This window comes from Streptomyces tatrensis (assembly GCF_049310065.1).
Lineage (GTDB): Bacteria > Actinomycetota > Actinomycetes > Streptomycetales > Streptomycetaceae > Streptomyces.
Genome location: NZ_JBMDLB010000011.1, coordinates 5,541,510 through 5,596,163, shown reverse-complemented (window position 1 = coordinate 5,596,163; position 54,654 = coordinate 5,541,510). Strand labels below are relative to the sequence as shown.

The window sequence follows — 54,654 nt, the reverse complement described above, 5'->3', positions numbered from 1 at the left end:
AGCTCAAGGCCGACGCCCAGCAGAAGGCCGACGCCGAGGCGAAGCAGAAGGCCAAGGCCGAGGCGGACCGCAAGGCCGCGGCCGAGCGCGCCAACCGCAGCGCGGCCCGCGCCCCGATCCAGAGCAACTCCGGATCCCCGAACGGGTCCGCCTCCTCGGACTCCTCCGAGCAGGGCAAGGGCACCGTCACGGCCCCCTCGACCGGCTCCGCCGCCGCCATCGTCAACTTCGCCCGCGCGCAGGTCGGCAAGGCGTACGTCATGGGCGGCACCGGCCCGTCCTCGTTCGACTGCTCGGGCCTGGTCCAGGCCGCGTACCGCCAGGCCGGCATCAGCCTGCCGCGCATGTCGCAGGCGCAGTCCACCTCCGGCACGTCGGTCTCCCTGAGCAACCTCCAGGCGGGCGACATCCTGTACTGGGGCTCCAAGGGCAGCGCGTACCACGTCGCCATCTACGTCGGCGGCGGCAAGTTCGTCGGCGCGCAGAACTCCAGCACCGGCATCGTCGAGCGCTCCCTGAGCTACGACCGGCCGACGGGCGCCGTCCGCGTCCTCTGACATCTCCCCGCAGTCCCGGGCCGCTCCCGGTGACGCACGAAAGGCCGGTACTCCCCCGCTCGGGGGTGGAGTACCGGCCTTTCGGTCGTCCTGGGGGCTTCCGGAGGCTCCTGACGGCTCCTGGAGCCGCAGAGGGGCGCCCGGGCGCGTCCGGCGGCGCGGGGAGGCCGCGGAGGAGGGGCGGCCCCGCACCGCTCCGTCAGTCGAGGAACGTGGCCGAGGTGATCTTGTTCTTGAAGTTGACGCTGGCGTTGCCCGTGTAGCCCGGGGGGAGCGAGCCGATGAGACCGGTGAGGTTCACCTCGGTGGCCACCTTCCACGTGTAGGTGTCCCGGTTGCGGTACGAAGCGGTGTCGTCGTTCGTCACCCGGTTCCGGCCCTCGCAGCCCTCCGGGCCGACGAAGAGGTTGTTGAAGAAGTTCCAGTCCGAGGACATCAGGTCGAAGACACAACCCCCTTGGTAGGAGTTGTAGTAAAGGCCGAACTCGCTGGTTTCCAGATACCCGTTCCGCTCCGTGTTGGCGGCGGCCGGCCCTGCTGCCGCAAGGAGAACGGCGCCGACGGATACCGCGGCGACGCAACCGGCGGCGAGTTTGTTAAGTGCCTTGCTCATGGGGCTTTTCTCCATCTTCAGGGAATTGATTCCGGCCGGGATTAAACCTTCCGGGGCACCGCAGTACAAGGGCCTTCTCGGCTGTTCAGGCCACAACCGGCTTGGCGGGTAACGGACTTGTCCGCATTACGGGCACCCGATTACGATCTCCCGCGGCCATCCGCCCGCCTCCCGCACCAACGCGCCCTGCCACTCCGCCGACCGCAAGGGAAACGCCTCGTGCGTGTACGCGAAATATCCTCGTCACTCCTTTTGTGCCTCGCACTGACCGGATGCGCAGGCGGGGAACTCCCGGGGAAGAACTCCGGAGCGGGAAAGCCCGGACTTACCGCCGGACCCACCGCCACGCCCTCGATCGCGGCGGCGGACAAGCCGTTCTACACGTGCATGCAGGAACACGGAATGACCATCTCCTACGGGGAGGACGGGGCTCCGCACTTCGTGGAGAAGGAGAGCCCGCAGTACTCCCCGGCGCAGCAGGCCTGCCTGCCGCTGCTCCCGCCCCCCTCCCCCGTCCAGGCGGGCGCCCAGGAACTCGCCTCCGCGCGCGAGGCCTCCGCGTGCATGCGGGCGAAGGGCATCTCCTGGTACCCGGACCCGGATCCGGTCACCGGCGAGGTGCAGCAGAAGGACGGCGGCACCTCCGAGCAGTGGCAGGAGCTCAAGCGGGACCACCGCGACGCGTACCGGGCCTGCATGCCCCGGCCCTCCTGAGCCGCGCGCGCACGGCTCAGCTGATCCCCGCCGCCAGCTTGTAGCGGGCCTCGCGCTGCTTCTTGTAGAGCGCGAGGGTCTCGGCGTGCTCCTCCACCAGCCGCTCCTGGTAGGCCTTCTCCACCGCCGCCCAGATGCCTACGAGGTTCACCTCGCTCTTGCAGGCGACGTCGGCCTTGGCCGCGGTGACGGCTTTGGGGCTGCCGGTATCGGTCTCCAGGCCGAGCTTCTGGACCACCTCGTAGGGATCCTTCAGGCCGGTGTACCCGGACTTCTCCATGCACGCCGACCAGTTCTTCAGCACCTCGGTCACCCGCGAATCGCCCTTGGAGCGTTCGTGCGCCTCCGAGGCCAGCCCGAACGGGAACAGCAGGTCCACGCTGCCCTTCGCCGGCGCGTACAGCTTGCGGTACGCCTCCCGTATGCATCCGCCGGGCGGCACCTTCTGCCCGCCGAAGTCGATGCCGCTGTCCACCTGCGCGGCCTCCTCCTCGCTCGCGGCGTCCGCGGGCTGCGCGGCGCCCTGCTGCCCGCCCGGCCGTTCGCCGTGCATGACCAGGGTGGCGCTCTCGCTCAGCGGGGTGGCCGGGGGCTTGACCGGCCGCCCCTTGCCCGCGGTCATGTCGTAGCCGTGGGCCGCCGCGAACACCGGATCGGTCGCCCCGAAGAGAGCCCGGTGGCGCCCCTCGGACCCCTGGGCGGCGGCCGGATCGGACGGCCTGACCTCCTCGTACGGGAATCCGTACCGGGCCATGCACCGGGAGAGCAGCCGCTGCTGCACCTGCCCCATGCGGACCGTCTCGGCGTCGGTGTCCGTGTACGCGTCCAGGGGCAGCGAGATCGAGGAGATGGCCGGGGCGACGGCGACCTCGCCGATGGCCGGCTCCCCGTGCGCGCCGCCGCCGTCCGGATCCGAGCAGCCGGCCAGGACGAGCGCCAGCAGGACGGCGGCCGGGAGGGCGGGGCGGAGGGCGGAGTGACGGAGCGGACGGGAGCGCATCGCGGGAGACCTGTTCACTCTCGGAAATTGAACAGTCCGGCCGGTACCGGGGACAAGGCCTTCTCACCTGCTGGTCAGCCAAACTTCTTGCCTGGAAACCAACTTGCCGTCCCGCCCCGACCTGCGAGCACCTCGTGCCGAACTGCACGCCCTGCCAAGATGGCCGGGGCGAGCACGCCCGAGTCGTCCCAGGAAGCGGTGGTCCGTGACGCCCAGCCCGTCCGACGAAGCACCCGGTGCCGGTCCCACCGCCGCCCCGGCCGCCGCCGGGCTCGCACTCCTGTCCCTCGGCGGCTGGCTGCTGACCACCACCCGCCCCTGGCAGAAGCCCGGCTCACCCCTCACGCTCACCCTGGACTGGACGGCCTCGGGCACCCTGATGCTCTGCGGCCTGGTCCTCCTGGCCCGCTGCATCCGCCGGGTCCACGGCCCGGCGGAACCCGCGCGGGAGGCCCCGTACGAGACCTCGTACGAGACCCCGCGCGAGGGGCTCCCTGCCAGAGCCAGGGTCAGGCCTTGGGGGCGACCTTCGAAAGGCCGTTGATGATGCGGTCCATCGAGTCGCCGCCCGTCGGGTCGGTCAGGTTGGCCAGCATCTTCAGGGTGAACTTCATCAGCACCGGGTGGCTCAGCCCGCGCTGGGCGGCGATCTTCATGATCTTCGGGTTGCCGATGAGCTTCACGAAGGCGCGGCCCAGGGTGTAGTAGCCGCCGTAGGTCTCCTTGAGGACCTTCGGGTAGCTGTGCAGGGTCAGTTCGCGCAGGGCCGGGGTGGCGCGGGAATGTGCCTGGACGATGACGTCGGCGGCGATCTGGCCCGACTCCATCGCATAGGCGATGCCCTCGCCGTTGAACGGGTTGACGAGCCCGCCCGCGTCACCGACGAGCAGCAGCCCCTTGGTGTAATGCGGCTGGCGGTTGAAGGCCATCGGCAGGGCCGCGCCGCGGATGGGCTGCGTCATGTTCTCGGGGGTGTAGCCCCAGTCCTCCGGCATCGAGGCGCACCAGGCCTTGAGGACCTCGCGCCAGTCCAGCTCCTTGAAGGCGGAGGAGGAGTTGAGGATGCCGAGGCCGACGTTGGAGGTGCCGTCGCCCATGCCGAAGATCCAGCCGTAGCCGGGGAGGAGACGGTCCTCGGCGCCGCGCCGGTCCCACAGCTCCAGCCAGGACTCCAGGTAGTCGTCGTCGTGGCGGGGCGAGGTGAAGTACGTGCGCACGGCCACGCCCATCGGGCGGTCCTCGCGGCGGTGCAGCCCCATCGCCAGGGAGAGCCGCGAAGAGTTGCCGTCGGCCGCGACGACCAGCGGGGCCTTGAAGGTGACCTCGGTCTTCTCCTCGCCCAGCTTCGCCTTCACACCGGTGATGTGCCCGGTGCGGGGGTCGCGTACGGGCTCGCCGACGTTGCAGCGCTCGTACAGCCGGGCGCCGGCCTTCTGCGCCTGGCGGGCCAGGGTCTCGTCGAAGTCGTCGCGCTTGCGGACGAGTCCGTAGTCGGGGAAGGAGGCCAGCTCGGGCCAGTCCAGCTGGAGCCGCTGGCCGCCGCCGATGATCCGCAGGCCCTTGTTGCGCAGCCAGCCGGCCTCTTCGGAGATGTCGATGCCCATCGACACCAACTGCTTCGTGGCGCGCGGCGTCAGACCGTCACCGCAGACCTTCTCGCGCGGGAACGCCGTCTTCTCCAGGAGCAGGACGTCAAGTCCGGCCTTGGCCAGGTAATAGGCGGTCGTCGAGCCGGCGGGCCCGGCTCCGACGACGATCACGTCCGCGGAGTGCTCGGAGAGGGGCTCGGTCACGGCGGGTCTCCCGAAGGCTCGATAACTCGATAAGGGTGCCCAACGGCACAAGAACACGTGCAGTCTATGCAGCGAGAGAGATCGCGATCCGAAGGGCTGCCCCCTGTGACCACCACGCCGACCCGGCCGCTCCCCGTCGTCCAGCTCCGTGTGCCCACGGACGAGGACGCGCACGCCTGGCACCGGGTCTTCCGCGACCCCGACGTCATGGAGTTCCTCGGCGGTCCGGCCGAGCTCTCCTTCTACGAGGAAATCACCGCGCGACAGCGGATGCACGACGCACGGCTCGGCTTCTGCCTGTGGACCCTGCTGGACGGGGACGGGGAGGTGCTCGGCTTCACCGGGGCGCAGCCGTGGCCGGAGTCGAAGCCGTGGGGGCCGGTCGGGGAGATCGAGATCGGGTGGCGGCTCGGTCGCTCCGCGTGGGGGCGGGGCTATGCGTATGCCGCTGCGCTGGCTTCGCTGGAGCGGGTGCGGGGGGCTGGGGTTTCGGATGTGGTGGCGATGATCGACGATGCGAATGTCCGCTCGATCGCGGTGGCGGAGCGCTTGGGCATGACCCTGGCCGACCGCTTCCCGATCCCGGGCGGCCCCCGCATCGCCCGCCGCTACGCGCTGCCCCTCGCCCCCGAGTAACCCCCCGCTGCGCGGGGCTACCCTGCCGCTGCGCGGGGCGGACTCCCCGCAGCAACCCTCGCCGCTACGCGGAGCGTAGGTCCCGGCTGCGCCCCTTGCCGCTGCACGGGGCGAAGTCCCCGCAGCACCCCTTGCCGCTGCGCGGGGCGAAGTCCCCTACCCGCCCTTCCACCGTTCCCAGGGCTCTGCCCTGACCCGCGCCTCAAACGCCGGCGGGGCTGGGTGTGTCCCCGGGCGCAGCCCGGGAGCCCGGTACCGGGCTGCGCCCAGACCCCCTGGGGCCCCGCCCCAGACCCCGCTCCTCAAACGCCGGAGGGGCTGGATTTTGGCCGGCGCTGGATTGGGCGTGTGCGCAGCACAGCTTGCGCAGCACGCATGCGCAGCACGTTGGCTCAATACGTTTGCGCAGCACGTTGGCTCAGTACGTGTGCGCAGCGCGTCCTGCGCAGCACGGCATCCGCAGCGCTCGGGACGGAGCGCAGCGGCACCGTGCGCTGCGCTGCACAGAGGCAGCCATATCCAGCCTCGCCGGCGTTTGAGGCGCGGGGGTCCGGGGCCGGCCCCCGGCAACGGCGCCGCACGCGGCAACGGGTCCGGGGCGCAGCCCCGGGGAACGGGCGAAGGGCGGGTAGGGGAACTCGCCCCGCAGGGCACACCCAGCCGCACCCGCCCACCGGCCCCCGCCCCCCGGCGGCAGGAGCGGGCGCGCCGACCAGCCACCGCCGGACGGAATCCGGCACAGCGCCGCGAAGCCGGTAAGGCCCTCAAGGGGCCGCACCGCGCGAGCGGCGCGTTAGAAAACCGAAAGGCCCGTCAGGGTTGTGAAGCGGTCCAGGGCGGCCACCGCGGCCACCGAGTTGCCCTGGGCGTCGAGGCCGGGGCTCCACGCGGCCAGCGTGCACGCTCCGGGGACGACCGCGACGATGCCGCCGCCGACGCCGCTCTTGCCGGGCAGGCCCACCCGGTAGGCGAACTCCCCCGCCGCGTCGTACGTCCCACACGTCAGCATCACCGCGTTGACCTGCTTCGCCTCGCTGCGGGTGAGGAGACGGGAGCCGTCGGCGCGCAGTCCGTGCCGGGCCAGGAAGCGGCCGGCGCGGGCCAGGTCGGCGCAGCTCATCTCGATGGAGCACTGCCAGAAGTAGTGCTCCAGCAGCATCGGCACCGGGTTGTCGATGTTCCCGTAGGCGGCCATGAAGTGGGCCAGGGCTGCGTTGCGGTCCCCGTGTTCCTGCTCGGAGGCGGCGACCCCCGCGTCGAAGGCGACGTCCGGGTTCTGGCTCTCCTCGCGGAGGAAGTCCAGCAGTTCGCTGCTCGCGTCGCCCGTCAGTGTCTGGAGCCGGTCGGTGACGACGAGCGCGCCCGCGTTGATGAAGGGGTTGCGCGGGATGCCGTTCTCGTACTCCAGCTGCACGAGGGAGTTGAACGGGTTGCCGGAGGGTTCCCGGCCCACCCGCTCCCACAGGCTGTCGCCGCCCTCGGCGAGCGCGAGGGCCAGCGCGAAGACCTTGGTGATGGACTGCGTGGAGAACGGCGTCTGCCAGTCGCCGACCCCGAAGACGTTGCCGTCGAGATCGGCGATGGCCATCCCGAACTGCCGCGGGTCCACGGACGCCAGCGCCGGGATGTACTCGGCGGTGGTGCCGCTGCCGATCAGCGGGGCGATGTCGGTGGCGACCTGTTCCAGCAGTGCCTGGTAGTCCATCGGAGGGGTCCCGGGTCCCGTACTACGCGTGCTTGGTGCCGCGGTGCAGGGCCACGATGCCGCCGCTCAGGTTGCGCCAGGCCACCTTGGACCAGCCGGCCTTCTGCAGGAGCGTGGCCAGCGCCGGCTGGTCGGGCCAGGCGCGGATGGAGTCGGCGAGGTAGACGTACGCGTCGGGGTTGGAGGAGACCGCGCGGGCGACCGGCGGCATCGCGCGCATCAGGTACTCGGTGTACACGGTCCGGAAGGGGGCCCAGGTGGGCTGCGAGAACTCGCAGATCACGACCTGGCCGCCGGGCTTCGTGACCCGGTACAGCTCGCGCAGCGCGGCGTCGGTGTCCTGGACGTTGCGCAGGCCGAAGGAGATGGTGACGGTGTCGAAGGAGTCGTCCTTGAAGGGCAGCTTCGTCGCGTCGCCCGCCGTCAGGGGGAGCCAGGGGTTGCGCTTCTTGCCCTCGCGGAGCATGCCGAGGGAGAAGTCGCAGGGCACGACGTACGCACCGCTCGCGGCGAAGGGCAGCGAGGACGTGGCCGTGCCGGCGGCCAGGTCGAGGACGAGCTGCCCGGGGCGCGCGCCGACCGCCTTGGCGACTTCCTTGCGCCACAGGCGGGCCTGCCCGAGGGAGAGGACGTCGTTGGTGAGGTCGTAGTTCGCCGCCACGCCGTCGAACATGGAGGCGACTTCGTGCGGCTGCTTGTCCAGGGAAGCGGATGTCACTGGCGTGGGCCCCTCGGGTGCGGTGCGAATGGTTCGGCGAGCGGTTGAACGGTTGAACGGTTCGGCAGGGTCCGTGCTGCGGACCGCCCCGCCATTCTCGCAGGCCCCCGGGCACCGCACCCGGCCGCCCGGCCGCCCGACTGCCGGCCCGCCTGCCCGCCCGGCCGGGCCGGCCTCACCGGCGCAGGGCCTCCGCCGGTTCGACGCGGGAGGCCCGCCACGCCGGGTACAGGCCGGCCAGGAGGCCGGTCAGCAGGCCGATCGCGGGGGCGGCGAGCACGGTCGCCGGGTGGATCACCGGGGTCCAGTCGCGGAACACCGCCACGAGCACCACCGTCACGCAGCCCAGCGAGGTCCCCACCAGGCCGCCGAGTGCGCCCAGCGCGCCCGACTCGGCGAGGAACTGGCCGCTGATGTGCCGGCCCCGCGCCCCCAGGGCCCGGCGCAGGCCGATCTCCCCGGTGCGCTCCAGGACGGCGACCAGCGTCGTGTTCGCGATGCCCACGGCGCCGATGATCAGGCAGATCCCGGCCAGGATCAGGAAGAGCCGGCCCAGGTCCGAGGAGACGTTGGTGCGCAGCGAGCGCGGGTCCGGCGGGGCCACGGCCTTCAGGTACTCGGGATGGTCGGGGCGCAGCGCCGTAGGGGCGAGCCGGGCCACCTGCTGGGCCGCGCCGAGTTCGGTGGCGATGAGCATGCGGGCGCCGTCGCCCTGCGGGGGTCCCCAGATCTCCTCGGCGGTGCTGCGCGGGACCACGACGGACAGGAGCAGGTCCGCCTTGCGCTCCACGTCGCCGATGATCCCCACCACGGTGAAGGGTTCGTCCCCGATGAACACGGCGGGCGCGGTGTCCAGCGTGGTGATGCCGAGCCGGGAGGCGACGGCCGCGCCCAGGACGGCGACCCGCTGCCGGGTGCGGGAGTGGTAGGCGTCGTAGAGCCGCCCCCGGTCGATCCGGGGAACGGCGGCGCGCAGGGCGCCCGGTGAGGCGGCGACGACGTCGATCTTCTCGCCGCGGGCGGCGCCGCCGACCGGGGCCGCGCGGACGGTCCCGTCGGCGGGCAGCCGGACGGTGTAGTAGACGCCCGCGTCGCGGACCCCGCCCAGCCGTTCGGTGCGTTCGTCGGCGTCGGCGGGGAAGCCGGGGCCGGCGAACTGGTCCTGGCTGCGGGCCACGTCCTCGACGGTGACCTCGGTGGCGCCGAGCACGCTGAAGCGGGCGTCGATCTGGGAGGAGGTCGTGGCCGTCAGGCCGAGGATGGCGACGAAGGATCCGACGCCGAGTACGGTGCCCAGCGCGGTCAGCGCCGAGCGGGCGGGCCGCTGCACCAGCCCGGCGAAGGCCTCGCCGAGGATGTCCCGCGGTGCGAGGCGGGTGGGCCGCTCGGGCGGGGGGAGGCGGCGCGGCGGCTTCAGCGGCCTCCGCGGCAGGAGCCTCATACCGCCGCCCCCGCGACCGGCGGCCGGTCCTCGGCGAGCACGCCGTCGCGGATGCGGACCGTACGGCCTCCTCTGGCCGCCACCTCGGGATCGTGGGTGATCACCAGGACGGTCATCCCGTCCGCGTGCAGTTCGTCGAGGAGTGCCAGCACCGTTCCCGCGTTCTCCGTGTCCAGATTGCCGGTCGGCTCGTCGCAGAGCAGCAGCGAGGGGCGGGTCACCAGGGCCCGGGCGATGGCGACGCGCTGCCGTTCGCCGCCGGAGAGGCGGGTGGGCAGGGCGTCGACGCGGTGCCCGAGGCCGACCCGCAGGAGGGCTTCGCGGGCGCGCGGTTCGCGTTCCCGGCGGGGGAAGCCGTTGTAGAGCATGGCGAGGGCCACGTTCTCCAGGGCGGAGCGGTGGGAGAGGAGGTGGAAGGACTGGAAGACGAACCCGATGCGGCGGCCCCGCAGCGCCGCCCGGCCGCTGTCCCCGAGCGCTCCGGTGTCCACCCCGTCCAGCAGGTACGTACCGGCGGTGGGGGCGTCGAGCAGCCCGGCGATGTTGAGGAACGTGGACTTGCCCGACCCGGAGGGCCCGACGACGGTGACGAACTCACCGCTGCGCACCACCAGATCGCACCCCGTGAGCGCGACGACGGGCGGCGGCCCCGGGTAGGCGAGCCCGACACCCCGAAACTCGATGACGGCCGCATCCGGGCCACCGGTACGGCGCTCCAGCTCCGGCTCCGGCTCCGGCTCCGGCCCCGGCCCCGGCTCCGGTCCCGCCTCCTCCCCCGTCGGGGTCACGGCGTCTTTCCTCCGCCGCCCCTGCTCAGGCCCGGGTTGACGCCGGTGACGACGTTGTCCCCCTCGGAGAGTGCGCCGGTCGTGGTCGGCTTCACCTCCACGTAGCCGTCGCCCGTCGTGCCCGCCTGGACCTCCACCTGTCGCCGCTTCCCCGCGGAGTCGACGACGGACACGCTGGTGCGCCCGTCCGCGCCCGCGGAGACCGCGCTCACCGGGACCACCAGCGCGTCGCCGGAGGTGGCCGCCGCCTCCACGGTCAGCCGTACGTCCTGTCCCGCGAGCGCGGGGTCCAGCGGGCTGTCGGGCTCCACGACCATGGCGTAGCCCGGCGTTCCCGCCGGGGCCTGCTGCTGGCCGTCCCCGGTCCCGCCCTGCGGCTGCGCGGGCGGGGCCGCGGCCGTGTCGGCGACCGAGGTGACCTTGGCCGTGGCCGTCACCCCGCTGACCTCGGACCGGATCTCCACGCGCTGGCCCGCCCGGACCAAGCCCTTCTGGTGTTCCTGGAGTTGCCCCCGCACCACGAGCGCCCCCGCGGACAGCGTCAGTGCGGGACCGGTGGCCGCGGAGCCGACGCGGGTGTTCACCGTGGTGATCCGCGCGGGGAAGCCCTCCAGGAAGACGACCTCGCCGGCCGGGAGCATCGGCCCCGCGACCTCCTGCGCCTCGGTGAGCTTGCGCCGCGCCTTGGCCAGGTCCTCCTCGGCCCGACGGACGGCGCGCGAGGACCCCGGGTTCGAACCGGCCCCGGACTCCACGAGGGAGGCGTTCGCGGCCGGGGGGTTCGCGGCCGAGCCGGCGGGCTTTCCCTCCCCCGCTCCGGCCCCGGCCCCCGCCCGTACGTCCTCCAGCGCCCGCCGGGCCGCCGTCACCGCTTCCTCCGCGGCCTCCACCGCCTCGCCGCCGTCGGCGAGCGCGGGCAGCGCGTCGTAGCCGATCGAGCGGTAGAAGGCGGTGAGTGCCGTTTTCGTGCCGGCCCCGAAGGTCCCGGCCTTGTCGCCGCCCGTCGGGTGCCCCCGCCCGGCCAGCGCCTGCTGGAGCTGCCTGACGTCCTCCCCGGTGGCCCCCGGCTTGAGGTCCCGGTACACGGGCAGCTTGCCCGGCAGTACGAACACCGGCCGCCCCGATACCTCCAGCAGGACCCGCCCCGCGTCCACCGGACTCCCCGCGGTGGCCGCCACCTTGGTGACCACCGGCGCCGCCCCGCCCTCGGCCCGCGCGGTCGGTGTGACCTGCACGGTCTGGGTGGCGGTCGCGGTGCCGCGCAGGATGACGGTGTCGCGCAGCACCCGCTTCTCGACCCGGGCCACCAGGACGTCCATCGGGGGCGGCCCCGCGTCGGCCGCCACCTGCGCGGGGGACTTGATCAGCGCCGAGGCGCCGACTCCGGCGCCCGCGAGCAGGACCGCCCCTCCCGCCACCGCGAAGACCCACCTACGGTGCTTCGCGCTCATCCACCCACCACGCCCGAGGACGAACCCGCCGGGGCCTTGTCCGCGCACTTGAGGAGGGCGGCAGCCGCCTTCGGGTCCGTCTTGAGCCCGGCGTCGACCTCGGAGTCACCCGTGACCGGGTCGGGGTCGGGGAAGTCCGCGGCCCCGTTCGCGCGCATGCACGCGGCGAACTCCTTCGCCTTGGCGAGCGTCGCCGCGTCCACCGGGGGCCGCACGCGCTTGGCCGCGCAGGCCTTCTCGGCCTCCCGGACCTTGGCGGGGTCGGCCTTGGCCGGATCCACGACCTGCACCCCCGAGGGGGTGTCCTTCATCGGCAGCCCCTGGTCCTTGAGGCAGGCGAAGAACGCCGCCTGCTTGGGATCGGCGGCGTCCTTGCCGGTCGGCGCGGGTGCGGCGGCCGTCGGCGTACCCGTACCCGTACCCGTACCAGTGGCGGCGCCGGACGGCGGGGCGGCGGCCCGGCCGTCCGACTCGCCCCCCGAGCAGCCGGACAGCAGGAGCACCGCCGACATCAGGGACGCCAGGGACAGCAGCACCGGCGCGGACGCGGACCGGACGCGTGGAGATGACACAGGAATCGACCCCTTCGTACGCTCCCGCCGCGAGCCGGCTCCGGAGCGGGCGCCGTACGGCAACAGGGCGCCTCCGCTTACACCGTAGGAGCCACCCACCCCAGACGTAACTGGCCCGAAGGCTAGTTGTCCGGGTGGCCGGGACCCCGTTGACTTCAGCCCGTCCGATGGGCCCATCACCTGCCGGATCCGGTGTCTGCAGGCACCCCGTCCGGGTACCGACGCTGTCAACGCTCCTCACGGAAAGGCACAGCCATGCGTTCTCGCATCGTCATGCGCGCCGCCGTCACAGCAGCACTCGCACTGTCCGCCGTAGGCCTCTCGCTCGGCTCGGCCACCGCCGCCGAGAAGGACGGCTGGATCACGTCCGGCGAGTTCGGTCTCTTCTGCTTCCAGAACCAGGGCAACTCGGTGTTCGACCTCGTCCTCGACGACGTCAACTTCGCCAACGACTACTTCAAGGGCTCGCAGTCCTGCGCGGGTCACACCACCAACGACTGGACGGAGTCCTACCGCAATCTGGACTCGTTCACCTGGGACGTCTACACCGACTGGTACCGCGGCGGCTCCCACGGGACCATCCCCGCGGGCTACGCGGGCAACGCCAGCGCCACCTTCAAGAACGCCATCTCCTCGGCGTACTGGGTCCGCTGACACCTCTTCACCCTGTGCAGCACGAGCGCCGCTCCGCCCGCAACCATCGGGCGGAGCGGCGCGCCCACATCGTCTCATCTCCCACCGGAGCCGTCATGCCCTTCCCCCGCCGCCTGCTGCGACCCCTCGGCGTCGCCTTGTTACCCCTGGCCCTCGCGGGGTGCGGCGGCTCGGACCCGGGCGGCGGCTCGTCCGCCGAGGAGCCCTCGACCGGCGCCGTCACCACCGTGCTGGCCAGCGCCGACCTCCGCTTCCCGCTCGACGCGTACGTACCGACCGGGGAGCAGAACTCCCAGCTGACGAAGGCCCAGGACAAACTGGTCGACCAGTGCATGCAGCGCTACGGGTTCCGGTACGAGTCCCCGCGCGCCGGGTCCGTGGCGCAGCCGCGCGACGAGAGCAGGCGTTACGGGCTGTCCGACGCCACGGTCGCCGCCCGCTACGGCTACAACAACCCGGCGCTGGAGAACCGCCCGCCCAAGCCGGCGGCGAAGCAGCTCGGGCCGAACGAGAAGCTCTTCCTGCACGGCGAGGAACAGGTGGATCCCGCGAAACCCATCCCCATGAGCCAGGAGGAATCCGAGAAATCGGGTCTGGGTTCCCTCACCGTCGACGGAAAGAAGGTGCCGTCGGGCGGCTGCATGCGGGAATCCTTCCTCAAGCTCTACGCCCCGGTGAAGAACTCGGTCGACATCATGGTCCCGCAGAACTTCGGATTCGACGCCTACGGGCGCTCCCGGCAGGACAGCCGGGTCGAAAAGGCGATCAAGGAATGGTCCGCCTGCATGGCCGAAAAGGGCTACCGGACCGACAATCCGGTCAGCCCCGAACTGGGATTCAACGACGCCACCCTCGGATCTCCGCAGGCGGTCACCGCCGCGCAGCAGGACGTGGCCTGCAAGCAGCGCACCAATCTGGTGGGCATCTGGTTCGCGGTCGAAGTCGCCTACCAGAAGCGGCTGATCGAGCAGAACGCCGAGGTACTGGCGCTGGCCAAGACGCAGTTGGAGGAGCGGATGCGACTCGCCGCCCAGCTCACGTCCGCCTGATCCCCGACGCGACACGAACCGACTCGGCTCCGACATGACGAAACACCGCTCCGCCCGCAGCCGGTCCGCACGGCTGGTGCTGCCGCTCGTGCTCTGCTCGGGTGCCGCCGTCGCGGCGGCCGTGGCGGGGCTCCTGCCCCAGGTGTCCGCACCCCGCGCGGACCTCTCCGCGCCGCAGCCCCCGCCGTCCGGGCAGACGGCCCCGCTCGACCCCGCGCCCCCGCCCACGGCTTCCCCCTCACCGACGCCGCCGACGCCCTCGCCGACGCCCGCCCCGAGCCCCTCCGCCACCCCCGCCCCGAGCCCTCCGGCCGTCCCGGAGCGGGGCCCCGGCACCTTCCGGGCCTCCACCGTCTCCGGCCCCCGCCACGGTTCCGGACCGGTACGGCGCTACCGCGTCGAGGCCGAGGACGGCTCCGGCGTCGATCCGGACGAGGCCGCCCGCGCGGTGGACGCCGTGCTCGGCGACCCGCGCGGCTGGACCCGCGACCCGCGGTACGGGTTCCGGTTGACCGGGTCCGGCCCGGTGGAGTTCACGGTGCGCATCGCCACCCCGGCCACCACGGACCGGCTCTGCCAGGTGGTGACCCCGGAGCTGAAGGGGGAGGCGAACTGCCGCAGCGGGCACCAGGTGGTCGTCAACCTCCGGCGCTGGCAGCTCGGTTCTCCCCAGTTCGACGGTCCGCCCGCCGAGTACCGGGCGCTGATCGTCAACCACGAGGTGGGCCACGAACTGGGCCGCGGCCACGAGACCTGCCCCGGCCCGGGGCTGCCCGCTCCGGCGATGATGCAGCAGCTCAAAGGGCTGCTGGGATGCCGGTCGAACGCCTGGCCGTTCGACTCGCGCGGGAATTACGTGAGGGGGCCTCTCGTCCCGTGATCGACCGTCCCCACCGGATCGTCACAGTTCTGACCGAATCCCGCCATTCCCCTCTCCAGCCGTGCAGTTACAATGAAAAATCGATCGAAACATCCCGGGGGGGATCATGGAAATCGACAACGGCATGACCATCTGTCTGCCCAGCCGGTTCCAGTCCAGGCCGGGGTCCGGGCCGGAGTCGGGGGCCGGCTCCGGGACCGACTCCGGACCTCAGGAAGAAATTCAGCTCACGCGCCAAGAGTCGGTCGTATTCATGAATTTATGCACGGGCGCGAGCAACTCGGAGCTGGCGGAGAAGCTCCGCCTGTCCGTCGGCACCGTCAAATTCCACGTGTCCAACATCCGCGAGAAGCTGGGCGGGCTCAGCCGCCTCCAGGTCTGTCTCCTGTCCGCCCTCACCCAGACGGATGCCGCCGGGCTCAGCGTCGGCGGTGGAGCAGCCTGCCGCCGATGACCGTGGCCACGCAGCTCGTCGGGCCCTCCACCAGCAGCTCCGCCGGACCGGCCACCGCGAACACCGCGAACCGGGCCGGGGCGCCCGGCTCCAGGACTCCGTGGAAGGCCTCCTCGGCCGCGGTCCGGCCGGCGAGCGGGTCCAGGGAGGCCGGCCCCTCGTAGGGAGCGGGCGGAACGACGGTGAGCCCGGAGCGGACCACGGCCGTCCGGACGGCCGGGACGGTGAAGCGGCCCGCCACCGCGACCACCCCGCGGGCGAGCAGCTTCTGCGTACCGCGCCGCGCGCTGCTGCCCCAGCGCGGCTCCGTCATCTTCAGGTCCGCCAACGCCGCGGCGCCGCTGATCGGTTCGGCCCCGAGCTCGGTGATCTCGTACGGGTCGTCCGGGTAGTACGTGCGCTCCAGCAGCTCGTCGCCGCCGCGCACCAGCAGCCCCGGGGTCAGCACCCCGGGCCAGCTGCGGGCGCGCGCGTGCGGGTAGGCCGCGGCGAGCTCCTCGTACGGGCCCACCCGGGCGATGCGGTCGCCCTCGACCAGGACCGCGCCGCCGGGCAGCGGCGCGGGGCCCCGACCGGAGGGCCCGGTCACGAGGAGTTCGGCGGTGTGGATCGTCAGCACGGGCGCTCAGTTCGAGGAGATGAGCTTCAGCTCGGGGTGGGCCGTGCCGCCCTCGATGGCGGTGGAGGAGATGTGCGAGACCACGCGGTCGTCGACCGGGTCGTTCGCCGGGTCCTCGTGCACGAGGAGGTGCTCGTACGTCGTGGCGCGCTGCGCCGGGACGCGGCCCGCCTTGCGGATGAGGTCGATGATCTCCATGCGGTTGGAGCGGTGCTTGGCACCGGCCGAGGAGACCACGTTCTCCTCCAGCATGATCGAACCGAGGTCGTCGGCGCCGTAGTGCAGGGAGAGCTGGCCCGCCTCCTTGCCGACGGTGAGCCAGGAGCCCTGGATGTGGGCGACGTTGTCGAGGAAGAGCCGCGCGATGGCGATCATGCGCAGGTACTCGAAGACGGTCGCCTGGGTCCGGCCCTTGAGGTGGTTGTTCTCGGGCTGGTACGTGTACGGGATGAAGGCGCGGAAGCCGCCGGTGCGGTCCTGCGTGTCCCGGATCATCGCGATGTGCTCGATGCGCTCGGCGTTGGTCTCGCCGGTGCCCATCAGCATCGTGGAGGTGGACTCCACGCCCAGCTTGTGGGCGATCTCCATGATCTCCAGCCAGCGCTCGCCGGACTCCTTGAGCGGGGCGATCGCCTTGCGCGGCCGCTCGGGGAGCAGCTCGGCGCCGGCGCCCGCGAAGGAGTCGAGGCCGGCGGCGTGGATGCGCTGGATCGCTTCCTCCGCCGACACCTTGGAGATCCGGGCCATGTGGTCGACCTCGGACGCGCCGAGGGAGTGGATGACCAGCTGCGGGAAGGCCTGCTTGATGGCGGAGAAGTGGTGCTCGTAGTACTCGACGCCGTAGTCCGGGTGGTGGCCGCCCTGGAACATGATCTGGGTGCCGCCCAGCTCGACGGTCTCCGCGCAGCGGCGCAGGATGTCGTCGAGGTCGCGGGACCAGCCCTTCTTCACGTCCTTGGGGGCCGCGTAGAAGGCGCAGAACTTGCACGCCGTCACGCACACGTTGGTGTAGTTGATGTTGCGCTCGATGATGTACGTCGCGATGTGCTCGGTACCGGCGTAGCGCAGCCGGCGGGCCGCGTCGGCGGCCTGGCCCAGCGCGTGCAGCGGCGCGTGGCGGTAGAGGTCGAGCGCCTCTTCCTTGGTGATCCGGCCCCCAGCGGCGGCTCGGTCGAGGACTGACTGGAGAGCGGCCTGGTCGGTCACCGGTGCGTCACCTTTCGGCTGTGTCGTTCGGCTGGCGTTCGGCTGTGTCAAGGTGCCGGACCGATCCAGCCTACGCCAGCCGCCCCCTCCCCCGCCGTGGCCCCCTGCCGGGCGCACGGGGACCCTGCTCAGCGGCGCCCGGAGGCGATCACAGACCCGCCGCGCCGCCGAGGCCGAGTCCCGCCCAGACCACGCCCGCGAGGGCGCCGCCCGCCATGAACGGGCCGAAGGGGATCGGGCTGCCGCGGTCCGCCCGGCGCAGGGCGATCAGGGCGAGGCCGTGCGCGGCGCCCCCGAGGAACGCGGCGAAGGTTCCGGCGAAGAGCACGGGCCACCCGTACCAGCCGAGCACCTGCCCCACGACGAGCGCGAGTTTGACGTCGCCGAAGCCCATGCCGCGCGGGTTGATGAAGAAGAGGAGGAGGTAGACGCCGCCGAGGACGAGCCCGCCGAGCAGGGCGCGCGTCCAGGAGCCGCCGGCTCCCCCGGCCCGGGCGGCCGCTCCGAGGGCCACGGCGGTCCCGGCGGCCAGCGGGAGGGTCAGTACGTCGGGCAGCCGGTGCACGGCCCGGTCCACGAGGCAGAGCAGCACGGTGAAGGGCGCCAGCAGCAGCCAGACGGCCAGCTCGGGCCGCGCCCCCACCCCGGCCCCGAGCGCGAGGCACACCAGGATGGTCGCGAGGACGGCCCCGCCGGCGGGCGCGAAGCCCCCGCGCCGGCGGTTCCGGGCGCTCGGCGCGGGGGGTGCGCACCGGGGGCAGACCGGGAGGCCGAGCCAGCCGCGGGCCGGGCCGGTCAGCGGATGCCCCGCCGGGCAGGCCGAGCGCCGGGGCAGGCCCGCCTCGACCGCGAGGCGGTAGACGGCGCGGGGCAGCAGAAGGCCGGCCAGCGTGCCCCAGAGCGTGACCCCGGCCACGAACCCCGTAATGCCCATGCGTTCTCGCCCCCGCCCTGCCGCATCTTGGCGATGGACGGTAGCAGGGGTGGTTGTCCCCTACCCGCCCTTCGCCCGTTCCCCGGGGCTCCGCCCCGGACCCCGCGCCTCAAACGCCGGCGGGGCTGGATAAATCCAGCCCCGCCGGCGTTTGAGGCGATCTTTCAGCCCGTCCGGCGTTTGAGGACCGGGTCCGGGCAGAGCCCGGGGAACGGGCGAAGGGCGGGTAGGGGACGGCCCCGCAGGGCGCGTTTCAGCTCAGGCCGCGGCCACCGCACCCGCGGCCGGTTCGAAGCCGGCGAGCATCTGTTCCAGGGCCTGCTGGTCCGGGCCCACGAAGGGGTCGAGGCCGGGGGCGAGGCCCACCGTGTCGAGCATCCGGGCGATGAGCCCGATCCCGGCGGCCGGCGGCAGGTGGGTGGAGAGCACGAGCTCGGGGTCCATCTCCCTGAGCGGCCGGACCGTGGCGAGGAACTTCTCCCGGTCGGCGACCGACGCCCAGGGGCTGTCCACCGAAGCCCAGAACAGCTGGCCGGCCCGCAGGTCCTCGGGCCCGACCGCCCCGGCGTCGCCGCCGGCCGCGAGCTCGCCGTCCGGGAGGGGGGAGCCGAAGCAGTCGGAGCTGAAGCAGGCCCGCGACCGGTCGTCGTAGAAGCCCACGGTCGCGGGGTTGTCGAAGAGGGGCGGCCGGAAGGCGGTGAGGGAGCGGTCGCCGACGTCGAGCCGCCCGCCGGGGTTGAGGAAGTAGACCCGGTCCATCGGAAGCGGGCGCTCCGTGGTCATCTCGCCCGCACCGAGGAAGGTGGTCACCACGCGGGCCTCGGGGGCGGCCTCCAGCAGGGCGAAGATCCCGCCGGTGTGGTCCCGGTCCGGGTGCGTCAGCCAGATCCACCGCACGTCGGCGGGGTCGACGGCCTCGGACAGGGTCGTCAGGAAGTCCCGGTCGGGCAGGCCGAGGCCGGTGTCGACGACCACGGGCTCCCGGGCGTGCAGGACGAAGGCGTTGACCGGGATGAAGCCGATGCCGGGCACTTCGAGGGCGTCGCCGAGGACCGTGATGTCCCGGCCGACTGTGCGTGTGGTCATGGCGGAACTCCGATGGCCCCCTGGGTGAGCACGCTCGCGACCGCCGCCCGGGCTCCCCGTCGCCCCCTTCATCGTGTCCCCGCGAGGCCCCGCACGCACGCCCGCACCGGAGCGGGATCGAGCGGTATCGGGGGACGGTGAAAGGAGAACGCATTCCCGGTGAACGGCGGGTATTCGCCTTCCCGCTCCGCTCCATTCCGCTCCGCGGAAAGGCGGAAGGCGAATACCCTCATAAGCCGCACTAATGACCCGGCACGGCCACCGGCAGGAGCTCCACGTTCACATCGGGCGCATAGCCCGTCGTGAGTCCCGTGCGCCGCGCGAATTCACGTACGCCGGCCAGTTGGTCGGGGCCGAAGCGGAAGTCGAGCGTCGTGAAGTAGCGCTCCAGGAGTTCCGCGTCGAAGGCCTCCCAGCGGGCCGCCTGCTCGGCCACCTTGCCGACCTCCTCCAGGGAGACGTCCCGGGAGGCGAGGAAGGCCTCGTGGACCTTCCGCACGACCTCCGGCTCGCGCTCCAGGTACTCCTTGCGGGCGGCCCAGACGGCGAAGACGAACGGCAGTCCGGTCCACTCCTTCCACATCGCCCCCAGGTCGTGGACGGTGAGCCCGAGCCGGGGCGCGTCGTGCAGCGAGGCCCGCAGCGCGGCGTCGCCGATCAGCACCGCCGCGTCCGCCTCCTGCATCATCAGGCCCAGGTCGGGCGGGCAGGTGTAGTAGTCGGGCCGTACGCCGTACTTCTCCGCGAGCAGCAGCTGGGCCAGGCGTACGGACGTTCTCGAGGTGGATCCCAGAGCGACGCGGGCGCCGTCCAGCTGGTCCAGGGGGACCTGCGAGACGATCACGCAGGACATGACGGGGCCGTCGCAGCCGACCGCGAGGTCGGGGAAGGCGACGAGGTCGTCCGCGTTGCGGAGGAACTCCACGAGGGTGATGGGACCGATGTCCAAGCCGCCCTGGACGAGGCTCGCGCTGAGCTTCTCCGGGGTGTCCTTGGTCAGCTCCAGGTCCAGCAGCGTGCCGGTTCTGGCCAGCCCCCAGTAGAGGGGCAGGCAGTTCAGGAACTGAATGTGGCCGACACGGGGCCGGCTGCGATAGGCGTCCACATCGCGAGACTAGCCCCCGCGTCTCCGTCAGCCGTCTGGCGGGTCTCAAACGTCCGAGTGACGTGATCTTTCCCTCTGGTCTCGGCCGGGATGTGCGTGCTAGGCTCGACGCAAGTTGCAGTTTGGTTTCCCTTGCAGTACGAGGCCTGCGGAGAATGTGACCCGCAGGCTTTTGTAGTTTTCAGACTTCTTAGCAGGTTCTGGAGCAGGGCGACCCTTTGGCCCATAGGAGGGCTCATGGCTACCGGAACCGTCAAGTGGTTCAACGCTGAAAAGGGCTTCGGCTTCATCGCCCAGGACGGCGGCGGCCCGGATGTCTTCGTCCACTACTCCGCGATCAACGCCGCCGGCTTCCGCTCCCTTGAGGAGAACCAGCTGGTGAACTTCGACGTCACCCAGGGTCCGAAGGGCCCGCAGGCGGAGAACGTCACCCCGGCCTAGTCGCCTGGGCCAACCAATCGCGGTTGGATATGCAGTACCCAAGGAGCCCTGTCTTCTCTGCGCGAGCAGAGTCGACGGGGCTCCTGCCTTTTCCCGCCGGCCGTGTTTCACACGGCGAGGTGCTGCTTCGCATCGAAACCGGTGGCGGGCTCGGTGGTGGTGCCGTGCTGCTCCTCGTCGGGGCGGCCCTTCTTGGGCAGCAGGAAGGTGATCGCGAGGAACGCCGTCAGCAGGCACGCCTGGACGATCAGCGCGCGGTGGAATCCGCCGGTGAAGTCACCGGTCTTGGCCTGGGCGAAGAACACCGAGCCGAAGACGGCGACGCCGATGGAGCCGCCTATGGCCTGCACGGCCGACAGGACACCGGAGGCGGATCCGATCTCGTCGTCGTCGACCGCGGCCAGGATGAAGCTGAACAGGGCGGCGATCACCATGCCGGCGCCGACCCCCGCCACCACCACGCCGGGAACGATGTCCCAGATCGAGAACGAGGCGGCATCGAGGCCGTCCAGCTCGAACCACAGCAAGCCCGCGCCGGCCAGCTGGACCAGCGGTCCGATCTGGAGCACCTTGCGGCCGATCTTGTCGGCCAGGAACGCGCCGCTGACCGCGCCGCCGATCGCGGTTCCCACCGCGAGGGGCAGGTTGCCCAGCCCCGCGTCACCGGCGCTGAAGTGCCGGCCGATCTGGAGGAACAGGGTCAGGACGAGCTGGGTGCCGATCAGTCCGCTGAAGAACAGGGCGATGCCGCCGAGGCCGACGGTGAAGGCCGGCTTGCCCAGCAGGCCCGGGGTCACCAGCGGCTCGCGGCCCGCGGCGGCCGTACGGCGCTGCTGAAGGGCGAAGAGGGCGAAGCCGATCACCGAGGCGGCCATGGACAGCCACGTCCACAGCGGCCAGCCCTCCTCCTGCCCCTGGTTGAGCGGCAGCACCAGCAGGGCACAGGACACCACGACCAGGGCGGCGCCGGTCACGTCGACCCGTATCGTGCGGTCGCCCGCCTTCTTGGGCACGAACTTCGCGGCGACGATCAAGGCCGCGATTCCGATGGGCAGGTTGATCAGGAACACCGACCGCCAGCCCAGGCCGAAGAAGTCGCCCTCGATGAGGAAGCCGCCCAGGACCGGGCCGATGATGCCGCCCAGACCCAGGACGGGTCCGAAGATCGCGAAGACCTTGGTGAGCTCGGGGCCGGAGAAGTTCTCCCGCAGCAGACCCAGGCCCTGGGGCAGCAGCATCGCTCCGGCGGTTCCCTGCAGCAGGCGGAAGGCGATCAGCGACTCGATGTTCGGCGCGATCGCGCACAGCAGGGAGGTCGCGGTGAAGGCCGCCAGGCCGATCAGGAACATCCTGCGCCGGCCGTAGCGGTCGCCGAGCCGGCCGCCGAGCACGAGCCCGGCGCCCAGGGTGAGGCCGTAGCCGCCGATCACCCATTGCAGTCCGACGGAACCGGCACCGAGGGATCTCTCCAGGTCCGGTCCGGCGACGTTGACGATCGAGGCGTCCAGGAGGTCCATGACCTCCGCGACGATCATCACCACCAGGATCAGCCATCGCCACCTGTAGGGCTCGGTCGTCTCGTCAGGGGTGGGGGACGGGTCGCGCATGCCAGATACCTCCATGGTGAAGTAATTCCACCATGAAGGTAAAGTGGCGACGGTAGGTTGTCAAAGAGGAGTGACCGTGCGGACCGTGCGGCAGGAGAGAAGGGTGGAGGTTCGGCATGGAAGAAGCCGTGCGCGACGGCGTCGCGGAGCAGCGTGAGCGGCTGATGGAGTCGCTGAGGACCTACGGCGGCCACTACGCCGAGCTCAGCCGGCGCTTCGCCGCCTGGCTGGGCCTGCACTCCACCGACGCGACCGCGGTCCTGGAGATCGCCGCCGCCGAGGAGCGCGGCACCCCCCTGTCACCGGCGCGGCTGAGCGAGCGGATCTCCCTGTCCACGGGCGCCACCACCGCGCTGCTGAACCGCCTCGAAGCGGCAGGGCACATCACGCGCGCCCGCGAGCACTCCGACCGGCGCATCGTGACGCTGCGCAGCGGCGGGCACATCCAGGAACGGGCGGACGAGTTCTTCGGCCCGCTCGCCGTCCGCCTCGATGCCGCGATGTCCCCCTACCCGCCCCGGCTCCTGGAACAGTTCGAGAAGTTCATGGCCGATCTGAACGCCACCATGGACACCCACCTCGCCGAGCAGGGCCCGGTGACACCGCGCCCGCCCGACGCCCCCGGCGACCAATGACTAGGACCCCTGGGGGCTTGCCCCCAGGGGTCCTAGTCTTCGGCCTGCGGCCTGCGTCCTGCGCCTGCGTCCTGCGGTACTAGCTCTTGCGGGTCGGCTGGTCGGTCGCCGGGGGCTCCGTCACGGGGGGCTCGGTGACCGGGGGCTCGGTGACGGGCGGCTCGGTGACGGTGATCTCCAGGAAGAGGACCGCCTGGTCCGAGATCCACACGCGGAGCGTGTACGTGCCCGCGGCGACGCCGGTGGTGGACAGTTCCGGCAGGGCGATCTTGCCGTCCGCGCCGGTCGTCGGGAGCGCCAGCTCCGTCAGCTTGTTGCCGTCCTTGTCCAGGAAGTACGGGCTCTCCCCCGCCTTGGCCGGGTCCGCGGGGACCCACGTGCCGTCCGCGGACTTGGTGCCGAGCCCGGCCGTGGCCTTGGCCCCGGCGACCGCCTTGTCCTTCGCCGTCGCCAGGAACTGCACGCCCTTGATCCCGGTCCCGGCTTCCACGGTGAGCGGCTTGCCGGCGTTCGCGTCGCTGCGGACGAGCTTGTCCGCCTCCGGGACGGGTACCGGCGTGGCCGGGGTGACCTTGCCCTGGATCTTCACGGAGACCTCGGCCGAAGCCACGTAGCCCGAGGCGCGCACGGTGAAGGTGCCCGCCTTGCGGCCCGCCTTCAGCTTCGGGACCCGGACCAGGCCCTTCTCGTTGGTTTGCAGCACAGCGAAGTCCTTGCCGTCGCCCGCGAAGACGGTGCGGCCCGTGGTGTCGTCGTCGATGGAGAAGACGATCACCTGGTTGACGGCCGGCATGCCGTTGGTGAGCACCGCCTTGACGAGCGGGGTGCGCGCGAACTCGGTCCCGGCCTCCGCCGCGAGCTCCCTGGTGCCGATCCGGACCAGCTTGTCCAGGGTCGGGGCGGGGGTGGGCGGCTTCGGGGTCGGCGGCGTCGGGGGCGGCGTGGGAGTCGGCACCGGGGGCGGGGTCGGCACGGGTGCCGGCGGGGCCGGGGGCGTCGGCAGGACCGGCGGGTTCGGCGTCGGGTAGTTGCCGGACGGCGGGTTCGGCACCGGGGTCGCGCCCTGGCCGGCCTGGTACTGGCGCATGTAGCCGAGCACCGTGTTCACGTACTCGCGCGACCTGTTGTAGCTGAGGATCGCCTTGTCGAGGTCGCCCGCGTCGGTGAGGTTGCGCTGGCCCGCGCAGAGGTAGAGACCGGCGCCCAGCGCGGCGTCGTAGATGTTGTTCGGGTCGCGCTTGCTGTCGGCGTTGCCGTCGGCGCCCCAGGTCGACCAGGTGGAGGGGATGAACTGCATCGGGCCGACCGCGCGGTCGTACTCGGCGTCCGCGTCCCACTCGCCCTTGTCGGTGTCCCTGATCTCGGCGAAGCCGTTGCCGTCCAGGCGCGGCCCGCGGATCGGCTTCTCGGTGTACCCGTCCGCCTTGAGCCCGTAGCCGGAGGCGTGTACGGACTCCACCCTGCCTATGCCCCCGAGCAGTTGCCAGGGCAGGTGGCAGCCGGGGAGCGCCGCGGCCACCGATATCTCGGCACGCTTGTAGGCGTCGAGGGCGGTCGCGGGTATGCCGGCCGTGGCCCCGTTGGGACTGGCGGCACCGGGGGGCGCGGGCGGCGGGTCGGCGACCAGGTCCGGCAGTTCCAGCCGGGCGTCACCGCGATCGGTGGCCTGGGGGCTGTCGGGGGTCGGCTCGGCTTCCCCGGCACCCGCGATCGGCGTGTTGGTCACGACCGCGGCGGTGGTCAGGCTGGCCGCGAGGGCGGCCGTGCACATGACTTTGCGCGAGGTGTTGACGAGGTGACGGTGAAGTGGCTTCACAGTGCGGCGATCCCCCCAGAGCGGTGGCCGATCCGGGCCCCCGTAAAACGTAAAAAAGTCGTATAACGCTCCGCGCACCCCGAACATCTTCGCGCGGACGGCCGAGCGGACGGTCGATCGGGCCGTGGAGGTTAACTGTCTATCAGTTCTTCGCGCGCGACTCACCGCCGCCCCGGGAGATGTGTCCCACCATTCGCCTGCCCTTCACAGGACCTTCCACAGGACCTTGCGCGGAAACGGACAAAGGACTTAGGTCCCCGCCCGATTCGCACCAATGGCACCTACTTGGGCGCTCTACGATCTTTATCCTTGGGGCATGGCAAGCAGTAAGAAGGACCAGCGGCGCGAGGCCCGCGACCGGATGCGCGAGGAGCGCGAGGCCCGGGCCCGCCGCGAGAAGCTGCGCGGGCGCGTGCTGATCGGCGGCGCGCTGGTCGCCGTACTGGCCCTCGCGGTCGGCGTCGGGACGTACGCGGCGAACTCCTCCGGCTCGGGCGCTTCCGCCGACGAGGGCGCCGACAAGCCCTTCGTCCAGCCCGCCAACACCACCGGCAAGGACGGGATCGTGATCCCGTACGGCAAGGCCGGCGCGAAGAACGTCCTCTCCGTCTGGCTCGACCCGCGCTGCCCCTACTGCGCGGGCGTCGAGATCGGCCTCGGCACGACCCTCAAGGAGCAGGCGGACGCGGGCGCGTACCGCGTCGAGTACCACTTCGCCACGTTCCTGGACAAGGCGCTGGGCGGTGGCAAGGGCTCCAAGCGGGCGGTCAACGCGCTGGGCGCGGCGGTGAACGAGAGCCCCGAGAAGTTCATGGAGTACCTCCAGGTGCTCTACAAGAACCACCCGGAGAAGGAATCGGACGACAAGTTCGGCTCCACGGCCACCCTGCTGGAGCTCGCGGATCAGGTCCCGGGCCTGCGGACGCCCGCCTTCAACCAGGCGGTCAAGGAACTCACCTACATGCCGTGGGTCGAAAAGGTCGGCCAGGCCTTCTACGACCAGGACATGAAGGGCACTCCGGACGTCTCCATCAACGGCACGAAGCTCACGGTGAACTCGGGGAAGGGGATCGACTCGATCACCCCGGACGAGTTCAAGAAGCTGATCACGGAAAACCTGAAGTAGCCGGGTGGGCGGCGGTCAGGGCCCTTCCGCCGCCTCGGCTTCCGCCTTGGACGCCGCCTTCGCCTTCTCGTCGAGCAGGTCCCCGTACCCGGCGGCCGTCCAGACGTGGTGGCGGAACCGCTCCGGAGCCGCCACGCCCTGCCACGGACCGCCCGGCGGGAAGAACACCCCGTCGCACGCGGAGCAGAACCGGGCCCCCGCGGCGACCTCGGCCGCCCGTGCGGCGCTGGCCTCCACCCGCCGCTTGTCCCTGCCCTCGCTGCGGATGAGGGCGACCGTCCCCACCATGACGAGCAGCGCGGCGACGATCCCCACCGGCACGAGCCAGGGCCAGCCCCGGTCCTCGGCGTAGTACGCGCCCGCGGCGGCGACCAGCCCCGCGATCACGGCTCCCTCGATGAAGTTCATGCAGCCGTCGCCGGTCTTGTTCGGCGCCAGGGCGAGCCGGAGCCTGTCCTTGCCCCGCTGTACGTCGGCGACCGGGACGTTGTCTCCCGCGCCGCAGCCGGGGCACATCACCGGACCGCCGTTCGCTTCCCCGTTGTTGTCCGTCATGGGCTCCATGATGACGACCCCGGAACCCGCGGCCGTGGCCCGCCTTTTCTTGGTCGAAAGGGCCGTACGCGCTGCCGCACAGAAGTACGTTCGGATGCGGCTCGTCGAGGGCCGCGTACGAGGATCCGGAAACACGGGGGTGGGCAAGGTGCTGGCGGAATCCTTGGCGGCGCTGGCCGCGGCGGGGGGCGCCGCGGTCGTACAGGCCGCGACGACGGACGCGTGGACGGAAGTCCGCGACCGGGTCGCGCGGTGGTTCGGCCGGGGCGACGGCGAGCTGGAGCGGGTACAGCTGGAGCGGTTGGACCGGAGCGCGGCCGAACTCGTGGCCGGGGGCGGCTCGGAGCAGGAGCGTGCCCTCCAGGCGCGGGCATGGCGGACCCGTATCGAGGACCTCCTGGAGGGCCTGGACGACGACACGGAACGGGAGCGGGCGGCCACCGAACTGCGCGCCCTGCTGGAGGACACCGCAGCAGCCCACGGAGTCTCGGCCGCAGCCGGCGGCGTGGCCGCCGGGCGGGACGTCACCGTGACCGCCGAGGGCGGATCGATCGCGGCGGCCGTCCTGCACGGAGGCGCGCACATCGGCCCCCCTCCGGTGCCGGATCCGGCCCAGGGCTGACCGGACCGGCGGCGTTCCCGAGCCTCCCCACCACCGCACCACCGGCAGGCGGTGTGCACGTCCACGCCAGTCGGGGCAGCCTGGCGGCGCACCACATCGACCAGGTCACCTACCAGGCCGCTCCCCGGCCCGCCGTCTCCTGGCCGCACCAGGTCGGGGTGATCCCCCGCCGGGCCGGTTCCTTCCAGGACCGGGCCGAGGTGCACCGGCTGCGCTCCGCCGTGGAGGGCGGGGGCACGGCCGTGGTGTGCCAGGTCCTGGCCGGGATGGGCGGGGTGGGCAAGACCCAGCTCGCGGCCGACCACGCCCGCCGTGCCTGGGCCGATGGCCAAGTCGACTTGCTGGTGTGGGTTACGGCCGCCACCCGCCAGGCGGTCATCGACGCCTACGCCCGTGCCGCCGCCGACATCCTGCACGCGGACCCGGCCGACCCGGAGCGGGCCGCGCAGGCCTTCCTGGCCTGGCTCGAACCCGCGCCCGGCCGGCCCCGCTGGCTGATCGTCCTGGACGACGTCGCCGACCCAGGCGACCTCCGCGACCTGTGGCCACCGGCCCATCCACACGGCCGGACCCTGGTCACCACCCGCCGCCGCGACGCCGCCCTGGCCACCCACGGCCGTCTGGTCCCGGTGGGCCTCTTCACCCCGGCCGAGGCCACCGCCCACCTCCAGCAGGCCCTGGCCGCCCAGGGCCGCCGCGAACGCGAAGCGAACCTCGCCGCCCTGGCCGAGGACCTCGGTCACCTTCCCCTCGCCCTGTCCCAGGCCGCCGCCTACCTCATCGACACCCACATCACGGTCGCCCGCTACCGTGCCCGCCTCGCCGACCGCGCGCGCCACCTGGCCGACCTGCTCCCCGAGCCCGGCGGCCTGCCCGACGACCAGGCGGCCCCCGCGGCCGCCGCCTGGTCCCTGTCCGTGGACCGCGCGAACGAGCTCCGCCCGGCCGGGCTGGCCCGTCCCATGCTGGAGCTCGCTGCGATGCTCGACCCGAACGGCATCCCGGACCGGGTCCTGACCAGCGATCTGGTCCGGACGTACCTCGGAACCCACCAGGCTTTCCAGCACGCCGACAACCCTGCCCCGAGGCCCCCCGCGGTCACCCGGGAGGAGGCGACCGGCGCTCTGCGGGCCCTGCACCGCCTAAGCCTGATCGACCACTCCCCCGCCGAAGCCCACCAGGCCGTACGGGTCCACCAGATCGTCCAGCGGGCCGTCCTCGACTCCCTCCACCCCGAGCACCACGACCTGCTCGCGAGCCTTGCCGCCACCGCCCTGACCGCCGTCTGGCCCGACGTCGAGCGCGACACCGGGCTGGCCAGTGCCCTGCGCGCCAACACCACCGCCCTGATCGCACGCGCCGAAGGCGCCCTGTACCGGCCCGCTGCTCACCTGGTGTTGTACCGCCTCGGCCAAAGTCTCGGGCACGCAGGCCAAGCAACCGCCGCGGTCCAGCACCTCCAGCACGTCACGAACATCGCCACCGAAGGCTTGGGACCGGACCACCCCAGTACGCTCATCAGCCGGTCCAACCTCGCCCTCTGGCGCGCAGAGGCGGGGGATACGGCCGGTGCGGCGGAGGCAGCTGCCGCCCTGCTGGCGGACCGCCTGAGGGTGTTGGGACCCGACCACCCCGGAACGCTCAACACCCGGAACACCCTCGCCCTCTCGCTCGGTGAGGCGGGGAACCCGGCCGGAGCCGCTGCCGCTCTCGCCGCCCTGCTGGAGGACTGCCTGCGCGTGCTGGGCCCCGATCACCCCCACACCCTCACCACCCGGAACAACTTGGCCGGCTGGCGCGGGAACGCAGGTGATCCGGCCGGGGCCGCTGCCGCGTTCACCGCCCTGCTGGAGGACCACCTGCGGGTACTGGGGCCCGACCACCCCTCCACCCTCACCACCCGGTTTAACCTCGCCCACTTGCACGGCAAGACAGGAAATCCCGCCAGGGCGGCAGACGAAACCGCCGCCCTGCTGAAGGACCGACTGCGCGTGCTGGGACCGGACCATCCGGACACCCTCGCCACCCGGGGCAACCTCGCCCGCTGGCGGGGAGAGGCAGGGAACCCCGCGGAGGCCGCTGCCGCACTCGCCGCGCTGCTGGAGGACCGCTTGCGGGTGCTGGACCCGGACCACCGGGTCACCCTCGCCAGCCGGGCCAACCTCGCCTTCTGGATCGGGGCGTCGGGGAATGCGACCGGAGCTGCTGCCGAACTCACCACCCTGCTGCAGGACTACCTGCGGGTGCTGGGCCCGGACCATCCGGCCACCCTCACCACCCGGGCCGACCTCGCCCACTGGCGCCGGGAGGCCGGGGAGCGGTAGCCGACCCGCCGCTGCCCGCGGCCTGGGCCGCGACGCCGCTCTCCACCGTCACAGGCAGGCCCACACCGTCTTCCCCGGTCCGCCCGGCGCCCTCGGCGCGACGCCCCATTCCCGCGCCAGGGCCCGTACGAGCACCAGCCCGCGCCCACCCTCCGCCGACCAGGGGTCCACGGGCGGCGGCTCCTCGGGCGGCGCCTGGTCCCCCCGGGCATCGCTCACCTCCACGCGGACCCGCAGCCCGTCGTAGCCGAGCCGCACCTCGAAGTCCCGGCCGGGCACCCGCCCGTGCAGCACGGCGTTCGCGGCCAGCTCCCCCACCACCAGCTCCACGTCCTCCGCGAGGGCGCAACCGTGCGGGATCCCCCAGGCCGCGAGCTGCACCCCGGCCAGCCGCCGGGCCAGCCGGGCCCCGCGCGGGGTGGCGGAGAGGCGCTGCCGGAACTCCGCCGGTGCCATGTCACTCAATTCCATCGTCACGTCACCGAGCGTGGCCGGTCCGCCGTACGCTTTCCAGGAACGGCGGCGCTACGGGGAACCCCCGTAGGGCCGAGGGCTGTTGCGTGTACGAGTTGTACGGGCGAGGGCGGTTCAGCGTGTAACGGGATCTCCCTCCTTTCGGAGGGGGCCCTCAGCCTTCGTGGCTGAAGGCCGCCGTTACCAGCACCAGCCAACACACGTGTGTGGAGGTGAACGAAGTTGGCTACGTTCCACGTAGGCGAGAAGACCCACCAGTCCGTGCTTCCTCAGCGGGCTGCTCTGGAATTCGAGTCAGCAGACACCCCCCGGATCGGGGACGAAACGGGACGCGAACACCGCACTCGTGCGGTAACCGGCGTGGAACATGTGCGAGGGGAGACCACCGATCCCTCACCTGGCATCGATGGCGTCACCCCCAACCATCAGGTTGGGGCGAGGGCCCGTGAGGGCCACCCCGTCGTGTTCGTCCTGGACAAGCACGGCGTACCGCTCCAACCCACCAGCCCCGCGAGGGCCCGCAAACTACTCAGCCAAGGGCGGGCGGCCGTGGCCCGGCATACCCCGTTCGTCATCCGACTCAAAGACCGCACGGTCGCCGCATCACAAGTGGACGGTGTGCACCTCGGAATCGACCCCGGCTCCAAGTACACCGGGATCGCCGTGTTCACCGCCAAGGGCGGCAATCGCCGCGGCCTGTACTCGGTCGAACTTGGCCACCGAGGCAGCATGATCCGGGACAAGCTCATCGCTCGATCCGCCTACCGACGGGGTCGGCGCTCGCGAAACCTGCGCTATCGTGCGCCCCGCTTCTCCAACCGCGCCCGCCCCAAGAGCTGGCTCGCCCCTTCGTTGCGTCACCGTGTGGACACCACCACGTCGTGGGCCACCCGGCTTGCCCGCTGGGCACCCGTCGGCGTGGTGCATGTGGAGCGCGTTGCGTTCGACACCCACGCCATGTCCAACGGCGGGCCGCTGGAGGGGGCCGAGTACCAGTACGGCACCCTGCACGGCACAGAATCCCGCGAATACCTCCTCGCCAAGTGGGGCCGGGCCTGCGCCTACTGCGGCGCCACCGGAGTCCCGCTGAACATCGATCACATCCACCCCCGCTCACTGGGCGGCAGCGACCGCATCTCCAACCTGTGCACCGCCTGCATCCCTTGTAACGAGAGGAAGTCCAACCAGTCCGTCGAAGACTTCCTCAAGGGCTCCCCGCGCCTGTTGGTCCGGATCCTCGCCCAGGCCAAATCACCGCTCCGCGACGCGGCGTCCGTCAACGCCACCAGCTGGGCACTGTGGCGCGCCCTCGACGCCACCTTCCCCGAAGTTCGCGCCACATCGGGTGGCCGCACCAAATGGAACCGGCAACGGACCGGCACCCCCAAGACACACACCCTCGACGCCCTATGCGTGGGCGAACTCAACGCCGTCATCCGTACGCCGGCCTGTGTCCTCGCGGTTGCTGCCACAGGGCGCGGCACCTATGCGCGTACCCGCACCGACAAGTACGGCTTCCCTCGCCTCCGTCTGCCCAGGACAAAGCAGTTCTTCGGCTACCAGACCGGAGATCTGGCCCGTGCGATCGTCCCCACCGGCAAGAAGACCGGCACCCACACCGGCCGGATCGCTGTCCGTGCCGCCGGAAGCTTCAACATCAGAACTGCCCACGGCCTCGTCCAGGGCATCCGCCACGCACACTTCAAGCTCCTCCAACGAGCCGACGGCTATGCCTACACCACTCGACCTGAAGGTCCCATCGATGCCACCTGACCGTCACTGTCCGTGAAAGAAGAAGGCAAATGAACGACCTGTCGGAACGCGAGGAGGAGCCGGAGCGACCCGTGGAGGTCGACGGCACCGCGTACCTCTTCAAGGCGCTCGGCAAAATCATCAAGGTGCTGCGGGAACGGGCGGGCTTGCAGCAGAAGGAGCTCGCGGCGCTCGTCCACGTGGGAGAGGACCTGGTGTCCTCCATCGAGCGGGGCGTACGAACACCCCAGCCGGACTTCCTGGAGAACGTCGACCGAGCGCTTGGCGCCGGGGGCGTCCTGAACGCGGCCATCCCGGACGTGAAGGAAGCGCTGAAGCGGGCGCGGACCCGACACCCGGATTGGTTCCGGGACTACGCGAAGGCGGAGGCAAGCGCCGACGCGATCCATGACTACAGCTACCAGGGCGTGATGGGCCTTCTCCAGACAGAGGGCCATGCGCGGGCCATCTTCGCGAAACGCCGTCCACTACTGGACGAGGCCGCGATCGAGAAGCGGGTGGCTGACCGGATGGCCCGCCAGCAGATCTTCGAGAGGTGGCCGTCACCCACCTTCAGCTTCGTCCTCGACGAGAGTCTTCTGCTGCGCCCGGTGGGCGGCACAGACGTACACAAAGGCCAGCTGCGCCGCTTCCTGGAGATCGGGCGGCTCCGCACTGTGGAGCTTCAGGTAGTGCCGTTCAGCAGGGGTGAACACACGGCGATGGAAGGGTCGTTCAGCCTCATCCATCCCAAGGGCAGGCAGCAGATCGCCTACAGCGAGACCTACAACCGCCCCAACCTGGTGACCGATCCAGAACAGGTCCGGATCTACGCCGAGCGCTATGGGATCATCCGGGCACAGGCGCTCACGCCAGACGAGTCCCTGACCTTGATCGAGAAGACGCTGGGAGAACGATGAACACCACGGACCTGGCCTGGTTCAAGAGCAGCTACAGCGGCGGCGAGGGCGGCGAGTGCCTCGAAGTCGCCTTCGACTGGCGGAAGTCGAGCTACAGCGGCGGCGAAGGCGGTCAGTGCGTAGAGGTCGCCAACTGCGCCGACTCCGTCCACGTCCGGGACTCCAAGGTCCACACCGGACCCCAGCTCGCCATCGCCCCCGGGGCCTGGTCGGCGTTCCTCGGCGGGGTCACGGAAGAGGCGTAGGACAAAGGGGGCCACTGCCCGTGGCCCCCCAGCCTTCCGCTTCCTGCTTTCAGCCCAGTAGGGCCTTGACCGCCGTGATCACAGGAACTCCCGCTTCTCCGACGAGCGTGGCAATTCCGGAGAACGTCCCGAGAATTCTCCTGAATCTCCCCTCGGGCGGATTTTCTCGCAGCTCTTCCACCGCCGCGTCGACTTCCGCCCGATCGCTCTCGTCCAGGTGCTGCCTCATCGCCTGGACTTCTTCGAGAAGCTTTTCGATCGCCGAGGCTTCCGGTGGAGTTCCGCCGGCGTACTTCCCTCCGGCCACGATGTCTCCGGAGCCGCTGTGCGTGGCGTTTCCGATGCTTCCGGCGCCGTGCTGCGTGTAACTGTCGCCGGCCATCACCGACCGCCTCCCCGGATGTCTCCGGAGCCGCTGTGCTCGGCCCGGCCGATGCTGCCGGCGCCGTACTGCTTGATCTGGTCGCCCATGACGGCTTCCTTGATGTTGATGGTCACCGGCGCGGCGTTGGGTTTGCCGATGGCCTTGGTGATCTCGAAGACCAGGTTCTCGATCTCGGCGCGGTCCAGGGACCACACCGCCTCGCGCTGGATGCCCGAGGTGTTGAGGACCAGGCCGTACACCGGGGGCCTGCTGATGACCTTCACGAGCTGCCAGATCAGCAGCCCGAAGACGGCGACCGCGATGACTCCGGCGACGTTCCCGAAGATGGCCGCGGCGATTCCGCCGATGACGAGACAGAGCAAGGCCCGGCCGATGAACCTGCGCCAGGCCGCTCCCTTGTCCACCTCCAATACGCGCTGCCCTACGTGGGAAATGTTGTGCAACGGATAGGCCTCACCGTCGACCCACAGCACACCCTCTTGTACACGGACTTGGACCGTCGAATTGTTACCCGCCATATCGCGCCCCCCTGGCTCTTTTTGGCGTTGACGGCTCGAAGTGTAGGGCGGGGCCGACCGGTCAAGTAGGGATTGGACCATTTCGACGTAGTCATGATCCATTCCACATTCCGCTTGACATGCGGCACGGCGGAACGCCGCATTCCCCTGCGGCCGGACCCTGGCCGTGCGGCGCCTTCCGGCTCATCCTGACCCCACACATACGGAGGAGGCGGGGTGGGCAGAGCACGGTGGTGGTCCCGGTGGTGGGTCCTGATGGCAGGAATCGCCTTGATCGCACTCTCGGCGGGCCTGTACGAGCCGACCCCGCTTCCCGAGCTCCGCCAGATCGACCTGACCGTCCTCAACGAGGATCCGGACGGCCGCTGCGAGGTGCGCTGGCGCGACCCGTACGCCCCGCGGGACCGCGCGGGCGCCTACCGGTGCACCCCGGACCGGGACGCCCTCCTCAAAGCCCCGGCCTACGACCCGGCGACCGGCTACGGCTGGGACACGGGCTGGGTGCTCGCCGAGGGCGACCGCAAGGGCGAGCTGTACTCGCTGGACGAGTACGAGGACACCGGCACCCACACCAGCCAGGCCGTGTTCGGGGCGGGGCTGTTCGTGACGTACATCGGGTTGCTCGCCGCGGGCATGCGGTGGCGTTGGCGGTGGCCGTGGCGGAGGCGGCCTGACGCCGGGGCGCCGGCCCAGGAGTGAAGCCACCCCCGGACCGGCTTTCCCGGGCTTACGCCAAGGACGGCAAGTACGTGACGACGTGCTTCTGCAGACTCTCCGTCCAGGCCTGCTGGTCCAGCTCGTCGTAGACGAACGTGGCCGCCGGATTGCCGCCCGGGTGGGCGTCAAGGGAGTCCTCACGGGCGGTGAAGACCGTCTCCAGCTCCTGCAGCCCCCACTTCAAGCGCTCCGGGTAGAAGAAGTCGATCTCCTGCCAGTACTTCGCCGTCTGCCGCGACTTCATGCGCGGCGCCATCTTCGGAAGGAACCCGATCTTGACCTCGGCCTCGTGCAGGCGGAATCCCAGGTCCGTATAGGCCTGGAGGATCGCGTCCTGAGCCGGGAGCGCATGGACCTCGATCTCGTCGAAGTCCCCCTGGTCCACGGACTTGTCGACGGCCAGCTCGGTACGGACCGCGGCCCGCCCGCCCGTGATGGGCGCGCCCAGCGCGTGTGTGAGCGGCATCTCCCACGGCAGTACGACCTCACCGCGGACCGTCACCGTCTCCCCGGCGGGCAGCCGGAAGCCTTCGAGATCGGCCGTCGCGACCACGTAGGGGTGCTTCCAGGCGGTCTTGCCGCCGCTCAGCTCGCGGTCCTCGGCCCGTACGACCACCTCCAGCCGTACCCGCTCGATGTCCACGTCGGCGCCGCCACCCACGGCGGTGACCACGACGCGCAGCGTCCCACCCGGGCTGACCTGCGGGTTCTCGACGACCGTCTCCACACTCGGCGCGTCGACGCCGAGGGCGCTCAGGAACTTACGGAATGCCATGGCTCTCCCCCACTCACTGACCGGCTCCCCCGCCGGTCGACGGGGTCACTCTAAGCACCGCTCCCCACAAGGGTGTTCAGGACCTTCGCTCGGATCGGACAGGTGCAACCGAACATCGGCATGGCGCGTCTGGAGGGGAATGAGACGGGGAACGGGACTGTGGGGAGCGACGCTGGCGCTGGCGCTTGCGCTGGCGTCGACCGGATGCGAGGAGCCGACACCGCCGCTCCAACCCTTGGACCCGGAGTTCGTCCGCACGATGCGGCCGGTGATCCAGGATCATCTGGCAGCGACCCAGAACCTTCGACGCTCCCTTCCGGTGCGCTACGGCGAGGTGCCGGGGTGGGAGCTCCGCTATTTCTGCGACGTGCGGATCATCGAGGTCACCCCGATGCCGGCGCAGGGCGCGTACAGCGTCGGGGTGCTCGCCGCGTGCCATGTGTACGAGCGCGTGGGTACGGACCTGGTGAAGGGGAGTTTCGGCGAGGTGGGCCCGTGGCTCGTCGAGCTGGACGGCCCCCGGGTCCATTCGAGCATCAACGACCCGGAGGGACACGAACCGGAGGTCTGGAACAAGCGCTGGTCGAAGCAGGCCACGGACGAGGTGTACCGCCTGATGGGCACCAAGTGGGCTGATCCCGCCGTCGCCGCCCGCCGGCACTTCGGCCTCCCCGCGGACGCGCCCCTGCGATGACGGCTTTAACCCTTTGCCAAGGAACCGACAGACCGGCCAACTTCGCCCAGCCGTCCCTCTCGTTCCGGACCGGCACTGTTCCCAGCTCCTCGACGCCGCCGTGGCCGCCGCCCGGGACAACGCCCGGCGCTGCGTCAGCGCGCAGGCCCAGGCGGGATCGCCCGGCAGTCACTTCCTGCCGGCCCACGGCTTCCGCAAGGTGCTCACCTTGAGGTTCGCCCGCCTGCCACTGCCCGACGTGGACCTCACCGCCCTCGCCGAGATCATCCAGCGCCCGCACCCCGGCTAGCGGCTGGCGTCATGGCAGGGAACCGTCCCCGACGACCTCGCCCGGACGTTCGCCGACTCACGCCGCGCCATGGACGACATGCCCATGGAAGACACCGACCACGGCATCACCATCTGGGACGTGGACCGGGTCCGGGCCGCGGCGAACACGACGGTCCAATACCAACTCGACCTGTAGAGGCGAACGGACGACGGGCCCTGACGGCCCCTACCCGTACAGCTCCTCGATCTCCCTCGCGTACCGCTCCGCCACCACCCTCCGGCGGAGTTTCAGGGTCGGGGTGAGGGTGCCCGCTTCCACGGTGAACTCCCCCGGCAGGACCCGGAAGGCGCGGACGCGGGCCGGGCGGGAGACCGTGGCGTTGGCCGCCTCGACCGCCTCCGCGACGAGGGCCCGTACGGCCGGGTGGTCGCCGGGGGCGGCGGGGTCCAGGGTCACCGACTCGCGTGCGGCCCAGGCGGCGATCTCCTCCGCGTCCAGGGTGATCAGGGCCACCGGGTGGGGGCGGCGGTCGCCGATCATGACGGCGCGGGAGACGTAGCGCGAGCGCTGCACGGCGAACTCCAGCTCGGTGGGGGTGATGTTCTTGCCCGCCGAGGTGATGATCAGCTCCTTCTTGCGGCCGGTGATGTGGAGGTAGCCGTCCGGGTCGACCTCCCCCAGGTCGCCCGTGTGCAGCCAGCCCTCCCCGTCCAGCGCCTCGGCCGTCGCGGTGTCGTTGGCGTGGTACCCGGGGAAGATCATCGGGCCCCGGGCCAGCACCTCCCCGTCCCCGGCGATGCGGACCTCGCACCCGGCGATCGGGCGGCCCACCGATCCGTAGCGGACCCCGTCCGGGTGGTTGAGGCTGATGACCCCGCCCGACTCCGTCATGCCGTAGCCCTCGAAGAGCGCGATGCCGCAGGCCCGCAGGAAGTCGAGCGTCGCCGGGGCGATCGGGGCGCCACCCGTCAGCGCCCATTTCAGGCGGCCCCCGAAGGCGCCCCTGACCAGGGAGTACAGGGATTTCTCGGCGGCCTCGTACGCGGGGCGGTCCTCCGCCGGCAAGCGGCCCTCCGCGGCCAGCAGCCCCACCCTGACCGCCTCCGCGAAGCGGGCGCCGCCGCCCTCCTGGGACTCCGCGAGGGAGAGGACCACCGAGTGCAGCTTCTCGAACAGCCGGGGGACGGAGGGAAGATGCGTCGGGCGGGCCTCCGCGAGCTCACCGATGACGTCCTCGATGCGGCCGCCGAAGTAGCAGAGCTCACCGCCCTCCAGAAGGGTGGTGAACTGGATCAGCTGGGCCAGCAGGTGGGCGAGGGGGAGGTAGAGGTACGTGGAGTCCCCCGGGCCGCCCTTGACCAGCGGGAGGATGGCGTCCTGGATGGCGCCGAGGTTCGCGTGCGTGAGGCGGCAGCCCTTGGGCAGGCCGGTGGTGCCCGAGGTGTAGACGATGGAGGCGTCGGCGTCGGGGTCCACCGCGGCCGCCCTGGCCAGGAGTTCGGCCTCCGGCGCCGGGTCGGGGAGGGCGCGCAGCCCGTCCATCTCCACCACCGCGCGCAGCGCGGGCAGCTTCGGGCGCAGCGCCTCCACCCGGGCGGCCTGCGCGGCGTCGTCGCAGACGACCACCACGGCAGCGGAGTCCGACAGCACCCAGGCGAGCTCCTCCTCCCCGGCCGTCGGATACACCGGCACGAGGACGGCTCCCGCGGCCAGGACCCCGAAGTGGGTGTACGTCCACTCCGGCCGGGTCTCCGCGAGCACCGCGACGCGCTCACCGGGGGCGACCCCGAGGCCGAGCAGGGCGCGGCCGGACTCCCTTGCGCGGTCGCGCAGCTGGGCGTACGAGACGGTGGTCCACCCGCCCCCGCCCTCTTCCCCCTTGTGCCGCAGCGCGGTCTCGGCGGCGTACCGCCCGCCCGTCCACTCCGTGAAGACCGCCAGCGTGCGCGGCCGCACGGCTCCGTCCGTCTCGCTCGCATGCATCGGGCTCATCGGGCTCGCCTCCCCCTCGCGTCGTACCGACTCGGGTCGTACCGACTCGGGTGGCACCCCCTCGGGTCGCTCCCCCTCGGGTCGTACCGATGACGCTAGGCACCGGGGAGGCGTCCGCGGCATGACCGGAAGCGTCACCCCCGCTGACCTCAGCGCTCATTGCGGCTACCTTCGGACCCATGGGGAGGCGGACGGTCACCGTGCACCACGTGCGTGCCGTGCTCGCGGGGGCGCGCGGCAGCGGGCTGGACACCGTGCCGCTGCTCCAGGAGGCGCAGATTCCGCCGCTGCTGCTGGGCGACGACCGGGCGCGGGTCACGCCGGCGCAGTTCGCGCGGCTGTTCCGGGCGCTGTACCGGGCCACGCAGGACGAGTTCCTGGGCCTGTCCACCGTCCCCAGCCGGCCCGGGACCTTCGCGATGATGTGCAGGGCCTCCCTGGGCTGCCGCGATCTCGGCGCGGCGGTGGAGCGCTCCGCCACCTTCTACGGGCTGTTCCCGGGAGGGCCGGAGCTGGCGCTCGAAGTCGAGGGCGGGCAGGCGTGGTTCGCGGTGCGGAACGAGTTCGCGCGGGACGAGGAGCGCTTCCTCACCGAGTGCGTGCTCGCCATCTGGCACCGGCTGAGCAGCTGGCTGATCGGCCGGCGCATCCCGCTGGCCCACGCCTCCTTCGCATATCCGGCGCCGCCGCACGCGCAGGAGTACGAGCTGCTCTTCGACTGCCCGGTCCGCTTCGGCGAGGCGCGCACGGGCGCGGCCGTGGCCTTCGACGCGCACTGGCTGACGGCTCCGCTGGTCCGGGACGAGGCCGCGCTCGACGCGATGCTCCGGCGGGCCCCCTTCGACCTCCTGTCCCGGCCGGCGTACGGGACCACGGTCGCGGAGCAGGTCCGCCGGACCCTGACCCAGGCGCTGCGCGGCTCGCCGAGGCTGCCGGAACTGGGCGAGGTGGCGGCCCGGTTGGCGGTGTCCCCGGCGACGCTGCGGCGGCGGCTCCAGCAGGAGGGCACGTCCTTCCAGCAACTGAAGGACCACGTACGGCGGGACGCGGCGATCGCCGGCCTGGCGGAGAGCCGCGAACCCATCGCGGAACTGGCGGCCCGCCTGGGCTTCTCGGAGGACACCGCCTTCCACCGCGCCTTCCGCCGCTGGACGGGCACCACCCCGGGGGCGTACCGCATCGCGTCGGGGGGCCCGTAGCGGCAGGCCGGCCAACCAGCCAGGACGATCAGCCGACCAGAGCAGCCACCCGCCCAAGACGGTCAGCCGACCGGTTCGCGAGTACGTCGGTGATGAAGCGTGCGGCGCGGTCCAGAGCCGCTTCGGCCTCGTCCAGCAGGCCTTCGAAGGCCTGGAAGACGTGGGGGACGTCGGCGGTGATGTCGAGCCGGACGTCGACCCCGGCCGCGGCCGCCCGGGCGGCGAACCGGGTGGAGTCGTCCAGCAGGACCTCGTTGGAACCGGCCTGGAGCAGCAGCGGGGGCAGTCCGGTCAGGTCGCCGTGGAGGGCCGGGCTCAGCAGTGCCTGGTCGGGGTCCTGTCCGGCCAGGTAGTGCACGAAGACGGTGGCCAGGTCCGCGCGGGTGAAGAGCGGGTCGGCGTCGTTCTTGGCGGTCATGCTCCCGCCCGAGAGGGAGGCGTCCAGGACCGGGGAGAAGGCGACCGCGGCGGCCGGCATCGGCAGCCCGGCCTCGCGGGCGGCGAGCAGGGCGGTGACGCTCAGGCCGCCGCCGGCGGATTCCCCGGCCAGGACGATCCGCTCGGCCGGAACACCCTGGTCGAGCAGGTCGCGATAGGCGGCGGTGCCGTCCTCGAGGGCTGCGGGGAAGGGGTGCTCGGGGGCTAGGCGGTAGTCGACCGAGGCGGCGCGGAGTCCGGTGCGGCGCACCAGTGCGGCGGTGAGGTTCAGCGCCGTGGCGGGTGAGCCGAAGACCCAGCCCCCGCCGTGGAAGTAGAGGATCGTCCCCGCGGCGGAGCCGCCCTCGGGCTCGACGGTCAGGGCGGGACGCCCGCCGAGGACGGAGGGGGTGACGATCACCCCGGCCGGGGCCGGACCCGAAGTCATCTGGATCTCGAAGTCCTCGCGCAGCTGCTCCGGCGGGAGGCTGCCGTCGAACGGGGACTGCCGGATCAGAGCGTCGATCGTCGCGCGCTGCGCCTTGCTCATGCCATCCTCCAGATGAAGTGCAGTTCTTCACCAGGAACTATATTCCTAGGAATATCATTCTCTCGAATCTGGAGCAGATCGTGACCGACCTCGCGCAGGTGTTCATGGACCTCGTCCGCTGCGAGACCAGGCTCTACAACGCGCTGGGCGAAAAGCTGCGCACCGGACACGGACTGACGATGAACCAGTTCGAGTTCCTGCGCATCATCGACGGCCGGGACGACTGCCGGGTCAACGACCTGGCCGAGGAGGCCGCCATCACCGTCGGGGCGACCAGCAAGGGAGTGGACCGCCTGGAGGCGGCCGGCTGGGTGGCCCGGCGGCCCAATCCCAGCAACCGCCGCTCGTCGCTGCTGGAGCTGACCCCCGAGGGCGGCGAACTGCTGGCCGCCGCCACGCCCACGTTCGAGGACGGACTGCGCTCCTTGCTCGCCGAGCCGCTGACGGCAGGCTCGCTGCAGCGGCTGGCGTCCACCCTCACCCTGCTGCGCAGAACGCTGGAGGACACCTCGACGGGAATACCCGCGGCCTGACGGGCCTACCGGGCGGCGCCGGGGACCTGGAGGGTGAACAGGCCGCAGTCGCAACCGCCGTTGCTGGTGCCGGTGCCGCAGGAGCCCTTCGGGGACTTCGCGGCCGCCGCGGCCGGGGCCGGGGCGGAGCAGCCCGCGGGGGCGGCTTCGGCGCAGGTGTTGCCCGCGCAGGAGCGGCAGGCGTTCATCTCGCAGCTGCGGCAGGCGGAGGCGGGGGCGTTGCAGCCGCGGCAGGCACTGACCGCACAAGTGGCGCAGGCCTCTCCGGCGACGTCGCAGGAGGTGCAGGCGTTCATCTCGCAGGAGGTGCAGGCGGAGGCGGGAGCGGTGCAGCCCCGGCAGGCGCCGACGCCGCAGGACGCGCAGAGCTGCGTACCGCTGCCACAGCCGCCGCGCTCGGTCCGCTCACCGCAGTCACAGGCGCGGGAGCGGGCACCGGCACCGACGCCGACACCCCGGACACTCGACTCGATCCGGCCGTCACGGCGGATTCCGGTGCCGGCCTCGGCGACGCGCAGCGCGGTCCGCAGGGTGGGGCGGGACCCCGGTGGATGACCCGACGCTTGGCCGTCTGTCGCACTGCCGCGTTCATCTGGTGCCTCCTGGGCGGGGTGGGGATCGCTTTCCGAGGCGGACTTTAGCAATTAACTCGTGTGTAATTGCAAATCGGGAAGACGCAAGAAAGGCTTGCCTTTCCTAAGAAAGCAAGCCTTTCCTGCTTACTGTCAGCACATATTCGCCGAGTGGAACCTATTCACTTAGCAAAGACGTGACCTCGGCTAGGCCAACCCCAACAGCGCCAGCAGCTGGGTCACCGCATCGAAGACCGGCCGCCCGACCTCCCCCGCGAGGGCCGCGATGCCCAGTACGGCCGACAGGGCCCCGTACCGTGCCGCCGGGGCGCTCTCCGCGGAGGCGATGACCGGCAGGTTGGCGTCGATGATGCCCGCGCCGGCCGGCGTGACCTGGGCGCGGAGCTCCAGGAGCAACCGCTCCAGCTCCTGGATCGCTTCCTGGGGCATGCGCGGCGCCCCCTGCGGACCGCCGATGGTCGGGGACTGGTTCTTGACGATGCCGATGTTGCCCTGACCGTCGTTCATGACGACCTTGTCGCCATAGTGGGTGTGGGTGCCACCGTCCGCGTCCCTGCCGCTGTCCGTCATTTCAGTATCCCCTTGTTGCCCTTACCGCCGTTGATGTTGACCGTGTCGCCGAAGTGCTAGTCCCCGAGCTTCACTTGCAGCTGGTGCACGTAGACCGCGAACTCGTTCTCGGGGCGTTCGATGGCGTCGACTATGCGGCGCACCAACCGGCGCAGGTCGTCGCGCTGCCCCAGCGTCACCACCACGACGGCCATCCACTGCCCGAACTGGACCACCGCCTTGGTCCGGTTGGGTTTGAGTACGAAGCTCCGCACCCGGACCACGTTGTGCAGCGGGTAGACGGCTTCCCCCACCCAGAGGAGGCGCCGGCTGACCCGCAACGTGACACCGAATTCGTCGACCCCGTGACTCCACCCCGGCCTGTCCGGGTCCGGGCCCTGCGCATGCGCCAACGACCGCGGTACGGGAGGCACCACCGGTGGCTGCGGTGGTTCCTGTGGGGGCGGCACGGTCACGACTTCACCACGCCCGCGTTGCCCACCCCGCCGTAGATGTTCACGCTGTCCCCGAGGTAGTAGCTCTTCAGGTTGAGCTCCACCCGGTCCATCCGGATCGAGAACTCCGCCTCCGGGTGTTCGATGGCGTGGACGACGTGCTGGACGACCACGCCCAGCCGGCTCTTGTCCCGCATCGTCACCAGCGCGATGGATCCGCTGGCAGTCTCCACGGCCAGGACGTGCAGGTCCGGCCTGGTCACCTTGTAGATGAGCTGTGCCACGAGGAAGAGCCCCGCAATGATCCCGAAGGTCCACACCATCTGCTGCTGGGAGCTCGCGCTGTCCTCGTAGTTGCCGTAGATGCCGGACGAGTAGCTCGGTTCATCGATGACGAACTCCACGAGCACGTACAGCACCACCGCCAGAGCGGCCCCCCGCTTCAGGAACTGCACACCGGCCTTCGCCCGGTCGGGCGACAGCACCGAGGTATGCACCCGGACGATGTTGCGCAAGGGATAGGCGGCCGGCCCTACCCACAACAGCCTTCGGCTGATGCGCAGTTCGACGCCGTACTTCCCCGCGCCCGGCGGCAGGGGCGGCAGTGGCGGCTGCTGTGGCGGCGGCGGTGCCGTGACCCCGTTGGATTCCATGAACTCCCCCAGTTGACCGCACAGTTGCGTGACTGCGCGGAGAACCATTAAGCACCCGAACCCTTCACGATGCGAGCGTCAATTGCTCGCCAACTCGCAAGCAATTAAGGGCTGTTGGGGTCAGCGGAGCCAGTGGGACCAGTGGGTCCATCGAGGCCACCAGGGCCGTCAGGCCCGCCTGCGGGTCGGCACCATCGCCCCCAGCGCGGCAAGGAGCAGGACGACCACGCCGAGCGCGGCCACACCCGCCGCCGCCAGGTGGACGATGGTGATCCACAGCTCCGGCTTGCCGTACGCCCGGTCGCCGAGCGCGCGGGCCTCGCCCTTGTACGCCAGCTTGCCCGAGCCGTCGCGGGCGATCTCGTCCGCGTACGAGTACAGCGTGCCGGTCCGGGCCTTCCCCTCGGCGGTCCACCCGGCGCCCTCGCACTTGCCGGTGCTGCGCCCCGAACCGCCGCCGCGGCTCACGACGGTCTGCACCCCGCAGCTGCCGGGGAGTTGGACGGTGACCGGGTCGGCGAAGGCATAGGCCGCGCCCCAGCCGGCGGGCTGCTGGGAGGCCATTCCGACGAAGAAGAAGGCGGCGAGGCCGATCCCCGCGAGGACCAGCCCCAAGGTCGCCCGGTTCTTGAACTTCTCCATGCGCGTCGCGACCGCCACAACTCCCCCAAATGGTGTGTTCATGCCAAGTCCGATACTCCGCATGGCTGAATTCCGCCCTGCGTGTCGCGCGTTTGTACCGCACCCGCGGCCACGCCGACAAGGTGGGCGGGCCAGGCGAGGCGGATGCGGCCCCGGGCCAGGAAAGCTGAGCTGTGCGGTCAGCGACGTTCCTACCGGTCGGTCACTACCTTCTCCTCACCTACCACCCCCACCGGACCCTTGGGAGAGCCGCCCCATGCGCATCCGAAGCTCAGCACTCGCCGCAGTGGCCGCCCTGGCCCTCTCGGCCGCGATCCCCACCACCACCGCCCAGGCCCAGGACCAGGCCGCGGAGGCCGGCGCCCGACCCGGCGACATCGTCAGCAGCGCGCCGTCCGCGTTCCACCCGCTGCCCGGCCAGCCCACCAACGCCAAGGCCTGGAAGATCCACTACAACTCGACGACCGCCGACGGAGCCCCGAACGTGGTCTCCGGCACCGTCATCGTCCCGCAGGACGGCCGCACCGGCCCGCGCCCCCTGATCACCTACGCCGTCGGGACCGTCGGCATGGGCGACTCCTGCGCGCCGAGCAACAACCTCCCGTACGGCACCGCCATGGAGGCCAACCTCATCCAGCAGCTCACCCTGCGCGGCTGGGCCGTCGTCGTCACCGACTACGAGGGCCTCGGCACCCCCGGCGTGCACACCTACACCGTCGGCCCCTCCGCCGGCCACGCCGTGCTCGACGCCGCCCGCGCGGCCACCCGCCTACCCGAGGCAGGGCTGCCGGCCACCACGCCCGTCGGCATCATGGGGTACTCCCAGGGCGGCCAGGCCAGCAGCTGGGCCGCCGAGCTGCAGGGCTCGTACGCACCGGAGTTGCAGGTCAAGGGCACCGCGACCGGCGGAGTCCCGGCCGACCTGCTGAAGGTGGCCGACTTCAACAACGGCTCCTACGGCTCCGGCCTCATCTTCATGGCCGCCGCCGGCCAGGACGCGGCCTTCCCGGAGCTGAAGCTCGACTCCTACCTCAACCCGGCCGGGAAGCTCCTGGTGGGCGCCATGAAGGACAACTGCGTGGCCATCGACGCCATCGCCGGATCCTTCAAGCGGATCTCCGACCTGACCACCCGCAACCCGCTCGCGCAGCCGGACTGGCAGGCCCGGCTGAACCAGAGCAAGCTCGGCCGCACCGCCCCTGCCGCGCCCGTGTTCCAGTACCACGCGCTCGCCGACGAGCTCATCCCGTACTCCGTCGGGAGCCGGCTGCGCTCCGACTGGTGCGCGCGGGGCACGAACCTCGAGTTCGACACCATCTGGATCGGCGAGCACGTCAGCGGCGTCATCACCCAGTCCCTCGCGGCGGGCAACTGGCTCGCCGACCGCTTCGCGGGCCGCACGCCGCACCCCAACTGCTGACCGGCACACCGGCGGACGGCCCGGCTGCTGCCACGGCAGCAGCCGGGCCGTCTCGTCAGCCGGTGACGTCGACGTAGTCCGTACGGCTGCTGCTCGCGAAGTGCGTGGTGCCGTCGTCGTGGAACCGGGCCTGCCAGGTGCCGTCCTGCTTGGCGGTGAACCTCCGGCTGAAGGTGCCGTCGGCGGCGGACGTGGTCGAACCCATGTAGGCGTAGGAGGTGCCGGTCCCGGCGGGCTTGAAGTAGAAGCGCACGGTCTTGGCCGCGTACGGCCGCCAGGTCGTGGCGGACGCGGCCCGCTGCTGGAGCGTGCCGGTGAGCGTGAGGTACTGGCCCTTGCGGACCGGCTCGGGCTTCGCGTTGAAGTCCGCGACGGCGGTCACGGTCCGGGTCAGGCGGACGGGCTTCGAGGTCGACCCGTGGAGCTCGGGCGTGCCCGCGTACCGCAGGCGCCAGTAGCCGTCGACCGGCGCGTTCTCCAGCGTGGGCAGGCTGAAGTACTTGTTGATGACGGTGTCCACGGTCTTGCGGGTGGACCAGCCGGTGCGGCCGTCGGCCGAGTACTGGACTTCGACCTTGGCGGGGCCCGGGGCCGCCGAGGTGGCGTGCTGGACGAGAACCGCCTGCCCGGTCACCTTGCGGTCCCTGTCCACGCTCAGGGCGACGGAGTCGAAGGCGGTTCCCGCCGTCACCGTGGCACCGAGTTCGACTTGCGTGCGGTAGTCGAACCACTGCTGGTTGTAGCCGGCGGCGACGCTCCAGGTCGAGGACTTCAGGACCTTCCCGGCCTTGGTGAACCGACCCGTGGCATCGCTCGCGAACGCGAACAGCGAGCGGTTGTCGATCACCAGCCGCATCGGCGTGGCGATCGGCTTCCGCGTGCCGTCCGCGGCGGTGCGCGTGATGGATCCGCTGACCGTGGCGTAGGTGCCGTACGGGGCCGTCACCGACCGGGAGCCTTCGTCCAGGGTGATGTTCACCGGCTGGCGCTCGACCCTGGGGCCGGCCTCCTGCGCGTCGCTGCCGTGGTCGGTGGAGGCGAACTCAAGCCAGATCCAGGCCGATTGCTCCGTACCCTTGAAGTTCACCGGCACGGAAAGGTGTCCGGCGGCGTCGGTGGAAACCGTCTTGGACTGGCCTTCGAGGGTAACGATCACCTTCCTGCCGGCGAGCGGGTTGACCTTCCCGTCACGGGGATCGCGGGCGATCAGGTCGGCGGAGACGGTGGTGTCCAGGCTGTCGAGGGAGACCGTCTTGGACGTGGTCTGGTTCTCGAAGTCGGCGAGCGCGCGGTAGTCGAGTTCCGCCACGGCCTTGCGGAAGATCCGCTCGCCCTCGGTGCCCTTGTACTCGACGTCCACGGTGTAGAGGCCCAGGTCGGCGAATCTCAACGCATCGGACTTGTACGACACATCGCAGGACCGGCAACCCTCCGTGTACACGAAGTCCTTGACGGTCCGGATCCGGGTGTCGCTGCCCTTCTTGCGAAGGTGGGCGACGAGGCCGGGCATGGGCTCGTTGGCCACGACCAGGATGCCGTCAGGACCCGCAGAGGCGTGGATGGTGTCGACGGGATCCGCGGCCTGTGCGGTTCCGGATGCGAGCAGGGTGCCGAGTACGGCGGTGGCGGCGACGAGCGCCGCCGAGGTGATTCTCTTCAAGACGTCCCCCAGGAAGACAGCGGTGATCTCCTGGTGTGACAACTCGGCCGACTCACTGGTTGTACGCGCGATCGTACGAACTCGCGGGCCGGCCATGACACATGCCCGGCGGCGCGGTCCGCGCCCTCACTCCTCGGCGGGGCAGGAGCGGGTCCCGGAGGGCAGCCGGCCGTCGATCAGGAAGTGGTCCACGTACCCCTGCACGCAGCGCGAGGCGACGTACCCGGTGTGGCCGTCGCCCTTGTAGTCCACGACCACGGTGTTGCCGAGCCGCTTCGCCGTCTCCTCCGTCCACTCGTACGGCGTGGCCGGGTCCCCGCGCGTACCGACGAGCAGGATGCGCGGGATGCCGGCCGGGCGGTCGATCCTGCGGATGAAATCGGTGCCGGCGGGGCGCCCGTAGCAGGCCAGCACCGTCATCAGCTGGCGCGGCCCGAAGATCGGCGAGGCGGCGAGGAAGACCGGCTGGAGCTCCGCCAGCTCCCGCGCGACGGCCGCCGGGGAGGCCTTGGCGTCGCCGCGGTCCGGGTCGTCGGCGCAGTTCACGGCGACGAGCGCGGAGGTGGCGTTGTCGGCGGGCACGGTGACGCCGCCGACGGTCTCCTCCCTGGGCGGAGGCGGTTCGTCCGGGCCGCCGAGCTGCATCAGCCCCACGGGGTCCGCGCTGCGCTCGACCAGCTCGAGCGCTTCCGCGAGGTCGGGCCAGGTCTTCTGCGAGTACAGGGCGGACCCGATGGCGTCGGCCACGTCCTGCCCGGTGAAGCGCACTCCGCCCTCGCCGGTCAGCGGCTCCGCGTCCAGGCGGGCGACGAGGGCCTGGACCTTCTCCTTGGCGGTACGGGTGTTCGTACCGTAGACACAGCCCTGCTGGTGGGCGCACCAGACGAGGAAGTTGTCGAGCGCCCGCTGCTGGCCGACCGCCGACAGCAGGGCCTGCTCGCCGAGCGGCTCGGTGAGGGTGTCGACCCCGTCGAGGACCATCCGGCCGGTGCTGCGCGGGAACAGCGCGGCGTAGACCGCGCCGAGGCGCGTGCCGTAGGAGAAGCCGAGGAAGTCGAGCTTGTCCTCCCCGAGGGCACGGCGCAGCAGGTCCATGTCGCGGGCCACGCTGACGGTGCCGATGTACGGGAGCACCGGGCCGGAGTCCAGCGCGCAGCGCTTGGCGACGGCGCGCAGGGCGGCGAGCTCGGCGGCGGGCCCGCCGGGGGGCGCGTCCCCCTCCCTGGTGGTGCCTCCGCAGGTGATGGGGGCGCTGTGGCCGACGCCGCGGGGGTCGAAGACGACCAGGTCGTAGCGCTTGTTGAGCTCCGCGAAGGCGTTGGGGTCGGCGGCGAGGGTGGAGACGCCGGGGGCGCCGGGACCGCCGAAGTTCAGCACGAGGGAGCCGATCCGCTTGCGGGCGGGCCCGGTGGCGGGAAGCGTGGCGACGGCGATCCTGACGGTCCCCTGGCCTTGGCCTTGGCCCTTGGCTTGCCCCTTGGCTTGGCCCTGGCCCTTGCCCTGGCCCTTGGCCTCGTAGTCGAGCGGCACGGTGAGGGTGCCGCACCGCAGGCCCGCGGGCACGGGCTTCTCGGGGCACGCGCCCCACTGGATCCCCGTAGCGGCGGGGGCGGGGGTCGGCAGCACCGCGCCGGGCACGGCGGCGAGCAGGGCCCCGGCCAGAACGGTGCCGACGACCCCGGCGCCTATCCGGGTACGGGCCCGGGACAGCGAGCGGGGACGGGAGCCGACACGGGAACGGGAACGGGAGTGGGAACGCGAGCGGGATCGGGCACGGTGCACTGCACCCTCCTCGGGCGACCCCCCGGACCGGTCGGCTCACGATAAGCAGACCCTGCCGACGCCGCTCCGGCCGCCGCGGCGCGGTGAGTGCGGCGCGGGCGCGCTCCGGTCGGCGACGGCCCTGCGGGGCCGGGCCTGCGGTGCGGGCCGCACGGGACGCGAGCGGCGATCGGCCAGGGAGCCGCACGGGTGACGGCGCCCGGGAGGGCCCGGCCGGTGCGGCCGGTGCGGCCTGGACGGCCGGGGCAGCCAACTCAGTCGCCGCGAGCCGTCACGCGGGTTCGACCGGCAGCCACAGCTCGCAGGTCGCGGTACTGAAGTCGGCCGCCCGGTCGAGGACCGCGACGATCGAGGGGCCGGGCCGCAGGCGCCACGGGTTGGAGGGGAACCACTCGGTCGCGGTCGCGGCCCAGGCCGTCTGCAGGGCCTGCGGATGCGGCCCTGCGGTGCGGAAGACCGCCCACCTGCCGGCCGGCACCTCGATGGCGTCGAGGTCGTCGGGAGCCGGGGTGGCCCGGGAGACGGCGACTCCGTGCAGGTAGGTCAGTTCGCTCCCCTCCGTGGCGTCGGGGTCGACGTCGTCGGAGACCTGCAACAGGCCCGCCGGCTCGGTGTCGCCGAGCGCCTTCAGCCGGAGGTGCCCGGCGTGGGGCAGTGCGGTGATGTGCTGCTGGATGTGCGGGTTGACGCCCTGGTGGACGAGCGGAACGCGGGCCGCGTGTCCGACGAGCCGGAACGCGGGGCGGTCGACGAGGCGGGTGTCCATGGGGATGCTCCCTTCGACGGTCAGGCGGATCCTGAGCCGGGGTTGTGTGCGCAGGGGGCCTCCGTCCCGGCGGACGTCGCTGAGACCGGCGCCGTGGACCGCGCGGAACGCCCGTCCGAACGCCTCCGTCGAGCCGTATCCGTGCCGGACGGCGATGCTCAGCAGATCGTCCTCGCCCCGGACCACGTCGGCGGCGGCCACGGTCATGCGGCGCCGGCGCACGTACTCCGACAGCGGCATGCCGGTCAGCGAGGAGAACATGCGGCGCAGGTGGTACTCGGTCGTGCCGAGCTCCCCGGCCAGTCCGTGGACGTCGAGCTCCCCGGGGTGCTCCTCGTCGAGGTGTTCCACGACGAGGCGCCCCTCCACGAGGTCGACCAGCCGGTTGAGTGCCGAGATCACGAGGCCTCCTTTCGAAGTCCACCCTGCCCGGCGCCGCCCCGGCCGGACCCGACCGCCGCGATCCGATCCGGTCATCCGTCGTCCGTCGTCCGTCATCCGTCATCCGCCGGAACGGACGTGGAGCCCACGTACGCGCTACGGGCCCTCAGGAGGACCGGTACAGCGCGTCGATCTCCCGTGCGTAGTCCCGCACGATCACGCCCCGCTTCAGCTTCAGCGAAGGCGTCAAGTGCCCCCGCTCCTCGGTGAAGTCCCCCGCCAGCACCGCGAACCGGCGGATCGACTCCGCCCGCGACACCAGCCGGTTCGCCTCGTCCACCGCCCGCTGGAGGTCCGCCCGCAGTTCCTCGTCCGCGACCAGCTCCCTGATCGGTACGCCCACCTTCTTGTGCATCTGCCGCCAGTGCTGGAGCCCCTCCGGTTCCAGGGTGATCAGCGCGGTGACGTAGGGCCGGTTGTCGCCGACCACGATGCACTGGCCGACCAGCGGGTGGGCCCGCAGCCAGTCCTCCAGGGGCGCGGGGGCCACGTTCTTGCCGCCCGAGGTGATGATCACGTCCTTCTTCCGCCCGGTGATCGTCAGGTACCCGTCCGCGTCGAGCTCCCCGATGTCCCCGGTGCACAGCCACTGTTCCCCGCCGACCGCGATGCCGCTGTTCCAGTACCCCGCGAACACGTGCGGGCCCCGCAGCAGCACCTCCCCGTCGTCCGCGATCCGTACCGCCGTCCCCGGCAGCGGCCACCCCACCGTGCCGAGCCGGGGCCGCAGCGGCGGGGTGACGGTCGCGGCCGCGGTCGTCTCCGTGAGCCCGTAGCCCTCGAAGACCTCGATGCCCGCGCCCGTGTAGAAGGCGGCGAGGCGCCGGCCGAGCGGGGAGCCGCCGCTGAGGATGTACCGGACGCGCCCGCCCAGTGCGGCCCGGATCCGCCGGTACACGAGCGGTTCGTACAGGGCCCTGGCCATCCGCAGGCCCAGCCCCGGCCGCTTGCCCTCCACGACCGCGACCTCGCCGAGGCTGCGCGCGATCCGCGCCGCCCGGTCGAAGGAGGAGGCCCGGCCCATCTTCTCGGCCGTCGCGCGCGCGGTGTTGTAGACCTTCTCCAGGACGTACGGGATCGCCAGCAGGAACGTCGGCCGGAAGCCGGCCAGGTCCGCGAGGAGGTCCTCGCTGCTGATGCTCGGTGCGTGGCCCAGCTTCACCCGCGCCCGCATGCACCCGACGGCCACCATCCGTCCGAAGACGTGCGACAGCGGCAGGAAGAGCAGGGTCGAGGCCGGGTCCTTGCTGACCGACTTGAAGACGGGGTGCAGCAGCTCCACCGAATTGTCCACCTCGGCGAAGAAATTGGCGTGTGTCAGCACGCACCCCTTGGGCTGCCCGGTCGTCCCGGAGGTGTAGATCAGCGTCGCGACGGACTCCGGCGCGCACCCGGCCCGCCGGGCCGCCACGACCTCGTCGGGCACGTGCTCCCCGGCCTTGACCAGCCGGGCCACGGCCCCCGTGTCGAACTCCCAGAGGTGGCGCAGCCAGGGCAGGTTGGCCCGCTCCGAGCTGATGATCCGCGCCTGCACCTTGTCCTCGACGGCGCAGGCCACGGCGCCCGAGTCCTGGATGATCCAGCGCGCCTGGATCGCGGAGGAGGTCGGGTAGACCGGTACGGTGATCAGCCCGGCCGCCCAGCCCGCGAAGTCCAGCAGGGTCCACTCGTAGGTGGTCCTCGCCATGATGGCCAGCCGGTCGCCGGGGCGCAGGCCTTCGGCGATCAGCCCCTTCGCGACGGCGAGCACCTCCGCGGCGAACTCGGCGGCGGTGACGTCCCGCCAGGTCCCGTCCCGCTCCTTGCGGGCGAGTACGGGCTCCCTCGGCGCCTCCCGGGCATTGTCGAAGGGGATGTCCCCGAGGGACCCGCGGACCGGCACCGGGGCCAGCGGGGGCACCCACACCTCGCGGACCCGGCCCTCGATCACGGTCTTGACGGGCTCGACGGCCTTGAGTGGCTGGACTGGCTTGACGACCCTCACCAGGCTCGATTCGGCGGTCACGGCGTGCCTCCCTGGCAGGACGGAGTGTTACCGCCGGTAATTTACTTAGCGGTAACCACTGCTGAACACCCCTGTGCCCGCCTTTTCACCGATGCTCCACGCCACGCCACCCGCACCCCCACCCCACGCGCACGCCTGCGCTCACGCCTGCACTCACGGGCGGGTGCGGCGGTAAGCCGATGTCGGAAGATCATCCGTACGGAAGAATCCCCCCATGACCTACCCCGACCCGAACCCCAAGGCCGAGCTGCACTTCTACCTCCAGTCGGCCCGCGAGGCCCTCCTCTGGAAGCTGGAAGGCCTCTCGGAGTACGACGCCCGCCGCCCGCTGACCCCGACCGGCACCAACCTCCTGGGCCTGGTCAAGCACGCGGCCTCCACGGAGCTGGGCTACCTCGGCGACACCTTCGCCCGCCCCTCCGGCGAACCCCTCCCCTGGGTCGCGGAGGACGCCGAACCCAACGCGGACATGTGGGCCACCCCGGACCAGTCACGCGCGGACATCGTCGGCCTCTACCACCGCGCGTGGGCGCACGCGGACGCGACGCTCGAAGCCCTCCCCCTGGACACGATCGGCACGGTCCCGTGGTGGCCTAAGGGCGACAACGAGGTGACCCTCCACCACGCCGTGGTCCGCGTCGTCTCCGACACCCACCGGCACGCCGGCCACGCCGACATCCTCCGCGAACTCCTGGACGGCACCACGGGCATGCAGCCGGCCAACGTCGGCGTCCCGCAGGCCGGCCCGGGCTGGTGGCAGGCCCACCACGCCCGCCTGGAACAAGCGGCCCGGGAGGCCTGAGCAGGACCGGGCCCCAAGGACGCCGCACACCTCAGCGCCGCTCCGCCCGGGCCTGCTCCGCCCGGGCCCGTTCCGCCGCGTCCATGACCGCATCGGCTATCCGGTCCGCCCGCACGTGCCAGCCCCGCCATACCGCCATGTTGCTCTTCTGGCACACCACGGAGAAGGCGTCGCCGACAAGCCCGCGCGTCCCGATGCTCAGCCCGTAGTACCCGCCGGACACATCGATGACGTCCACGAGCGGGATCAGCCGCCGGGCCGCATCCAGGCGAATGGAAGACCACGATGAACGCCATCACTGTCACGTCGGCCGGGGCCGGAGTCCGCGAGGGCGACGGGATCTCCGCCCGGCCCGCCCCGGAGGTGTCCCGCGGCATCACCTGGGCGGCGTACGCCGTCCCCCTGTGCGCCCTGCCGTCGGGACTGTGGCGCATCGCGCTCGTGGCGGGCCGGCCCGACTGGTACGCGGGCCACGTGTGGCTGCCCGGGGAACGGCCGTACGTCCTGTCGCTCTCGCTGATCGCCGAGTGCCTCGCGCTGCTCACCCTCGGGCTGGTCCGGCCGTGGGGCGAACAGCTGCCCGCCTGGCTGCCGTTCGTCGGAGGCCGTGCGGTGCCGGTCCGCGCGGCCGTCGTCCCGGCCTCGATCGGCGCGCTCCTGATCACGGCACTGGGCACGTACGCGACCCTGAACTACTTCTTCCGCTTCGTCCCGCCGCTGAACGACAACGGTGAGGCGTTCCCGACCAGCGGCCCCGGCGCGTGGGCACTGTGGGCCTGCTACGTCCCCGTCCTGGCGTGGGGGCCGTTGCTGGCGGTGGTGACCCGGGCGTACTACGTGCGCCGGAACCGCGGAACGCGGTAGCCGTTCAGCCGTACGGGTTGAGCGCCCAGAAGCGGACGGTGTCGCTGCGGCGGTCGAACCACAGGTGGGTGAGGTGGCCGTCGCCCTCGCGGTCGAGTTCCTGCGACCGGATCCACTGCGGATCCTTCGGCCCCTCGCCCACGAGCGGCCTCTCGAACCACGAGGAGAAGTCGTCCGTCGGCCCCTCGGAAACGAAGGCGTGGGCCGCCGTCAGTTCGGCGAGTTTGCCCGGTGCCAGTCGGCAGAAGCCCGAGATCACCAGCTCCGGAGACGGCAGGGTCCGGTCATCGTCGTCCCGGCTGGTCACCCACTGGGCGCCGGTGAGCGGGCCCAGCAGCGGGAACGCCTGCTCCAGCGGCGCGGCGTCGGTGCGCCACTCGACCTCGGACTCGCCCTCGTCCTCGTACCCGTCCGTCCCCTGCCGCAGGACCCACCAGGTGGGCAGGACCGCCATCCCCGCCGCCGCCACGATCCACTTCCGCCGATCCAACACGACTCCCCCGTCCCCGATTTCGCGGCAGCCTATCCGGCGCGGACAGCTCGCCCCCGGGCCACCCGTGCAGGGCCCCTCGCACCGGGCCCGATCGTCTGTCACACGCCTGTGACGCGGACTGGACTATTCCGCACACACAAGATCACTAATTTTCTGTCTGCAGCCAACAGCCCGAACTGGGCGGCGTCCACCGGAAGAGACCACGGCATACGGCTCTCCTTCACCCACAGCAAAGCTCCAAGGAGTCGTCATGCGTACCGCCCTCCGCGCCACCACCGCCGCCCTCGCCCTCATCGGCGCGGTGATCGCCGCCCCCGCCACGGCGTTCGCGGCCTCTTCCCCGGCCCAGCAGACCTCCCCCGCACGCAGCCAGGTCATCACCGAGAACTGCATCAAGAGCCAGATCATCCCGTCCCTGTTCGACGGCTACACCGTCAAGCTGACCAACAGCGCCCACACCGGCGCCAAGGCCCAGCTGCGCAACGAGGACGGCAAGGTCCTGGCCACCGTCGACCAGTCCAAGCCCGTGGACCTGGCCAGCGGCCTGAAGATCGACGGCGTGCTGTCCACCGCCCCCGTCTTCAAGCAGCGCACCCAGGGCGGCGACACGCCGTGGACCGCCGCCGCGTTCCCGAAGCTCCCCAAGGAATGCCACACCGCCGGCAGCCTCTACTCCACCACCACGTACGGCGGCCTGACCGTCAAGACCTACAAGGCCGGCCCGCAGCTCTTCAGCTCGCACATCATCGAGAACGGCAAGCGCGTCGGCTTCCTACACCCCGCGGCCACCGCCTACCAGGACGTCCGCAAGGTCGGCCAGCGCTACGTCCGCCTCACCATCGACGGCGAGATCCACAGCTGGACCGGCGCCACCACCGTCTCCCCCAAGCTCGGCGTCTACAAGGTCGCCGGCGGCACCAAGGTCCGCCTGGTCAAGAAGGACGGCCTGTACGGCGTCCAGATGACCTCGCACGGCACCTGGAGCA

Annotated in this window: 58 protein-coding genes and 1 pseudogene (2 of these 59 running past the window's edge); 25 read left to right on the top strand and 34 right to left on the bottom strand. The window is 71.6% G+C overall.

The features are described from left to right. Positions 1-557 carry the 3' portion of a C40 family peptidase gene (locus ACODT5_RS41520; protein ID WP_422524137.1) on the top strand. Its footprint begins 310 nt before the window's first position, so only the last 557 of its 867 coding nucleotides appear in the window; its start codon lies off the left edge, out of view; it ends in the stop codon at positions 555-557. Positions 558-756: 199 nt separating this feature from the next. On the opposite strand, the gene ACODT5_RS41515 is transcribed toward ACODT5_RS41520, so the two are convergent. Continuing rightward, a complete protein-coding gene (locus ACODT5_RS41515; protein WP_422524136.1) occupies positions 757-1,170 on the bottom strand; it encodes a hypothetical protein in 414 nt (137 codons plus the stop codon). 402 nt (positions 1,171-1,572) lie between these two features. Between ACODT5_RS41515 and ACODT5_RS41510 the strand changes: the two genes are divergently transcribed. Further along, the gene (locus ACODT5_RS41510; protein WP_385383218.1) at positions 1,573-1,884 is read left to right on the top strand and encodes a hypothetical protein; all 312 of its coding nucleotides are present in this window, start codon (positions 1,573-1,575) and stop codon (positions 1,882-1,884) included. A gap of 16 nt (positions 1,885-1,900) precedes the next feature. On the opposite strand, the gene ACODT5_RS41505 is transcribed toward ACODT5_RS41510, so the two are convergent. After that, a complete protein-coding gene (locus ACODT5_RS41505) occupies positions 1,901-2,884 on the bottom strand; it encodes a hypothetical protein (protein WP_422524135.1) in 984 nt (327 codons plus the stop codon). 205 nt (positions 2,885-3,089) lie between these two features. Here ACODT5_RS41505 and ACODT5_RS41500 point away from each other — a divergent pair, with 205 nt between their 5' ends. Further along, positions 3,090-3,428 carry a hypothetical protein gene (locus ACODT5_RS41500; RefSeq protein WP_422524134.1) on the top strand — a complete coding sequence of 113 codons (339 nt, stop codon included), beginning with the start codon at positions 3,090-3,092 and terminating at the stop codon, positions 3,426-3,428. On the opposite strand, the gene ACODT5_RS41495 is transcribed toward ACODT5_RS41500, so the two are convergent. Then, positions 3,394-4,677, bottom strand: coding sequence for a geranylgeranyl reductase family protein (locus ACODT5_RS41495; RefSeq protein WP_422524133.1), 1,284 nt, complete (start codon positions 4,675-4,677; stop codon positions 3,394-3,396). The genes ACODT5_RS41500 and ACODT5_RS41495 overlap by 35 nt on opposite strands. Positions 4,678-4,782: 105 nt before the next feature. Between ACODT5_RS41495 and ACODT5_RS41490 the strand changes: the two genes are divergently transcribed. Further along, the gene (locus tag ACODT5_RS41490; protein WP_422524132.1) at positions 4,783-5,313 is read left to right on the top strand and encodes a GNAT family N-acetyltransferase; all 531 of its coding nucleotides are present in this window, start codon (positions 4,783-4,785) and stop codon (positions 5,311-5,313) included. A gap of 793 nt (positions 5,314-6,106) precedes the next feature. Here the strand turns inward: ACODT5_RS41490 and ACODT5_RS41485 are convergent. From ACODT5_RS41485 to ACODT5_RS41460, 6 genes are all read right to left on the bottom strand, one after another. After that, positions 6,107-7,018: a glutaminase gene (locus ACODT5_RS41485; RefSeq protein ID WP_422524131.1), complete on the bottom strand. Its 912-nt coding sequence runs from the start codon at positions 7,016-7,018 to the stop codon at positions 6,107-6,109. A 22-nt stretch (positions 7,019-7,040) separates the two neighbouring features. After that, positions 7,041-7,736, bottom strand: coding sequence for a demethylmenaquinone methyltransferase (locus ACODT5_RS41480; RefSeq protein WP_422524130.1), 696 nt, complete (start codon positions 7,734-7,736; stop codon positions 7,041-7,043). Between the two features lie 175 nt (positions 7,737-7,911). Beyond that, positions 7,912-9,177, bottom strand: coding sequence for an ABC transporter permease (locus ACODT5_RS41475; protein WP_422524129.1), 1,266 nt, complete (start codon positions 9,175-9,177; stop codon positions 7,912-7,914). Then, complete coding sequence (locus ACODT5_RS41470) at positions 9,174-9,896, bottom strand: ABC transporter ATP-binding protein (RefSeq protein WP_422525193.1); 723 nt, start codon at positions 9,894-9,896, stop codon at positions 9,174-9,176. Before ACODT5_RS41470 ends, ACODT5_RS41475 begins: the two co-directional genes overlap by 4 nt. Positions 9,897-9,961: 65 nt before the next feature. After that, the gene (locus ACODT5_RS41465; RefSeq protein ID WP_422524128.1) at positions 9,962-11,416 is read right to left on the bottom strand and encodes a peptidoglycan-binding protein; all 1,455 of its coding nucleotides are present in this window, start codon (positions 11,414-11,416) and stop codon (positions 9,962-9,964) included. Beyond that, the gene (locus ACODT5_RS41460) at positions 11,413-11,988 is read right to left on the bottom strand and encodes a hypothetical protein (protein WP_422524127.1); all 576 of its coding nucleotides are present in this window, start codon (positions 11,986-11,988) and stop codon (positions 11,413-11,415) included. The genes ACODT5_RS41465 and ACODT5_RS41460 overlap by 4 nt, the downstream gene beginning before the upstream one ends. Positions 11,989-12,243: 255 nt before the next feature. On the opposite strand from ACODT5_RS41460, the gene ACODT5_RS41455 reads away from it, so the two are divergent. The 4 genes from ACODT5_RS41455 (at position 12,244) to ACODT5_RS41440 (ending at position 15,025) form a co-directional block, all read left to right on the top strand. After that, on the top strand, positions 12,244-12,642 hold the full coding sequence (locus tag ACODT5_RS41455; RefSeq protein ID WP_422524126.1) for a hypothetical protein: 399 nt from the start codon (positions 12,244-12,246) through the stop codon (positions 12,640-12,642). A 95-nt stretch (positions 12,643-12,737) separates the two neighbouring features. Then, a complete protein-coding gene (locus ACODT5_RS41450; protein WP_422524125.1) occupies positions 12,738-13,691 on the top strand; it encodes a hypothetical protein in 954 nt (317 codons plus the stop codon). Positions 13,692-13,725: 34 nt separating this feature from the next. Next, on the top strand, positions 13,726-14,571 hold the full coding sequence (locus ACODT5_RS41445) for a DUF3152 domain-containing protein (RefSeq protein WP_422524124.1): 846 nt from the start codon (positions 13,726-13,728) through the stop codon (positions 14,569-14,571). 106 nt (positions 14,572-14,677) lie between these two features. After that, on the top strand, positions 14,678-15,025 hold the full coding sequence (locus ACODT5_RS41440) for a response regulator transcription factor (protein ID WP_422524123.1): 348 nt from the start codon (positions 14,678-14,680) through the stop codon (positions 15,023-15,025). On the opposite strand, the gene ACODT5_RS41435 is transcribed toward ACODT5_RS41440, so the two are convergent. The 5 genes from ACODT5_RS41435 to ACODT5_RS41415 form a co-directional block, all read right to left on the bottom strand. After that, complete coding sequence (locus ACODT5_RS41435) at positions 14,991-15,644, bottom strand: imidazolonepropionase-like domain-containing protein (protein ID WP_422524122.1); 654 nt, start codon at positions 15,642-15,644, stop codon at positions 14,991-14,993. The two genes, ACODT5_RS41440 and ACODT5_RS41435, sit on opposite strands and share 35 nt — an antisense overlap. A 6-nt stretch (positions 15,645-15,650) precedes the next feature. Beyond that, the gene (gene mqnC / locus ACODT5_RS41430; RefSeq protein WP_422524121.1) at positions 15,651-16,850 is read right to left on the bottom strand and encodes a cyclic dehypoxanthinyl futalosine synthase; all 1,200 of its coding nucleotides are present in this window, start codon (positions 16,848-16,850) and stop codon (positions 15,651-15,653) included. Positions 16,851-16,998: 148 nt separating this feature from the next. After that, entirely contained in the window at positions 16,999-17,784 is a 786-nt protein-coding gene (locus ACODT5_RS41425; protein WP_422524120.1) for a prepilin peptidase, read from the bottom strand. 258 nt (positions 17,785-18,042) lie between these two features. After that, positions 18,043-18,870 (bottom strand): MBL fold metallo-hydrolase, encoded by an 828-nt coding sequence (locus ACODT5_RS41420; RefSeq protein WP_422524119.1) that lies wholly within the window; start codon positions 18,868-18,870, stop codon positions 18,043-18,045. A 241-nt stretch (positions 18,871-19,111) separates the two neighbouring features. Beyond that, complete coding sequence (locus tag ACODT5_RS41415; RefSeq protein WP_422524118.1) at positions 19,112-19,975, bottom strand: menaquinone biosynthetic enzyme MqnA/MqnD family protein; 864 nt, start codon at positions 19,973-19,975, stop codon at positions 19,112-19,114. Between the two features lie 237 nt (positions 19,976-20,212). Between ACODT5_RS41415 and ACODT5_RS41410 the strand changes: the two genes are divergently transcribed. Further along, entirely contained in the window at positions 20,213-20,416 is a 204-nt protein-coding gene (locus ACODT5_RS41410; protein ID WP_112451444.1) for a cold-shock protein, read from the top strand. A 107-nt stretch (positions 20,417-20,523) separates the two neighbouring features. Here the strand turns inward: ACODT5_RS41410 and ACODT5_RS41405 are convergent, their stop codons facing one another. Then, on the bottom strand, positions 20,524-22,023 hold the full coding sequence (locus ACODT5_RS41405) for an MFS transporter (protein ID WP_422524117.1): 1,500 nt from the start codon (positions 22,021-22,023) through the stop codon (positions 20,524-20,526). 116 nt (positions 22,024-22,139) lie between these two features. Here ACODT5_RS41405 and ACODT5_RS41400 point away from each other — a divergent pair, with 116 nt between their 5' ends. Beyond that, a complete protein-coding gene (locus ACODT5_RS41400) occupies positions 22,140-22,658 on the top strand; it encodes a MarR family winged helix-turn-helix transcriptional regulator (RefSeq protein WP_422524116.1) in 519 nt (172 codons plus the stop codon). Between the two features lie 79 nt (positions 22,659-22,737). On the opposite strand, the gene ACODT5_RS41395 is transcribed toward ACODT5_RS41400, so the two are convergent. Next, positions 22,738-24,474, bottom strand: coding sequence for a lytic transglycosylase domain-containing protein (locus tag ACODT5_RS41395; protein ID WP_422524115.1), 1,737 nt, complete (start codon positions 24,472-24,474; stop codon positions 22,738-22,740). Positions 24,475-24,790: 316 nt separating this feature from the next. On the opposite strand from ACODT5_RS41395, the gene ACODT5_RS41390 reads away from it, so the two are divergent. Then, positions 24,791-25,600, top strand: a complete 810-nt coding sequence (locus ACODT5_RS41390) for a thioredoxin domain-containing protein (protein ID WP_422524114.1) — start codon at positions 24,791-24,793, stop codon at positions 25,598-25,600. A 15-nt stretch (positions 25,601-25,615) separates the two neighbouring features. On the opposite strand, the gene ACODT5_RS41385 is transcribed toward ACODT5_RS41390, so the two are convergent. Then, on the bottom strand, positions 25,616-26,155 hold the full coding sequence (locus ACODT5_RS41385; protein ID WP_422524113.1) for a hypothetical protein: 540 nt from the start codon (positions 26,153-26,155) through the stop codon (positions 25,616-25,618). Between the two features lie 94 nt (positions 26,156-26,249). Between ACODT5_RS41385 and ACODT5_RS41380 the strand changes: the two genes are divergently transcribed. Continuing rightward, complete coding sequence (locus tag ACODT5_RS41380) at positions 26,250-26,777, top strand: hypothetical protein (RefSeq protein ID WP_422524112.1); 528 nt, start codon at positions 26,250-26,252, stop codon at positions 26,775-26,777. 53 nt (positions 26,778-26,830) lie between these two features. Then, complete coding sequence (locus ACODT5_RS41375) at positions 26,831-29,101, top strand: tetratricopeptide repeat protein (RefSeq protein WP_422524111.1); 2,271 nt, start codon at positions 26,831-26,833, stop codon at positions 29,099-29,101. Between the two features lie 48 nt (positions 29,102-29,149). Here the strand turns inward: ACODT5_RS41375 and ACODT5_RS41370 are convergent, their stop codons facing one another. Further along, a complete protein-coding gene (locus tag ACODT5_RS41370) occupies positions 29,150-29,572 on the bottom strand; it encodes an ATP-binding protein (RefSeq protein ID WP_422525192.1) in 423 nt (140 codons plus the stop codon). A 363-nt stretch (positions 29,573-29,935) separates the two neighbouring features. On the opposite strand from ACODT5_RS41370, the gene iscB reads away from it, so the two are divergent. Genes iscB through ACODT5_RS41355 form a run of 3 tightly spaced genes read left to right on the top strand, consistent with a single transcriptional unit; the run spans position 29,936 to position 32,492 of the window. After that, positions 29,936-31,348 (top strand): RNA-guided endonuclease IscB, encoded by a 1,413-nt coding sequence (gene iscB / locus ACODT5_RS41365; RefSeq protein ID WP_422524110.1) that lies wholly within the window; start codon positions 29,936-29,938, stop codon positions 31,346-31,348. A 29-nt stretch (positions 31,349-31,377) separates the two neighbouring features. Beyond that, the gene (locus ACODT5_RS41360; protein ID WP_422524109.1) at positions 31,378-32,247 is read left to right on the top strand and encodes a helix-turn-helix domain-containing protein; all 870 of its coding nucleotides are present in this window, start codon (positions 31,378-31,380) and stop codon (positions 32,245-32,247) included. After that, a complete protein-coding gene (locus ACODT5_RS41355) occupies positions 32,244-32,492 on the top strand; it encodes a DUF397 domain-containing protein (protein WP_422524108.1) in 249 nt (82 codons plus the stop codon). Before ACODT5_RS41360 ends, ACODT5_RS41355 begins: the two co-directional genes overlap by 4 nt. 49 nt (positions 32,493-32,541) lie before the next feature. Here the strand turns inward: ACODT5_RS41355 and ACODT5_RS41350 are convergent, their stop codons facing one another. Both ACODT5_RS41350 and ACODT5_RS41345 read right to left on the bottom strand, forming a co-directional pair. After that, positions 32,542-32,874, bottom strand: coding sequence for a hypothetical protein (locus ACODT5_RS41350; RefSeq protein WP_422524107.1), 333 nt, complete (start codon positions 32,872-32,874; stop codon positions 32,542-32,544). Then, a complete protein-coding gene (locus ACODT5_RS41345; protein WP_422524106.1) occupies positions 32,874-33,395 on the bottom strand; it encodes a DUF6232 family protein in 522 nt (173 codons plus the stop codon). The genes ACODT5_RS41350 and ACODT5_RS41345 overlap by 1 nt, the downstream gene beginning before the upstream one ends. A 255-nt stretch (positions 33,396-33,650) precedes the next feature. Between ACODT5_RS41345 and ACODT5_RS41340 the strand changes: the two genes are divergently transcribed. Further along, positions 33,651-34,094, top strand: a complete 444-nt coding sequence (locus tag ACODT5_RS41340) for a hypothetical protein (RefSeq protein ID WP_422524105.1) — start codon at positions 33,651-33,653, stop codon at positions 34,092-34,094. A 28-nt stretch (positions 34,095-34,122) separates the two neighbouring features. Here ACODT5_RS41340 and ACODT5_RS41335 read toward each other — a convergent pair whose 3' ends face one another. Continuing rightward, complete coding sequence (locus ACODT5_RS41335; RefSeq protein WP_422524104.1) at positions 34,123-34,887, bottom strand: sporulation protein; 765 nt, start codon at positions 34,885-34,887, stop codon at positions 34,123-34,125. Between the two features lie 139 nt (positions 34,888-35,026). Between ACODT5_RS41335 and ACODT5_RS41330 the strand changes: the two genes are divergently transcribed. After that, entirely contained in the window at positions 35,027-35,581 is a 555-nt protein-coding gene (locus ACODT5_RS41330) for a hypothetical protein (protein WP_422524103.1), read from the top strand. A 79-nt stretch (positions 35,582-35,660) separates the two neighbouring features. Beyond that, a pseudogene (locus ACODT5_RS47000) lies at positions 35,661-36,014 on the top strand (GNAT family N-acetyltransferase); the annotation flags it as partial. A 63-nt stretch (positions 36,015-36,077) separates the two neighbouring features. Here ACODT5_RS47000 and ACODT5_RS41320 read toward each other — a convergent pair. Continuing rightward, positions 36,078-37,844 (bottom strand): AMP-dependent synthetase/ligase, encoded by a 1,767-nt coding sequence (locus tag ACODT5_RS41320; RefSeq protein WP_422524101.1) that lies wholly within the window; start codon positions 37,842-37,844, stop codon positions 36,078-36,080. A gap of 179 nt (positions 37,845-38,023) precedes the next feature. On the opposite strand from ACODT5_RS41320, the gene ACODT5_RS41315 reads away from it, so the two are divergent. Further along, complete coding sequence (locus tag ACODT5_RS41315; RefSeq protein ID WP_422524100.1) at positions 38,024-39,043, top strand: AraC family transcriptional regulator; 1,020 nt, start codon at positions 38,024-38,026, stop codon at positions 39,041-39,043. Positions 39,044-39,071: 28 nt separating this feature from the next. On the opposite strand, the gene ACODT5_RS41310 is transcribed toward ACODT5_RS41315, so the two are convergent. Beyond that, positions 39,072-40,010 carry an alpha/beta hydrolase gene (locus ACODT5_RS41310; RefSeq protein ID WP_422524099.1) on the bottom strand — a complete coding sequence of 313 codons (939 nt, stop codon included), beginning with the start codon at positions 40,008-40,010 and terminating at the stop codon, positions 39,072-39,074. Between the two features lie 80 nt (positions 40,011-40,090). Here ACODT5_RS41310 and ACODT5_RS41305 point away from each other — a divergent pair, with 80 nt between their 5' ends. Then, the gene (locus ACODT5_RS41305; protein WP_422524098.1) at positions 40,091-40,543 is read left to right on the top strand and encodes a MarR family winged helix-turn-helix transcriptional regulator; all 453 of its coding nucleotides are present in this window, start codon (positions 40,091-40,093) and stop codon (positions 40,541-40,543) included. Positions 40,544-40,548: 5 nt separating this feature from the next. Here ACODT5_RS41305 and ACODT5_RS41300 read toward each other — a convergent pair whose 3' ends face one another. The 5 genes from ACODT5_RS41300 to ACODT5_RS41280 form a co-directional block, all read right to left on the bottom strand. Continuing rightward, entirely contained in the window at positions 40,549-40,839 is a 291-nt protein-coding gene (locus tag ACODT5_RS41300; RefSeq protein ID WP_422524097.1) for a hypothetical protein, read from the bottom strand. A 483-nt stretch (positions 40,840-41,322) separates the two neighbouring features. Next, positions 41,323-41,706 (bottom strand): hypothetical protein, encoded by a 384-nt coding sequence (locus ACODT5_RS41295; protein WP_422524096.1) that lies wholly within the window; start codon positions 41,704-41,706, stop codon positions 41,323-41,325. A 56-nt stretch (positions 41,707-41,762) separates the two neighbouring features. Continuing rightward, on the bottom strand, positions 41,763-42,119 hold the full coding sequence (locus ACODT5_RS41290; protein ID WP_422524095.1) for a DUF6232 family protein: 357 nt from the start codon (positions 42,117-42,119) through the stop codon (positions 41,763-41,765). A 38-nt stretch (positions 42,120-42,157) separates the two neighbouring features. Continuing rightward, on the bottom strand, positions 42,158-42,793 hold the full coding sequence (locus tag ACODT5_RS41285; protein WP_422524094.1) for a DUF6232 family protein: 636 nt from the start codon (positions 42,791-42,793) through the stop codon (positions 42,158-42,160). Between the two features lie 168 nt (positions 42,794-42,961). Then, on the bottom strand, positions 42,962-43,477 hold the full coding sequence (locus ACODT5_RS41280; RefSeq protein ID WP_422524093.1) for a hypothetical protein: 516 nt from the start codon (positions 43,475-43,477) through the stop codon (positions 42,962-42,964). Between the two features lie 214 nt (positions 43,478-43,691). On the opposite strand from ACODT5_RS41280, the gene ACODT5_RS41275 reads away from it, so the two are divergent. Then, positions 43,692-44,855 (top strand): lipase family protein, encoded by a 1,164-nt coding sequence (locus tag ACODT5_RS41275; RefSeq protein ID WP_422524092.1) that lies wholly within the window; start codon positions 43,692-43,694, stop codon positions 44,853-44,855. 55 nt (positions 44,856-44,910) lie between these two features. Here the strand turns inward: ACODT5_RS41275 and ACODT5_RS41270 are convergent, their stop codons facing one another. From ACODT5_RS41270 to ACODT5_RS41255, 4 genes are all read right to left on the bottom strand, one after another. Then, positions 44,911-46,515, bottom strand: a complete 1,605-nt coding sequence (locus ACODT5_RS41270; RefSeq protein WP_422524091.1) for a hypothetical protein — start codon at positions 46,513-46,515, stop codon at positions 44,911-44,913. Positions 46,516-46,641: 126 nt separating this feature from the next. Beyond that, positions 46,642-48,297, bottom strand: coding sequence for an alpha/beta hydrolase (locus ACODT5_RS41265; protein WP_422524090.1), 1,656 nt, complete (start codon positions 48,295-48,297; stop codon positions 46,642-46,644). Between the two features lie 271 nt (positions 48,298-48,568). Next, positions 48,569-49,465: an AraC family transcriptional regulator gene (locus tag ACODT5_RS41260; RefSeq protein WP_422524089.1), complete on the bottom strand. Its 897-nt coding sequence runs from the start codon at positions 49,463-49,465 to the stop codon at positions 48,569-48,571. Between the two features lie 145 nt (positions 49,466-49,610). Beyond that, a complete protein-coding gene (locus ACODT5_RS41255) occupies positions 49,611-51,434 on the bottom strand; it encodes an AMP-dependent synthetase/ligase (protein WP_422525191.1) in 1,824 nt (607 codons plus the stop codon). A gap of 289 nt (positions 51,435-51,723) precedes the next feature. On the opposite strand from ACODT5_RS41255, the gene ACODT5_RS41250 reads away from it, so the two are divergent. Then, the gene (locus ACODT5_RS41250; protein ID WP_422524088.1) at positions 51,724-52,311 is read left to right on the top strand and encodes a DinB family protein; all 588 of its coding nucleotides are present in this window, start codon (positions 51,724-51,726) and stop codon (positions 52,309-52,311) included. 31 nt (positions 52,312-52,342) lie between these two features. Here ACODT5_RS41250 and ACODT5_RS41245 read toward each other — a convergent pair whose 3' ends face one another. Further along, a complete protein-coding gene (locus ACODT5_RS41245; RefSeq protein ID WP_422524087.1) occupies positions 52,343-52,549 on the bottom strand; it encodes a hypothetical protein in 207 nt (68 codons plus the stop codon). A gap of 47 nt (positions 52,550-52,596) precedes the next feature. Between ACODT5_RS41245 and ACODT5_RS41240 the strand changes: the two genes are divergently transcribed. After that, a complete protein-coding gene (locus ACODT5_RS41240) occupies positions 52,597-53,175 on the top strand; it encodes a hypothetical protein (protein WP_422524086.1) in 579 nt (192 codons plus the stop codon). A gap of 4 nt (positions 53,176-53,179) precedes the next feature. Here the strand turns inward: ACODT5_RS41240 and ACODT5_RS41235 are convergent, their stop codons facing one another. Then, positions 53,180-53,668, bottom strand: a complete 489-nt coding sequence (locus tag ACODT5_RS41235) for a hypothetical protein (protein ID WP_422524085.1) — start codon at positions 53,666-53,668, stop codon at positions 53,180-53,182. Between the two features lie 250 nt (positions 53,669-53,918). On the opposite strand from ACODT5_RS41235, the gene ACODT5_RS41230 reads away from it, so the two are divergent. After that, on the top strand, positions 53,919-54,654 hold the 5' portion of the coding sequence (locus ACODT5_RS41230; protein ID WP_422524084.1) for a hypothetical protein. The gene runs 140 nt beyond the window's last position; only the first 736 of its 876 coding nucleotides appear in the window; its start codon is at positions 53,919-53,921; its stop codon lies beyond the right edge, outside the window.

Excerpts from the sequence above, each read along its gene's own strand:
- ACODT5_RS41310 (WP_422524099.1), bottom strand. The coding sequence starts at position 40,010 with ATGAGCAAGGCGCAGCGCGCGACGATCGACGCTCTGATCCGGCAGTCC.
- ACODT5_RS41320 (WP_422524101.1), bottom strand. The coding sequence starts at position 37,844 with ATGAGCCCGATGCATGCGAGCGAGACGGACGGAGCCGTGCGGCCGCGC.
- ACODT5_RS41425 (WP_422524120.1), bottom strand. The coding sequence starts at position 17,784 with ATGGGCATTACGGGGTTCGTGGCCGGGGTCACGCTCTGGGGCACGCTG.
- ACODT5_RS41450 (WP_422524125.1), top strand. The coding sequence starts at position 12,738 with ATGCCCTTCCCCCGCCGCCTGCTGCGACCCCTCGGCGTCGCCTTGTTA.
- ACODT5_RS41455 (WP_422524126.1), top strand. The coding sequence starts at position 12,244 with ATGCGTTCTCGCATCGTCATGCGCGCCGCCGTCACAGCAGCACTCGCA.
- ACODT5_RS41475 (WP_422524129.1), bottom strand. The coding sequence starts at position 9,177 with ATGAGGCTCCTGCCGCGGAGGCCGCTGAAGCCGCCGCGCCGCCTCCCC.
- ACODT5_RS41385 (WP_422524113.1), bottom strand. The coding sequence starts at position 26,155 with ATGACGGACAACAACGGGGAAGCGAACGGCGGTCCGGTGATGTGCCCC.
- ACODT5_RS41315 (WP_422524100.1), top strand. The coding sequence starts at position 38,024 with ATGGGGAGGCGGACGGTCACCGTGCACCACGTGCGTGCCGTGCTCGCG.
- ACODT5_RS41280 (WP_422524093.1), bottom strand. The coding sequence starts at position 43,477 with ATGAACACACCATTTGGGGGAGTTGTGGCGGTCGCGACGCGCATGGAG.
- ACODT5_RS41360 (WP_422524109.1), top strand. The coding sequence starts at position 31,378 with ATGAACGACCTGTCGGAACGCGAGGAGGAGCCGGAGCGACCCGTGGAG.
- ACODT5_RS41515 (WP_422524136.1), bottom strand. The coding sequence starts at position 1,170 with ATGAGCAAGGCACTTAACAAACTCGCCGCCGGTTGCGTCGCCGCGGTA.
- ACODT5_RS41335 (WP_422524104.1), bottom strand. The coding sequence starts at position 34,887 with ATGGCATTCCGTAAGTTCCTGAGCGCCCTCGGCGTCGACGCGCCGAGT.
- ACODT5_RS41410 (WP_112451444.1), top strand. The coding sequence starts at position 20,213 with ATGGCTACCGGAACCGTCAAGTGGTTCAACGCTGAAAAGGGCTTCGGC.
- ACODT5_RS41275 (WP_422524092.1), top strand. The coding sequence starts at position 43,692 with ATGCGCATCCGAAGCTCAGCACTCGCCGCAGTGGCCGCCCTGGCCCTC.
- ACODT5_RS41510 (WP_385383218.1), top strand. The coding sequence starts at position 1,573 with ATGACCATCTCCTACGGGGAGGACGGGGCTCCGCACTTCGTGGAGAAG.
- ACODT5_RS41400 (WP_422524116.1), top strand. The coding sequence starts at position 22,140 with ATGGAAGAAGCCGTGCGCGACGGCGTCGCGGAGCAGCGTGAGCGGCTG.
- ACODT5_RS41355 (WP_422524108.1), top strand. The coding sequence starts at position 32,244 with ATGAACACCACGGACCTGGCCTGGTTCAAGAGCAGCTACAGCGGCGGC.
- ACODT5_RS41505 (WP_422524135.1), bottom strand. The coding sequence starts at position 2,884 with ATGCGCTCCCGTCCGCTCCGTCACTCCGCCCTCCGCCCCGCCCTCCCG.
- ACODT5_RS41330 (WP_422524103.1), top strand. The coding sequence starts at position 35,027 with ATGAGACGGGGAACGGGACTGTGGGGAGCGACGCTGGCGCTGGCGCTT.
- ACODT5_RS41340 (WP_422524105.1), top strand. The coding sequence starts at position 33,651 with ATGGCAGGAATCGCCTTGATCGCACTCTCGGCGGGCCTGTACGAGCCG.
- ACODT5_RS41380 (WP_422524112.1), top strand. The coding sequence starts at position 26,250 with ATGCGGCTCGTCGAGGGCCGCGTACGAGGATCCGGAAACACGGGGGTG.
- ACODT5_RS41345 (WP_422524106.1), bottom strand. The coding sequence starts at position 33,395 with ATGGCGGGTAACAATTCGACGGTCCAAGTCCGTGTACAAGAGGGTGTG.
- ACODT5_RS41240 (WP_422524086.1), top strand. The coding sequence starts at position 52,597 with ATGAACGCCATCACTGTCACGTCGGCCGGGGCCGGAGTCCGCGAGGGC.
- ACODT5_RS41420 (WP_422524119.1), bottom strand. The coding sequence starts at position 18,870 with ATGACCACACGCACAGTCGGCCGGGACATCACGGTCCTCGGCGACGCC.
- ACODT5_RS41485 (WP_422524131.1), bottom strand. The coding sequence starts at position 7,018 with ATGGACTACCAGGCACTGCTGGAACAGGTCGCCACCGACATCGCCCCG.
- ACODT5_RS41405 (WP_422524117.1), bottom strand. The coding sequence starts at position 22,023 with ATGCGCGACCCGTCCCCCACCCCTGACGAGACGACCGAGCCCTACAGG.
- ACODT5_RS41390 (WP_422524114.1), top strand. The coding sequence starts at position 24,791 with ATGGCAAGCAGTAAGAAGGACCAGCGGCGCGAGGCCCGCGACCGGATG.
- ACODT5_RS41440 (WP_422524123.1), top strand. The coding sequence starts at position 14,678 with ATGGAAATCGACAACGGCATGACCATCTGTCTGCCCAGCCGGTTCCAG.
- ACODT5_RS41295 (WP_422524096.1), bottom strand. The coding sequence starts at position 41,706 with ATGACGGACAGCGGCAGGGACGCGGACGGTGGCACCCACACCCACTAT.
- ACODT5_RS41370 (WP_422525192.1), bottom strand. The coding sequence starts at position 29,572 with ATGGAATTGAGTGACATGGCACCGGCGGAGTTCCGGCAGCGCCTCTCC.
- ACODT5_RS41285 (WP_422524094.1), bottom strand. The coding sequence starts at position 42,793 with ATGGAATCCAACGGGGTCACGGCACCGCCGCCGCCACAGCAGCCGCCA.
- ACODT5_RS41250 (WP_422524088.1), top strand. The coding sequence starts at position 51,724 with ATGACCTACCCCGACCCGAACCCCAAGGCCGAGCTGCACTTCTACCTC.
- ACODT5_RS41350 (WP_422524107.1), bottom strand. The coding sequence starts at position 32,874 with ATGGCCGGCGACAGTTACACGCAGCACGGCGCCGGAAGCATCGGAAAC.
- ACODT5_RS41300 (WP_422524097.1), bottom strand. The coding sequence starts at position 40,839 with ATGAACGCCTGCACCTCCTGCGACGTCGCCGGAGAGGCCTGCGCCACT.
- ACODT5_RS41465 (WP_422524128.1), bottom strand. The coding sequence starts at position 11,416 with ATGAGCGCGAAGCACCGTAGGTGGGTCTTCGCGGTGGCGGGAGGGGCG.
- ACODT5_RS41445 (WP_422524124.1), top strand. The coding sequence starts at position 13,726 with ATGACGAAACACCGCTCCGCCCGCAGCCGGTCCGCACGGCTGGTGCTG.